The sequence below is a fragment of the Micromonospora sp. NPDC005205 genome, from assembly GCF_040608275.1.
Taxonomy (GTDB): domain Bacteria; phylum Actinomycetota; class Actinomycetes; order Mycobacteriales; family Micromonosporaceae; genus Micromonospora.
In genome coordinates, this window is the sequence record NZ_JBEXHV010000001.1 from 300644 (window position 1) to 355746 (window position 55103).

General features: G+C 71.3%; 58 protein-coding genes, 1 tRNA gene and 1 pseudogene (2 of these 60 running past the window's edge). 29 read left to right on the forward strand and 31 right to left on the reverse strand.

What is annotated here, in order from left to right:
* On the reverse strand, window positions 1-238 hold the 5' portion of the coding sequence (gene dcd, locus ABZU43_RS01400) for a dCTP deaminase (RefSeq protein ID WP_030332009.1). The gene continues 341 nt to the left of window position 1, outside the view; 238 of the gene's 579 nt are visible here — the first part of the coding sequence; it begins with the start codon at window positions 236-238; its stop codon lies off the left edge, out of view.
* A gap of 97 nt (window positions 239-335) precedes the next feature.
* Here dcd and ABZU43_RS01405 point away from each other — a divergent pair, with 97 nt between their 5' ends.
* Together ABZU43_RS01405 and ABZU43_RS01410 are read left to right on the forward strand one after the other, a co-directional pair.
* Entirely contained in the window at window positions 336-893 is a 558-nt protein-coding gene (locus ABZU43_RS01405) for a pyridoxamine 5'-phosphate oxidase family protein (protein WP_355004623.1), read from the forward strand.
* A 268-nt stretch (window positions 894-1161) separates the two neighbouring features.
* Window positions 1162-1235 (forward strand) — tRNA-Gly (locus ABZU43_RS01410).
* Between the two features lie 57 nt (window positions 1236-1292).
* Here the strand turns inward: ABZU43_RS01410 and ABZU43_RS01415 are convergent.
* The 5 genes from ABZU43_RS01415 to ABZU43_RS01435 all read right to left on the reverse strand — a co-directional run bounded on the left by ABZU43_RS01415 (window position 1293) and on the right by ABZU43_RS01435 (window position 5381).
* The gene (locus tag ABZU43_RS01415) at window positions 1293-1880 is read right to left on the reverse strand and encodes a DUF4240 domain-containing protein (RefSeq protein ID WP_355004624.1); all 588 of its coding nucleotides are present in this window, start codon (window positions 1878-1880) and stop codon (window positions 1293-1295) included.
* Window positions 1877-2440, reverse strand: a complete 564-nt coding sequence (locus ABZU43_RS01420; RefSeq protein WP_355004625.1) for a 2'-5' RNA ligase family protein — start codon at window positions 2438-2440, stop codon at window positions 1877-1879. The genes ABZU43_RS01415 and ABZU43_RS01420 overlap by 4 nt, the downstream gene beginning before the upstream one ends.
* A 113-nt stretch (window positions 2441-2553) precedes the next feature.
* Window positions 2554-3243, reverse strand: coding sequence for a class I SAM-dependent methyltransferase (locus ABZU43_RS01425; RefSeq protein ID WP_355004626.1), 690 nt, complete (start codon window positions 3241-3243; stop codon window positions 2554-2556).
* A 57-nt stretch (window positions 3244-3300) separates the two neighbouring features.
* A complete protein-coding gene (locus tag ABZU43_RS01430) occupies window positions 3301-4239 on the reverse strand; it encodes an LD-carboxypeptidase (RefSeq protein ID WP_355005165.1) in 939 nt (312 codons plus the stop codon).
* A 194-nt stretch (window positions 4240-4433) separates the two neighbouring features.
* Complete coding sequence (locus ABZU43_RS01435; RefSeq protein ID WP_355004627.1) at window positions 4434-5381, reverse strand: 2-dehydropantoate 2-reductase N-terminal domain-containing protein; 948 nt, start codon at window positions 5379-5381, stop codon at window positions 4434-4436.
* A gap of 85 nt (window positions 5382-5466) precedes the next feature.
* Between ABZU43_RS01435 and ABZU43_RS01440 the strand changes: the two genes are divergently transcribed.
* Window positions 5467-6036, forward strand: coding sequence for a TetR/AcrR family transcriptional regulator (locus ABZU43_RS01440; protein ID WP_355004628.1), 570 nt, complete (start codon window positions 5467-5469; stop codon window positions 6034-6036).
* Window positions 6037-6072: 36 nt separating this feature from the next.
* Here ABZU43_RS01440 and ABZU43_RS01445 read toward each other — a convergent pair whose 3' ends face one another.
* Window positions 6073-6426: a transcriptional regulator gene (locus tag ABZU43_RS01445; RefSeq protein ID WP_355004629.1), complete on the reverse strand. Its 354-nt coding sequence runs from the start codon at window positions 6424-6426 to the stop codon at window positions 6073-6075.
* Window positions 6423-7178, reverse strand: coding sequence for a hypothetical protein (locus tag ABZU43_RS01450; RefSeq protein WP_355004630.1), 756 nt, complete (start codon window positions 7176-7178; stop codon window positions 6423-6425). The genes ABZU43_RS01445 and ABZU43_RS01450 overlap by 4 nt, the downstream gene beginning before the upstream one ends.
* Before the next feature lie 185 nt (window positions 7179-7363).
* On the opposite strand from ABZU43_RS01450, the gene ABZU43_RS01455 reads away from it, so the two are divergent.
* Entirely contained in the window at window positions 7364-7705 is a 342-nt protein-coding gene (locus tag ABZU43_RS01455) for a VOC family protein (RefSeq protein ID WP_238669724.1), read from the forward strand.
* A gap of 24 nt (window positions 7706-7729) precedes the next feature.
* Here the strand turns inward: ABZU43_RS01455 and ABZU43_RS01460 are convergent, their stop codons facing one another.
* From ABZU43_RS01460 to ABZU43_RS01475, 4 genes are all read right to left on the reverse strand, one after another.
* On the reverse strand, window positions 7730-8374 hold the full coding sequence (locus ABZU43_RS01460; protein WP_355004631.1) for a dihydrofolate reductase family protein: 645 nt from the start codon (window positions 8372-8374) through the stop codon (window positions 7730-7732).
* A gap of 32 nt (window positions 8375-8406) precedes the next feature.
* Entirely contained in the window at window positions 8407-9111 is a 705-nt protein-coding gene (locus ABZU43_RS01465; protein ID WP_355004632.1) for a dihydrofolate reductase family protein, read from the reverse strand.
* Between the two features lie 77 nt (window positions 9112-9188).
* Window positions 9189-9608 carry a hypothetical protein gene (locus ABZU43_RS01470; protein WP_355004633.1) on the reverse strand — a complete coding sequence of 140 codons (420 nt, stop codon included), beginning with the start codon at window positions 9606-9608 and terminating at the stop codon, window positions 9189-9191.
* Between the two features lie 117 nt (window positions 9609-9725).
* Window positions 9726-10220, reverse strand: a complete 495-nt coding sequence (locus ABZU43_RS01475; RefSeq protein ID WP_355004634.1) for a GNAT family N-acetyltransferase — start codon at window positions 10218-10220, stop codon at window positions 9726-9728.
* Window positions 10221-10268: 48 nt separating this feature from the next.
* Here ABZU43_RS01475 and ABZU43_RS01480 point away from each other — a divergent pair, with 48 nt between their 5' ends.
* Window positions 10269-11150, forward strand: a complete 882-nt coding sequence (locus ABZU43_RS01480) for an LLM class flavin-dependent oxidoreductase (protein WP_355004635.1) — start codon at window positions 10269-10271, stop codon at window positions 11148-11150.
* 63 nt (window positions 11151-11213) lie between these two features.
* Here ABZU43_RS01480 and ABZU43_RS01485 read toward each other — a convergent pair whose 3' ends face one another.
* From ABZU43_RS01485 to ABZU43_RS01495, 3 genes are read right to left on the reverse strand one after another with little or no spacing between them, the layout of a single operon-like run.
* Window positions 11214-11645: an ASCH domain-containing protein gene (locus ABZU43_RS01485; RefSeq protein ID WP_112700111.1), complete on the reverse strand. Its 432-nt coding sequence runs from the start codon at window positions 11643-11645 to the stop codon at window positions 11214-11216.
* 57 nt (window positions 11646-11702) lie between these two features.
* Window positions 11703-12749 (reverse strand): questin oxidase family protein, encoded by a 1047-nt coding sequence (locus ABZU43_RS01490; protein WP_355004636.1) that lies wholly within the window; start codon window positions 12747-12749, stop codon window positions 11703-11705.
* Window positions 12750-12782: 33 nt separating this feature from the next.
* Entirely contained in the window at window positions 12783-13334 is a 552-nt protein-coding gene (locus ABZU43_RS01495) for a phosphoribosyltransferase family protein (protein WP_355004637.1), read from the reverse strand.
* Between the two features lie 187 nt (window positions 13335-13521).
* Between ABZU43_RS01495 and ABZU43_RS01500 the strand changes: the two genes are divergently transcribed.
* From ABZU43_RS01500 to ABZU43_RS01515, 4 genes are all read left to right on the forward strand, one after another.
* Window positions 13522-14160 carry a septal ring lytic transglycosylase RlpA family protein gene (locus tag ABZU43_RS01500; protein WP_355004638.1) on the forward strand — a complete coding sequence of 213 codons (639 nt, stop codon included), beginning with the start codon at window positions 13522-13524 and terminating at the stop codon, window positions 14158-14160.
* A 104-nt stretch (window positions 14161-14264) separates the two neighbouring features.
* Entirely contained in the window at window positions 14265-15389 is a 1125-nt protein-coding gene (locus tag ABZU43_RS01505; RefSeq protein WP_355005166.1) for a PP2C family protein-serine/threonine phosphatase, read from the forward strand.
* Window positions 15390-15518: 129 nt separating this feature from the next.
* Entirely contained in the window at window positions 15519-17375 is a 1857-nt protein-coding gene (locus ABZU43_RS01510; RefSeq protein WP_355004639.1) for an acyl-CoA dehydrogenase, read from the forward strand.
* 194 nt (window positions 17376-17569) lie between these two features.
* Complete coding sequence (locus ABZU43_RS01515; protein WP_030487564.1) at window positions 17570-17839, forward strand: DUF6458 family protein; 270 nt, start codon at window positions 17570-17572, stop codon at window positions 17837-17839.
* Window positions 17840-17888: 49 nt separating this feature from the next.
* Here the strand turns inward: ABZU43_RS01515 and ABZU43_RS01520 are convergent, their stop codons facing one another.
* A complete protein-coding gene (locus ABZU43_RS01520; protein WP_355004640.1) occupies window positions 17889-18428 on the reverse strand; it encodes a histidine phosphatase family protein in 540 nt (179 codons plus the stop codon).
* A gap of 112 nt (window positions 18429-18540) precedes the next feature.
* Here ABZU43_RS01520 and ABZU43_RS01525 point away from each other — a divergent pair, with 112 nt between their 5' ends.
* On the forward strand, window positions 18541-18828 hold the full coding sequence (locus tag ABZU43_RS01525) for a DUF6458 family protein (RefSeq protein WP_355004641.1): 288 nt from the start codon (window positions 18541-18543) through the stop codon (window positions 18826-18828).
* A 485-nt stretch (window positions 18829-19313) separates the two neighbouring features.
* On the opposite strand, the gene ABZU43_RS01530 is transcribed toward ABZU43_RS01525, so the two are convergent.
* Window positions 19314-19991 carry a hemolysin III family protein gene (locus ABZU43_RS01530; RefSeq protein WP_355004642.1) on the reverse strand — a complete coding sequence of 226 codons (678 nt, stop codon included), beginning with the start codon at window positions 19989-19991 and terminating at the stop codon, window positions 19314-19316.
* Between the two features lie 107 nt (window positions 19992-20098).
* Here ABZU43_RS01530 and ABZU43_RS01535 point away from each other — a divergent pair.
* From ABZU43_RS01535 to ABZU43_RS01550, 4 genes and pseudogenes are all read left to right on the forward strand, one after another.
* Window positions 20099-20317: pseudogene (locus tag ABZU43_RS01535) on the forward strand (allophanate hydrolase subunit 1); the annotation flags it as partial.
* A gap of 312 nt (window positions 20318-20629) precedes the next feature.
* Window positions 20630-21100: a carboxyltransferase domain-containing protein gene (locus ABZU43_RS01540; protein ID WP_355005167.1), complete on the forward strand. Its 471-nt coding sequence runs from the start codon at window positions 20630-20632 to the stop codon at window positions 21098-21100.
* Window positions 21097-21960 (forward strand): biotin-dependent carboxyltransferase family protein, encoded by an 864-nt coding sequence (locus ABZU43_RS01545; RefSeq protein ID WP_355004643.1) that lies wholly within the window; start codon window positions 21097-21099, stop codon window positions 21958-21960. The genes ABZU43_RS01540 and ABZU43_RS01545 overlap by 4 nt, the downstream gene beginning before the upstream one ends.
* Window positions 21944-22693 (forward strand): 5-oxoprolinase subunit PxpA, encoded by a 750-nt coding sequence (locus ABZU43_RS01550; protein ID WP_355004644.1) that lies wholly within the window; start codon window positions 21944-21946, stop codon window positions 22691-22693. The genes ABZU43_RS01545 and ABZU43_RS01550 overlap by 17 nt, the downstream gene beginning before the upstream one ends.
* Window positions 22694-22727: 34 nt before the next feature.
* Here ABZU43_RS01550 and ABZU43_RS01555 read toward each other — a convergent pair whose 3' ends face one another.
* The 6 genes from ABZU43_RS01555 to pdhA all read right to left on the reverse strand — a co-directional run bounded on the left by ABZU43_RS01555 (window position 22728) and on the right by pdhA (window position 31741).
* Complete coding sequence (locus ABZU43_RS01555) at window positions 22728-24560, reverse strand: NHL domain-containing thioredoxin family protein (protein ID WP_355004645.1); 1833 nt, start codon at window positions 24558-24560, stop codon at window positions 22728-22730.
* Between the two features lie 117 nt (window positions 24561-24677).
* Window positions 24678-27395 carry a hypothetical protein gene (locus ABZU43_RS01560; protein ID WP_355004646.1) on the reverse strand — a complete coding sequence of 906 codons (2718 nt, stop codon included), beginning with the start codon at window positions 27393-27395 and terminating at the stop codon, window positions 24678-24680.
* A 343-nt stretch (window positions 27396-27738) separates the two neighbouring features.
* Complete coding sequence (locus ABZU43_RS01565) at window positions 27739-27879, reverse strand: hypothetical protein (RefSeq protein WP_355004647.1); 141 nt, start codon at window positions 27877-27879, stop codon at window positions 27739-27741.
* 219 nt (window positions 27880-28098) lie between these two features.
* Complete coding sequence (locus ABZU43_RS01570) at window positions 28099-29580, reverse strand: dihydrolipoamide acetyltransferase family protein (RefSeq protein ID WP_355004648.1); 1482 nt, start codon at window positions 29578-29580, stop codon at window positions 28099-28101.
* The gene (locus ABZU43_RS01575) at window positions 29577-30566 is read right to left on the reverse strand and encodes an alpha-ketoacid dehydrogenase subunit beta (protein WP_355004649.1); all 990 of its coding nucleotides are present in this window, start codon (window positions 30564-30566) and stop codon (window positions 29577-29579) included. The genes ABZU43_RS01570 and ABZU43_RS01575 overlap by 4 nt, the downstream gene beginning before the upstream one ends.
* Window positions 30566-31741 (reverse strand): pyruvate dehydrogenase (acetyl-transferring) E1 component subunit alpha, encoded by a 1176-nt coding sequence (gene pdhA / locus ABZU43_RS01580; RefSeq protein WP_355004650.1) that lies wholly within the window; start codon window positions 31739-31741, stop codon window positions 30566-30568. The genes ABZU43_RS01575 and pdhA overlap by 1 nt, the downstream gene beginning before the upstream one ends.
* 524 nt (window positions 31742-32265) lie before the next feature.
* On the opposite strand from pdhA, the gene ABZU43_RS01585 reads away from it, so the two are divergent.
* A complete protein-coding gene (locus ABZU43_RS01585; RefSeq protein WP_355004651.1) occupies window positions 32266-33165 on the forward strand; it encodes a hypothetical protein in 900 nt (299 codons plus the stop codon).
* A 68-nt stretch (window positions 33166-33233) separates the two neighbouring features.
* Window positions 33234-33857 carry a phosphatase PAP2 family protein gene (locus ABZU43_RS01590; RefSeq protein WP_355004652.1) on the forward strand — a complete coding sequence of 208 codons (624 nt, stop codon included), beginning with the start codon at window positions 33234-33236 and terminating at the stop codon, window positions 33855-33857.
* A 130-nt stretch (window positions 33858-33987) separates the two neighbouring features.
* Here ABZU43_RS01590 and ABZU43_RS01595 read toward each other — a convergent pair whose 3' ends face one another.
* The 3 genes from ABZU43_RS01595 to ABZU43_RS01605 are packed head-to-tail and all read right to left on the reverse strand — an operon-like array spanning window position 33988 to window position 38771.
* Window positions 33988-35211 carry a hypothetical protein gene (locus ABZU43_RS01595; RefSeq protein ID WP_355004653.1) on the reverse strand — a complete coding sequence of 408 codons (1224 nt, stop codon included), beginning with the start codon at window positions 35209-35211 and terminating at the stop codon, window positions 33988-33990.
* A 57-nt stretch (window positions 35212-35268) separates the two neighbouring features.
* Window positions 35269-36954: a GTPase gene (locus ABZU43_RS01600; RefSeq protein ID WP_355004654.1), complete on the reverse strand. Its 1686-nt coding sequence runs from the start codon at window positions 36952-36954 to the stop codon at window positions 35269-35271.
* Window positions 36951-38771, reverse strand: coding sequence for an ABC transporter (locus ABZU43_RS01605; protein WP_355004655.1), 1821 nt, complete (start codon window positions 38769-38771; stop codon window positions 36951-36953). The genes ABZU43_RS01600 and ABZU43_RS01605 overlap by 4 nt, the downstream gene beginning before the upstream one ends.
* Before the next feature lie 220 nt (window positions 38772-38991).
* On the opposite strand from ABZU43_RS01605, the gene dnaK reads away from it, so the two are divergent.
* The 5 genes from dnaK to ABZU43_RS01630 all read left to right on the forward strand — a co-directional run bounded on the left by dnaK (window position 38992) and on the right by ABZU43_RS01630 (window position 43736).
* Entirely contained in the window at window positions 38992-40860 is a 1869-nt protein-coding gene (gene dnaK, locus ABZU43_RS01610) for a molecular chaperone DnaK (protein WP_355004656.1), read from the forward strand.
* 48 nt (window positions 40861-40908) lie between these two features.
* On the forward strand, window positions 40909-41664 hold the full coding sequence (gene grpE / locus ABZU43_RS01615; RefSeq protein WP_355004657.1) for a nucleotide exchange factor GrpE: 756 nt from the start codon (window positions 40909-40911) through the stop codon (window positions 41662-41664).
* Between the two features lie 85 nt (window positions 41665-41749).
* A complete protein-coding gene (gene dnaJ / locus ABZU43_RS01620) occupies window positions 41750-42934 on the forward strand; it encodes a molecular chaperone DnaJ (protein ID WP_355004658.1) in 1185 nt (394 codons plus the stop codon).
* 30 nt (window positions 42935-42964) lie between these two features.
* A complete protein-coding gene (locus ABZU43_RS01625; RefSeq protein WP_030332087.1) occupies window positions 42965-43405 on the forward strand; it encodes a helix-turn-helix transcriptional regulator in 441 nt (146 codons plus the stop codon).
* Window positions 43406-43541: 136 nt separating this feature from the next.
* Window positions 43542-43736, forward strand: a complete 195-nt coding sequence (locus ABZU43_RS01630) for a hypothetical protein (protein ID WP_355004659.1) — start codon at window positions 43542-43544, stop codon at window positions 43734-43736.
* Window positions 43737-43945: 209 nt separating this feature from the next.
* Here ABZU43_RS01630 and ABZU43_RS01635 read toward each other — a convergent pair whose 3' ends face one another.
* Entirely contained in the window at window positions 43946-44377 is a 432-nt protein-coding gene (locus tag ABZU43_RS01635; protein WP_355004660.1) for a hypothetical protein, read from the reverse strand.
* A 172-nt stretch (window positions 44378-44549) separates the two neighbouring features.
* Between ABZU43_RS01635 and ABZU43_RS01640 the strand changes: the two genes are divergently transcribed.
* Window positions 44550-45008, forward strand: coding sequence for a GNAT family N-acetyltransferase (locus ABZU43_RS01640; RefSeq protein ID WP_355004661.1), 459 nt, complete (start codon window positions 44550-44552; stop codon window positions 45006-45008).
* On the opposite strand, the gene ABZU43_RS01645 is transcribed toward ABZU43_RS01640, so the two are convergent.
* Complete coding sequence (locus ABZU43_RS01645; protein ID WP_355004662.1) at window positions 44997-46211, reverse strand: cation:proton antiporter; 1215 nt, start codon at window positions 46209-46211, stop codon at window positions 44997-44999. The genes ABZU43_RS01640 and ABZU43_RS01645 overlap by 12 nt on opposite strands.
* 5 nt (window positions 46212-46216) lie before the next feature.
* Entirely contained in the window at window positions 46217-46717 is a 501-nt protein-coding gene (locus tag ABZU43_RS01650; protein WP_124815967.1) for a TrkA C-terminal domain-containing protein, read from the reverse strand.
* Between the two features lie 30 nt (window positions 46718-46747).
* Between ABZU43_RS01650 and ABZU43_RS01655 the strand changes: the two genes are divergently transcribed.
* Window positions 46748-47836 (forward strand): hypothetical protein, encoded by a 1089-nt coding sequence (locus ABZU43_RS01655; RefSeq protein ID WP_355004663.1) that lies wholly within the window; start codon window positions 46748-46750, stop codon window positions 47834-47836.
* 393 nt (window positions 47837-48229) lie between these two features.
* On the opposite strand, the gene ABZU43_RS01660 is transcribed toward ABZU43_RS01655, so the two are convergent.
* Window positions 48230-48448, reverse strand: a complete 219-nt coding sequence (locus ABZU43_RS01660) for a winged helix-turn-helix domain-containing protein (RefSeq protein ID WP_355004664.1) — start codon at window positions 48446-48448, stop codon at window positions 48230-48232.
* A 282-nt stretch (window positions 48449-48730) separates the two neighbouring features.
* On the opposite strand from ABZU43_RS01660, the gene ABZU43_RS01665 reads away from it, so the two are divergent.
* The gene (locus ABZU43_RS01665; protein WP_355004665.1) at window positions 48731-48994 is read left to right on the forward strand and encodes a hypothetical protein; all 264 of its coding nucleotides are present in this window, start codon (window positions 48731-48733) and stop codon (window positions 48992-48994) included.
* Window positions 48995-49149: 155 nt separating this feature from the next.
* Here ABZU43_RS01665 and ABZU43_RS01670 read toward each other — a convergent pair whose 3' ends face one another.
* Complete coding sequence (locus tag ABZU43_RS01670) at window positions 49150-50286, reverse strand: epoxide hydrolase (protein WP_355004666.1); 1137 nt, start codon at window positions 50284-50286, stop codon at window positions 49150-49152.
* An 85-nt stretch (window positions 50287-50371) separates the two neighbouring features.
* Between ABZU43_RS01670 and ABZU43_RS01675 the strand changes: the two genes are divergently transcribed.
* The 5 genes from ABZU43_RS01675 to ABZU43_RS01695 all read left to right on the forward strand — a co-directional run.
* Complete coding sequence (locus ABZU43_RS01675; RefSeq protein ID WP_355004667.1) at window positions 50372-51016, forward strand: helix-turn-helix domain-containing protein; 645 nt, start codon at window positions 50372-50374, stop codon at window positions 51014-51016.
* Between the two features lie 85 nt (window positions 51017-51101).
* Window positions 51102-53693, forward strand: coding sequence for an ATP-dependent chaperone ClpB (gene clpB / locus ABZU43_RS01680; protein WP_355004668.1), 2592 nt, complete (start codon window positions 51102-51104; stop codon window positions 53691-53693).
* Between the two features lie 176 nt (window positions 53694-53869).
* Complete coding sequence (locus ABZU43_RS01685; RefSeq protein ID WP_355004669.1) at window positions 53870-54496, forward strand: DUF4178 domain-containing protein; 627 nt, start codon at window positions 53870-53872, stop codon at window positions 54494-54496.
* Window position 54497: 1 nt separating this feature from the next.
* On the forward strand, window positions 54498-55010 hold the full coding sequence (locus ABZU43_RS01690) for a DUF2617 family protein (protein WP_355004670.1): 513 nt from the start codon (window positions 54498-54500) through the stop codon (window positions 55008-55010).
* On the forward strand, window positions 55007-55103 hold the 5' portion of the coding sequence (locus ABZU43_RS01695; RefSeq protein ID WP_355004671.1) for a DUF4247 domain-containing protein. It continues 329 nt past the right edge of the window; the window shows 97 of its 426 coding nt (coding positions 1-97); its start codon is at window positions 55007-55009; its stop codon lies beyond the right edge, outside the window. Before ABZU43_RS01690 ends, ABZU43_RS01695 begins: the two co-directional genes overlap by 4 nt.

Genomic DNA, 55103 nt, shown 5'->3' on the forward strand with positions numbered 1-55103 from the left:
CGAACTCCCCCGGGTGCAGCACGAACGGCTCGCCGTCGGGGACCTCGACCGCCGAGGTGAGGTCGTCCTGCTGCATGGCCGGATCGATGTGGGTGTAGAGGTGGTTGTTGAAGACCCGGAACAGCCGGTCGAGTCGGACGTCGATGCTGGAGGGTTGGACCAGGGTGGGCTCGAACGGCTCCAAGCCCAGCGTGCCGGCCTTGATCTCGGAGACCAGGTCACGGTCGGAGAGCAGCATCGGACCACCATAGCCGCGTTGCCGGAAGTGGCCGGATTCGGTGCCGGACCAGCGCGTCGAGGTCGCTACTCGTACATTTGTTCGATAGAATGCCCACATGGCTTCCTGGTCCGAATTCGCCGCCGACGAGCCCCGACTCGCCGACGGGATCCGCGTTCTCCTTCAGCAGTACGGGCCGGGCTTCGGCTATCTGGCCACGGTCCGTGCCGACGGCGGGCCCCGCGTCCATCCGGTCTCCCCGGTCATCACCGCCGAGGGGCTGTTCTGCTTCATCATCGACTCGCCCAAGCGCCGCGACCTCGAACGTGACGGCCGTTACGCGCTGCACTCGTTCCCTGCGGAGGAGAGCGACGACGAGGCGTACGTGGCGGGTCACGCCCGCCCGGTGACCGATCCGATCCGGGTGGCGCAGCTGGCGCAGAGCGCCCGCGCCGAGCCGCAGGTCGACTGGCGGCTCTTCGAGTTCACCGTCGACGTGGCCATGCTCACCCGCCGCGAGCAGCACATCGCGGGCATTCCGGGTCTCGGGCCGAGTCGGCCGGCCGTTCGGGTCTGGCTCGACCCAAACGCCCAGTCGGCGGTGGCAGCGCCCCTCGCCGTCCCGCAGACGCGCCCGACCCTCCTCAGCCGTGACGTCCAGTGCACGGCCGCCTGACCACACGACCGGCAGATCATCGGTGCTGGCTCCGTCGTGACGGAGCCAGCACCGATGCGTACGCCCGCCACACCCGGCGAGCCGCCACTTCCGCATGACCCACTCGACTTCGGCGAACCGCGGTATCCCGGCGCTGCGGATACCCCGACTTCCAGGAAACCGAGTGGATCATCCCTGCCGACCCGGGCGGCACGGTCCGCAGACACCTGCGGTCACCGGGGGTGCCTGGGTGCATGGGCCCGACGACTCGGGTACAGTGGTGCCGCTTGCGGGTGTAGTTCAATGGCAGAACATCAGCTTCCCAAGCTGACAGTGCGGGTTCGATTCCCGTCACCCGCTCCACGATCAAAGCCCTGGTCAGGACAACAGTCCCAGCCAGGGCTTTTGATGTTGCGCTGGTCAGGGCTTCACGTAGTGCTGGCGGGGGAACAAGCGCATGAGGCGCGGCAGGCGTTGTTCGATCTCGGCGAGGCTGTCGCTGTCCCAGGGTTCATCGATTGGGGCTGGATCGAAGTACGGGCGGTGGCCCCGGGCGTCCAGCGCTTCATAGAGGCTGTCTTCACGCCCGGTGATGTGGTCGTAGGCGCTGGACGCCACGTAAGCGAGTTCTTCCCAGTGCGGCCACTCCGCGTCCGCCCGTTCCCAGAGACTGCGGCCGGCGAGCGCACGCACAGCGGGCAGGTCGGCGAGGTTGTCGGGGTTTTGGGCGACGTGCTGCCACCAGCGCTGCCCCTGGCCGATGAGCCATGGTTGGAAGTACCAGAACCCGTCGCTGCTACACAGGCCGTCCATGATCTGGTTGGCTGCGCCCCACATGGCGTAGGTATCGAGCGGGCGGCGCGCAGCCTCCAGGTGGACCTGGAAGTCCGCGATGTGCTCCAGTGAAACGCGGTTGAGCCGGTACGCCAACCAGTCCAGTCTTCGGGCCGGGTCGGTCGTCTCCTCGGCTGACCGCTCCAGGAACTTCCAGAATTCCGCCGAGTTCACGTCAAGGACGGTAACGGTCCAGCCGGCGTAGGTGGTGTGGTGCCTAGCGGGAACTCGCAGAGGGTGCGCCAAGGGCTGGTGTCCGGTGTTCCGGCGATGAGCCTGACTCTGTCGATGGCCGCGGTGATCGGCAGGTGCGTGGAGATGGTTTCTGCGGCGTGGCTCAGCGTGGGCTTGGCGGCGTCGTGACCGATGGTCAGGTGCGGCACCACATCGCTGTGCGCCCCGGCATAGGGGGGCGCCTCGGGAAACTGCTGCCACACGGCCGAAGTGAGCTCCCGGAACGGGCGAGCTGGCTGCGGAGCAAGCCAGACGACCGTGTCACCGAACCAGCCGACGTCCGTCAGTGCGACGTCGAACCGCGGTATCCCGGCAATGGTCTCGCGCAGTACGGCCAAGACCTGCTCATCGATCTGCTGCGGGGGCAGGAACGGGTAGAGGACGGTCACGTGCGCTGGCACCCCCCACCCGGCGGCCGGGTCGAGCGATGCCCGGAAAGGGCCCACCGCATCCTCGGCCTCGGGTATCGGCACGATGAGCGCGGTCTGTGTCGGTTCCATCCCCACAGCTTTCCGCCACGGTCGGTGCCGGTCCACTGGATTCACCGCCCGCCAGGCGGCCCGCACCCACCAGAGATCAGGCAGCAGGAGGCGTGGTGTGTGAGCGCCCGATCTCAGTCTCGGGACCGCATTCGGGCAGCGAGGAAGGACGGCCGCTCGGTGAGGCGGGCGTAGGCGTCCTCGTTGACCTCGCGAAGTTCGACGCGCGGCCGTGGCTCGACGAGCTTCTCCAGGAGGAAGCCGGCGTCCAGGAGTTCGCCGAGGAATGTTTCCAGCGTCATCCGCTGGAAGTGGAGGGCACCCGGCCCGTGCGGCAGATCGACCCAGGAGTCGTCGTAGTAGGAGCCGCCGAAGTGTCGCCAGTCAGCCGTCGGATGGGTGGTCGAGATGACGAGCCAGCCGGCGGGACGGAGCACCCGACGCATCTCGGCCAGCAACTGCCGCCGGTTCGTCAGGTGGCCTATGACCAGCGCGCAGACGACCCCGTCGAAGGACGCGTCGGCGGCAAAGTCCAACGGCCGCTCCAGGTCGTGCAGGCGAAACTGCGCCTGAGCGGCACGTGAGTGCGCATGGCGGAGCAGTGTGGCGCTCGCGTCGATGCCGGTCACCCGGGCGCCCCGCGCCAACAGTTCGGCCGCATAGTGACCGGCACCGCAGCCGACATCGAGGATGTCCGTACCGGTGACGTCACCGGCGAGCGCCAACATGGCAGGTCGATCGGTATACGCGTTGTAGGGGCTGACGTCGGCGTTCTGTGCGAAGAACTCGCCGAGTTCGTCGTGGTAACCGGTCTCGGTGCGCATCCGAGCACGATCCCGACCGCTGAGGGGATCCGCAAGCGTATTCGCGCGACGGCACCTCTACCGGTAGTCGGCGAAGATCCGACGTTGCACGCCATCGACGGTTACCGGGCCACCATGCGGAAGAATCCATTGTGGCCTGGTGTGGCCGAACGGCACGCCGACGCAGACGACCGCCTCGGGGTTGTAACGGGTCACCACGTCGATGACCGTGTCGCGCTGCTGCTCGCGAAGTCGCGCCCGATCTGCGGCCGGGGGTCGACGGGTGTGGTCGGAGACCGGCGGACGGGCGACCAGGACCGCGTCGACGGCGCTGAGGAGACCGCGTTCACCCAGTGATCGGACGATCCAGCCGACCTCGCGGGCGGGGAGAAGCTCCTCCGACGTCTCGATGAGCAGCACCCCGCCGTGCAGGACCTCCGGGGGGAACGGGAAGCGTCCCGCCGTGAGGATCCACTGGATGACTTCCAGGCAGCCACCCCAGGTGCGGCCGGTGACCGATCGGGCCGGCCCGTGCCAGCTCCACGGCTCCGTCGGTTCGCGCTCTCCGAACGACTTCAACGCCTGCGGATCTGCCCAGTCGACGCCGACGTCCTCGGACTCGCCCGGGTCGGTGACTTCCAGCCGTTCCCCGGTGAGCAACGCCGCTCGCAGCGACCTGACGTGGACGTCGTCGACGGCAGGCCCGGGGCCGAGGTGCACCTGGGAGGATCCGCCGTAGAAGCTGGCGATGCCGAGTCCCCAGAGCCAGTGGTGCAGGTTGGTGTTGTCGCTGGTGCCGAGGAAGGGCTTCGGGTCGGCACGGGCCAGGTCAGCGTCCAGGTGGGGGATGACGGTGATCTGGTCCTCACCGCCGATGACGGCGAGAATGCCGCGTACCTGGGGGTCCGCGAAGGCGGCGTTGATGTCCGCCGCACGCGCTGCCGCGGTCGCACCCACCTGGCGGGTGGTGGGGTATTCGACAGGTACGAGGCCGGTCAGGTCGGCAAGCCGTCGCATGGCCTGCTCGTGGATCACCGGATAGGCGCCGGCGGCGGCGAAGGATGGTGAGAGGACCGCGAGGTGGTCCCCGGGGCGCGCCTTTCGGGGACGAACAAGCTCATGCTCCATGTCGAGATCCAACAGGTGTGCCGGTCCGTACGCATCTCATTTCGGCGCATGCCTGAGGCGTTTCAGCACCAGCGAGTGGATGCCTAGGCCGTTCTCTCGGGAGCGAAGTAGGGCTCGGCCGCCTCCAGTCGGGGCACCTCCACGCCCAGCCTGCGCGCCTCCGCGAGGGTGTCGCGGCAGACCGAGCGCAGTTCCTCGGGGTTGGCATGGGCTTCCATCACCAGGCGCATCGGCGGGAAGTGTCTGAACAGCCAGGCCATCGCCGGTGCTGCCAGCCAGACGGGCGCGGTGAAAGGAAGTAGCTCGCTGCGGTGCCGCCGCAGATCAACGCCGCGAGCCTCGACGAGCCGCAGGAGTTCGCGGGTGGCGAGGATCGCTTCACGTGCGTTGCCGGGCGTCAGCTTGGACAACGAGCCCTGTTTCAGACTCTGGGTGTGCAGGCCCGCGTTCTGAACGAAGTGGATCGACAGCCAGCCACGGAAGTCGGAGCTCTCCTGGAGCCTGAACCCCGCCTCGCGAAACACCTGGCGCACGGCCCGCTCGCGCTCGGTCGGCGGCCGGTCGATAGTGCCGAAGAAGACCACGGGCAGCAGAGCCCCACGCAGTACACCGTCGTCGCCGAAGCCGCCGCCAGCCCCGGGAAAGCCCCAGGCCACCTGATCAGCGGGAAGGTGTTCGGTCGCGGTCATCGGCTCGACCCAGAGGTTGTTGAAGACGAGCACAGTGGCTCTGCCCACGCGCGGTCCCAGGAAGGCCGCGGCCTCGGCGAAGCCGTAGTGCTGCACGCTCAGCACGATCAGATCGAAGTCATGGTCCGGCTCCAGCGACTCGCGGTAGCGCACTGGCCACCTCTCGGCGACGCGCTTCCCCCACGGCCGTCGCCGGGCGTCGAGCAGGTCGAGATCAATCGCATCGCCGTACGCTGCTGCCCGCCCCGGCCGGACGTAGAACTCGACGTGGTGCCCGGCCCGTTCCAGGGCCCACCCGTACGTCGCGCCGATGACGCCCCGGCCGAACATCAAGATCTTCACGCGGCACCTCGTACCCTATAATCGGAGACTGTCTCCGGTTCTAAAAATATGGAGACAGTCTCCACTTGTCAACATGGAGCCCTACGTGACCGATGCCAAGCCACTGCGCGCCGACGCCCGCCGCAACCGGGACGCCCTGATCGCGAAGGCCCGCGAGCTCTTCGCCAGCGGCTGCTTCAACCTGCGCTTCGACGACTTCGCCAAACTCGCTGGCGTGGGCACCGGCACGCTCTACCGCCACTTCCCCACCCGGGAAGCCCTGGCCGAGGCGGTCTACCGCGAAGAACTCACCGCGATGTGCGACCGCGCCCGCGAGCTGCAGGCCACCCTCCCCGCCGACGAGGCGCTGGAATCCTTCCTGCGCGGCTTCGTGGACCACCTGCACCGCCACGAGGGCCTCGCCCGCACACTCGCCACGCTCATGGCCACCCAATCGGGCACGCTGGCAGAGGGTGCCCAAGCCCTGGGCCAGGTCATCGACGACCTCCTGGCCGCCGCCGTCAGGACCGGAACCATCCGCGACGACGTGGGAGCCGGCGCCGTCATGATGACCCTCCACGGCATCTGTGCGGCCTACGACCACCCGACCTACCGAACCGACGCGGACGGCGTCATCACCCTCGTCCTCGCCGGCCTCCGCCGCGCGGCGCCGTGAGCGGACCTGGCTCCTGTGGCACTCCAGCCACTGCGCTCAGCTGGAGGCCCGGAACTCCTGATGGCGTCGCAGGAGTTCCCGCAGTGCGCTGATCTCGGCCGCCAGCGCGGCCTGCCCCTGGTCGGTGATCCTGATCCAGGTCTTGGGTCGCCGTCCGTGGTAGCCCCGTTCGATCTGGATCAGGTCGGCCTCCTCCAGCACGGCGAGGTGGCGGGAGAGGTTGCCGGCGGTGAGTTCGAGGGCGTCGCGCAGGTAGGCGACCTCCACCCGCTCGGCCTCCGCCGCGATGGTGAGGATGCCGAGCCGGTTGCGTTGGTGGACGGTGTCGCTGAGCCCGTTCGTCGGATGCCCGCCGTTGCCGGTGCCGGCGGCCTCGTCAGCACTGCTCACGCGGACCTCTTGATCGAGTTGAGGAGGGCGACGCCACCGCCGGCCAGCAGGATCGGCGCGGGCAGCAGGGCAGCCAGCAGGAAGCTGTAGCGGTTCAGGTCCCCCGGCTGGAAGTTGGCGGCCTGGAAGTAGATGTTCACGAGGACGACCGCCGCGGTGTAGGCCGTCGCCACGACCGTCAGGCCACGGCTGCGTTCCAGCCGAGCCAGGACCAGTAGCCCCACCGCGATGACCAGGTGCGGGATCATGCCGCGGTTGGAGATGCCCAGCAGCGGTACGGTCAGCCAGCTGGTCCCGTTCGAGATCACCGTCGTCATGTTGAGCAACAGGTACCGCAGCACGATCGGCAGCACGAGCCCGACGAGGGTGCCCACGATGCCGGCGATGACGTACGGCCGAGCCGGTGTCTGGACGCCCACCCGCACACCATGCCACCGATACCACCAGAGGCTGAGCAGGTAGCCGCCGATGAGCGCCGCCAGCCAGTACCAGCCGAGGGCTGCCGAGCGTTCGAGGAATTCCCCACCGAGGCCGGTCAGTGCGGGGTTGTCCTCCCCGACGCGTAGGGCGGACGGTTCGACCGATTCGACGTATAGGGGTGCTGCCATCGCCGTCAGGAGACCGAACAGCAGCAGCGGCAGCCAGTAGGCGTTGCGGGCGGCCCGGGTGCGTCGCTGAAGGGCGGTCACCGACGCCAGCAGCTCGCTGGGTGTGTTGCCGCTGTTCGGCGCGGTGCTCGATCGGTCCGACACGGTGGCCTCCTGGCTGCTGCGCAGATGCTGCACTGCCAATAGGTTTGCATCGCAAATCATTCTGCGCAAGAGTTTGAGCGAGTTGGTGACTTCTGCTGGGATCGACAGTGGTAGTTCCTGCTGGACCCGGCACCGGCTAGGGTCCGGCTCGGAGGTGGTCCGTGTTCACCGAAGCGTTTCCGATCGTGACGACACCTGACCTGCCACGACTGATCGCGTTCTACCGGGACGTGGTCGGCTTCGAGCTGACCTACCGGTTCCCGGACGAGGGCGCCCCGGAGTTCGTCGCCCTCCGACTGGGCAGCAGCGAGCTCGGCCTGGCCGCCAACCCGGAGGCTGGCGGACCGGCCGACTCACACCGCTGGGAGCTGTGCGTCTACGCCGACGACTGCGACGCGGCAGTGGGCGCGCTGCGCACGGGTGGGGCGACGGTCACCGAGGAGCCGGTCGACCAGCCCTGGGGTGAGCGGTCCGCGCGGGTCACCGACCCCGACGGCAACCGCCTGCTGGTGCTGGCGCGGCTGTAGACGACACTGCCGAAAATGGCGCGGTCATCGTCTCCAGAACAGGAGGTGGGTGACTCCGCTGGGGCTGGGCACCGACTCGAGGTGGAAGCGGTCGAGCAGTTCGTCAGGGCTGTCCCACAACCGCTCGCCCCGGTCGAGGTCGACGGGTGCGACGGCGATGTGCATCGTGTCGACCAGATCGGCCTCGAGGAACTCGCGGATGGTGGCGACCCCACCACCGAGGCGTACGTCCCGACCGTCGGCCGCCTGCTTCGCCTCGGCCAGTGCCTCGGCCGGGCTGACATCGCGGAAGTGGAACGTGGTGTCGGACAGGCTGAACGACGGGCGTACGTGGTGGGTGAGCACGAAGACCGGCGTGTGGAACGGTGGGTTGTCCCCCCACCAACCCTGCCAGTCAAGGTTCTCCCAGGGGCCACGCTGGGGGCCGAACTTGTTGCGACCCATGATCTCCGCGCCGATGTTGCACTCGGCGTCGCGGGTCAGGTAGTCGTCCAGGCCACGGCTGCCGCCCGGCTCGGTGCGATACACGAAGCTGGCGGTGGCGGAACGCCAGGAGAACAGCGGGGTGGGGTCCGCGTGACCGAAGGGCCTTTCCAGGCTCTGCCCCTCTCCGGTCCCGAACCCGTCGCGCGAGACGTTGAAGCACTGCACCCGCAACAGTTGCGGCATGGTTTCTCCTCCTTCCTTCGAGAGGCCGTGGTTCAGTTCGCGGTCACCGTCGGGCCGCCTCCGCTGCCCCGGTCGTCGAGCACGAGCGGGGCGCGACCGCGCACCGCGTACCGGATGTGGGTCACCTGTGGGGTGGCAAGGACGCGGGTCGGCGTCAGCTCGACCCCTTCCCGGTCGCCCAGGTCGAGGTCCGCGTCGAAGAGGCGCAGGCCGGTGCCGAGCACGACAGGTACGACGTGCAGCTCCAACTCGTCGAGCAGGCCGGCCTTGAGCACCTGCCGCACCAGGCCGCCGCCCCCGGCCACCGCGACATCCTTGCCACCGGCCACGGCGCGCGCCTGCTCGACGGCGCTGACCACGCCATCGGTGACGTAGGTGAAGCTGGTGCCGCCTCCCCGCAGCAGCCGCTCGCGAGGGCGGTGCGTGACGACGAAGACCGGCGCGCGAAACGGCGGCTCCTCACCCCAGGGGATCTCACCCCCGTCGGCCATCCGGCGCCCCATCACGTACGCGCCGGCCGCGCCGAACGACTCGGCGATCACCTCGGAGTTGGTGTCCTGCTCCCCGCCGGCGAAGCCCTGCCGTTCGCGCCAGGCCGCCGCCTCGGTCGCCCACCGGGTCACCCGGAAGAATTTCGCGCTCTCCTCCGAGTCCATCCAGTTGCCGTTCCCGTCGAACTGCGGCCCGGCGTAGAAGCCGTCCACCGACACCGACAGTTGCGCTGTCACCTTCGTCATCGCGTTCTGGTCCTCTCCTCGGGCGACGCCCCGCCTGGGTGCCGCTCCCCGAGGGGTCGGAGCCGAACGGGATGTCCCTACCGGGAAGAAGTGTGACCTGCGCCACTCGTCGGCTCGGTCAGGTGCCACTCCCCGGCGTGTTCCGGGTCGCGTGACCAGCGCATCCGGGCCTTCTCCTCCGGGCGGGGGCTCCAGTCCCGGTAGGGCGCGAGGGCCACCCGCCAGGCGATCACGGTAAAGACGTAGATGCCCGGGCCGACCAGCCAGAGCAGGGCGTCGCGTCGCCGATAGGAGGCGTACGGCGCGAGCCACGCGGTCGCCGCCATCGGCACCGCGACCGCGCTGAGGTCGGCGAGCGGCCCGCGGCCGAACCGGGACTCGACCAACTCCCGAAGGATGAGGGAGGGAACGACCACCCCGGCCAGCAACGCCACCGTGCGGATCATGCGGAACCGGCGAGCCGGGGGTACGCGGGCGGCAGTTGCTTCGGCGGGCACCACCGGAGGGTACGGGCTGGCCGCGATGGTGGATCTAGTACTGCCGGTCGGCGATCGCCGCTTCGATCCGCAGACCGATGCCAAAGTCGGGCGACGATGGTGCCCCGGACGCCGGCCCTAACCGACTGCCCGCCTGCCCCACGAGGTGCCGGACGGTTCGTAGCCGTGGCGGCGGTAGAAGCGCACCGCGCTCGCGTTCCGGTGGTGGATACCCGCCGACAGGTAGGAGAGCCCGTGCTCGACCGCCCACCGGCCTGCCGCGTCGAGCAGCGCGGAGCCGACCCCACGGCCCCGGGCCTCGTCGAGCACCACAGTGTGGATCTGCGCCGAAGGCTCCGGGCGAAGGATCTGGTGTGCGGGCGGTTCGGGCAGGCGCAGCACCTCGACCATCCCGACCACCTGCCCGCCCTGTTCCGCGACAAGAACCGCGTTCCGGGCGGTCGCGTCGCTGAGGACGGCGGTGAAGTGCTCGATGACCGCCTCGCGCTGCGGCAGGCGGTAGGTGTCAGGGTCGAGCGCCAGGTGCGCTTCGGCGTTCGCCATGCGTAACTCGACGAGCGCCGGCACGTCAGAAAGGCTCGCCGTTCGTACGGCTGCCCCGATCCCCTGCATGAGCGTGATGCTAGGGCGCGGGTGGTCGGCCCGACTAGGGTGGCGATCATGCGGATTGGCATCGTGATCCTTCCGGACCAGCGGTGGGCGGAGTCGCAGCGTCGCTGGCGGCAGGTCGACGAGTGGGGCTTCGACCACGCCTGGACGTACGACCACCTGGGTTGGCGTGACCTGGTCGACGGCCCGTGGTTCGACTCGATGGCCACGCTGACCGCCGCTGCCACGGTGACCTCGCGGATTCGACTGGGCACCCTCGTGGCGTCGCCGAACTTCCGGCACCCGGCCGCGTTCGCCAGGCAGATCACCACTGTGGACGACGTCTCCGCCGGCCGCCTGCTGCTCGGTCTGGGAGCGGGTGGCATCGGCTTCGACTCGGCGGTGCTCGGTGGTGAGACGTTGCCGCCTCGTCAGCGGGTCGACCGGTTCGCCGAGTTCACCGAGTTGTTGGACCTGATCCTGCGGGAGGACGGCACCACCTGGCGTGGGGACTGGTTCGCCGCTGTGGATGCCCGCAACAACCCCGGCTGCGTGCAGCAGCCTCGGGTGCCGTTCGTGGTGGCCGCCAACGGGCCACGGTCGATGCGGTTGGTGGCCCGCTTCGGGCAGGGGTGGGTGACCACCGGCACCGGTGACGACAACGACCTGGCGGGTTGGTGGGCCAGTGTGTCGGCGCTGTCGGCGCGGATGGACCGGACCCTGGACGAGGCCGGCCGTGACCCGGCCAGCCTGGACCGCTACCTCTCGTTGGATGCCGCGCCGGTCTTCTCGCTCAGCAGCGCACAGTTCTTCGCCGACCAGGTCGGCCGCGCCGCCGAGCTGGGCTTCACCGACGTGGTGACGCACTGGCCACGCGCCAGCAGTTGGTACGCCGGTGACGAGGCCGTCCTGGTGGACGTGGCGACGCGGCTGCTGCCACAACTACGCGCCTGAGCCCGCCAGGCCGACACGTCGGCCCGGTGGGCAGCCAGCACCGATCCGGTTGGGAGCGCCGCGTCAGGTACCGAGGTCGCCGCTGGCCACACCGCCCTCGCCGCCGGAAACCAGGCGGAAGCGCAGGCAGACGATCGGGGTGTCGCCGTCGACCGGCGTACCGAGCCGCGCCCAGTAGGTCGAGTGCCCGGCCCGCCACTCCTCGATCGAGCGGTCACCCTCGCCCTCGGCGTGGGCGAAGTCCCAAGGAACGTCGGCGAAGCGGACCACCTCGACTCCGGTGATCTCCACGACGCCGGCCAGCGCGTTGTCGTCGTCGACCAGGGCCAGGCGTTCGCCGACGTGCTCCAACTCCTCGCCTTCTTCCGCGTACTCGGCGAGTCGGCCGGCCGTCGCGGTCTTCACACCGGCCAGCACCAGGGTGTTGAGGGTCGACCGCAACTCGCCGGGGGTGCCGAGGGCGAGGGCGCGCAGTTCACCGATCCGAGGCCACATCCTGCCGAGGCTAGGCCAGGGCGACCCCGGTCGCCGCCGCAATACCCGTCGCCCCGCTCAGATCAGTTGGCCGGCGTAGCCGGGTGCGGTGAGGAGCCGCTCGTCGGCACTGGTCGCGTACGCGTCGAGGATCGCGTCGGCGAGCTTGACCACGTGCTCGTCGCCGTGGCGGGCCGCGCGGGCGAAGACCTCCGACGGCGTCGCGGGGGTGACGGTCGGTGGCGCGATGCCGGTGGCCGGGGCGTACACGGAGGTCATGGCCGCCGTCGCGGCCCAGGCCGCAGCGAAGCTCGGCGCCCACAGAGCCGAGTCAAGTGCCGGCAGGGTACGCAGCACGGCGGTCGGCGCGGTGACCGCGTGTACCAGCATGACCGGGTTGGTGTGCCCGAAACGCAGGTAGTCCAGGCCGGCCCGGTGCACCAGCGCGGTGAGCCCCCGCTGCGCTTCGGCCGGGCTCCGCGCGGGGCGCAGCGCAGCGAGCGCAGGCTCCCACCGGGGTACGGCCGGCAGCCGGCCCAGCCGGTCCCGGACCCCTCCGGTCTGGTCCTCGATCCGGGGCAGCCCGGCCAGCGCGCCCGCCACGTCGATGTCGTCGGTACCCGGCTCGTCGGGATCGTCGGTGAACAGCCGGTCGGTGCCGGGGATCGGCTGCCAGCGTGCCGCCCAGTAGCCGAGGGCCTGGCCCAACTCGGTGAGCCGCCGTGGGTTCTCCTCGTCCGCTTCGAGCGCGCGTACGGCGTGCCCGACCCGGATCACGCCGTGGGTGGCGCCGGCGGCGATGCCCGGCAGCAGCCGGGGCCACCAGGTGCCGAGCACGTCGCGCCACTGGTGTTCGCGCAGCTGCCGGTCGAAGTAGGCCAGCCAGTCACCGGCGCGTTTGGGGTCTCCGAGCGCGTCCCGCCAGTCGTCGATCGGGTGCAGCCCTCGGGGCAGCTCGTCGAGTCGCCCGAGGTAGTCGTCGAGCCAGCGGTGCACCCGTTGCTGGTGCCCGTGCCGGACCAGCGCCTCGACGGCCATCGGCCCGTGGTTGGACAGCCAGCCCTCGAACTCCGGGCCGGTGTGGTGCAGTCGTTCGTACGCCTCGTCCAGTGTTCCCTCGCTCATCCACCGATCGTCGTTCTTCAACCTCGCTTGAGGTCAACCCGGCAGATCCGCGGCGTCGATCAGGCCGGTTATCCGTAGGTCGGCCGCGACCTCGGGCGGGCAGTCCACGGCCACCACGGCGGTGCCCAGCACCTCGGCGCCCCGGGCGGCGCAGATGTCGTAGAGGGCGTGCAGCTGCGCGCCGGTACGCACCCAGTCGTCCACCACCAGCACCCGGTCGTCGGGGCCGAGGTGTCGGTCCCGTACGGCGAGGTCCACCCGTCGGCCCCGGTAGTCCGGTGGGCTCTGTGCCCAGGTGAGTGGCCCGGCCGGCAGGCGTCCGTCACCGGGCTTGTGTGCGGCCACGAAGCCGACCCCGAGGGCGGTGGCGGCCAACGGCCCGAGCAGCAGCCCGGTGACGGCCGGCGCGAGCACCACCGTTGGCCGGGCGGCCCGGTACGGCGCTACCAGGGCCGGCCCCAACTCGGCCAGCACCGCCGGGTCCCGCCACCAACCGGAGATGTCGCTGACCAGGTGACTGGTGCCCGGGCCGGGGTCGATCCATTGGAACAGGGCGGCCAGGCGTTCGGTCAGATCGGCGGGCATCCGCTCATCCTGCGGCACGGGCGGCGGGCGCGACGGCACCCGGGCCACCCGGCCCACCCCGGGTCGGATGATCGGCTACACGTACCTGTGCAAATACGCGCATACCACCATGATCACGTTGACTTCGGAAGTGCTTCTCTCGTTACGGTCCGATCCGGTTTGTTCAGACGACGAAAGGACCGGGCCGGTGGCAGGCAAGCACTCTCGTACCCGCATCTTCTCCTCCCCGGCGGGCATTGTGGCCACCGCGGCGGTCGGCGTCGCCCTCGCCGTCGGCGGCACGGTAGGTGCCGTGCAGTTGGTCTCCGGCCCCGACCAGTCCGGGCAGGTGGCTCTCGACCTCACCCCGACCACCGCCGCGAGCCGCCTCACCCCCAGCTCCCCGGCCGCCACCCCGAGCGTCAGCGCCTCGCCCAGCGTGACCGCCAGCCCGTCGGCGACCCGGTCGCAGCAGGCCGCCTCCCGGGGCAGGGAACGCACCACGTCGCCGAAGCCGAAGCCGAAGCCGACCGTCAAGAAGACCACGGCCGCGGCGAAGGTGCTGGAGAGCGGTTCGTGCGGCGCCTCGTTCTACTCCGACGGGCAGCTCACCGCCAACGGTGAGTCGTTCAACCCCGACGCGCTGACCGCCGCGCACAAGACGCTGCCGTTCAACACCAAGGTCCGGGTGACCAACCCGGCCAACGGCAAGTCGGTGACGGTGCGGATCAACGACCGTGGCCCGTTCATCGACGGCCGCTGCCTGGACCTCTCCCGGGCCGCCTTCGCCAGCATCGCCTCGGTCGACGTGGGCGCGCTCACCGTCCGCTACGAGGTCCTCGGCTGAGCGGGAGCGGCGACGCCGATTCGGTCGGCCGACTGGGCCGGCCGGACAGAACCTCCTCAGACGACGGGTCAGGTTCATTCACCGGTTCACGTGGATCAGGCAAACTGTCTCTCGTACCCACGCGACTCCTCCAGTCGGGCCGTCGCCCGCTGAGCCCCGGATCCCGCGCCGGCCTCGGCGCGGCCCTCGTTCTGCTCGCGATCGTCTCGGCGGTGGAGGCGGCGGACGGCCGTAAGGTGCACTACGTCGCGCTCCTGGCGGCCGCGCCGGTTGTCGCCGCCGCCCTGGCGTCCTGGCTGGTGGTCCTGGGGGTGGGCGTCGCGGCGACACTGATCGGCGCCGGCTTCGCGCTGGTCGCGCCGAACGTTTCGTTGGCCACCTCGGTCAACGTTGTCGCGGTCGCTCTCGTCACCGGAATGGCAGTGGCGGTGGCCTGGGTTCGCCAGCGGCAGGCCGAGCGGATCGTGGAGCTGACCAAGCTCGCCTCGGTGGCCCAGCAGGCTGTGTTGCGCCCGCTCGGGCCGCAGGTCGGCACGCTCTCGGTCGCGGGACGCTACATCTCCTCCACAGCGACGGCCGAGATCGGCGGCGACCTGTACGAGGCGATCGACACGCCCTACGGCGTCCGCATGATCATCGGTGACGTGCGGGGCAAGGGCCTGGACGCGGTCCGGCTGGCCAGCATCGTCCTCGGTTCCTACCGGCACGTGGCGTACGAGCGGGCCGACCTGCGGGCGGTCGTCGCCGACCTGGACCGCGCGGTCGCCCGCAACGTCGGCGACGAGGACTTCGTCACGGCGGCACTGGTCGAAGAACGTGGCGGCACCCTCACGATCGTCAACTGCGGGCATCCGCCACCGCTGCTGCTACGTCGAGGTGCGGTGATCCCGCTGGAACCGCCGGCCCCGGCGCCTCCACTCGGGTTCATGCCGGTGGTCCGCCCCCGGGTCGAACGCCTGGAACCCGGGGACCGGCTGCTGCTGTTCACCGACGGTCTCGGCGAGGCACGGCGGGACGGCGAGTTCTTCCCGACCGCCGACCGGGCCTGGCGACTGCTCGGCCATGGCACGGTCGCCGACGGGCTGGCATCGCTGGAGACCGCCCTGGTCGAGTGGGTGCACGGTCGGCTCGACGACGACATCGCGCTGGTTCTGATGGAGTACGTGGGTGCCCGTGCCGGCGCTGCCGTCGCCGTCCCGAGCTGGGAGGTTGGCGCCGCCGAGAGCTGACCCGGCCGACCGCGCCCGCAGGTGTGTAATGGCCGTCACTTGGGTGATCCGCTTGTCGCTGCCTACCCGTGAGTAATACAGTCGGGGTTACTGATCGGTAACACCTGTCCGGAAGCGGGGCCAGCGAGCATGACCCACTACAAGAGCAACCTGCGGGACCTTGAGTTCAACCTGTTCGAGGTCTTCGGGGCGGACCAGGCGTTCGGCCAGGAACCGTACTCCGAACTCGACGCCGACACCGCCCGCAGTTTCCTCTCCGAGCTTGATCGCCTCGCTCGCGAGGACCTGGCCGCCAGCTACACGGACAGCGACCGCAACCCGCCGGTGTTCGACCCGGCCACGCACACCGCGCCGCTCCCGGAGTCGTTCAAGAAGTCCTACCAGGCATTCATGGACTCCGAGTTCTGGCGTCTGGACCTGCCGCCGCACCTGGGCGGCACCAACGCCCCCCGCGCCCTCTGGTGGGCCCTCGCCGAGCTGGTGCTCGGCTCGAACGCCCCGATCTGGATGTACGCCTCCGGCCCGTCCTTCGCGCACGTGCTGGAGGTCGAGGGCAACGAGCAGCAGAAGCGGTGGGCCAAGCTCTTCATCGACAAGCAGTGGGGCTCCACCATGGTGCTCACCGAGCCGGACGCCGGCTCGGATGTCGGCGCCGGCCGCGCCCGTGCCATCCAGCAGCCGGACGGCTCCTGGCACATCGAGGGCGTGAAGCGCTTCATCACCTCGGGTGAGCACGACCTCAGCGACAACATCGTGCACTACGTGCTGGCCCGCCCGGTGGGTGTGGAAGGCGTCGGTGGCGCCGGCACCAAGGGCCTTTCGCTCTTCGTCGTGCCGAAGTTCCACTTCGACGAGACCACCGGCGAGCTGGGCGAGCGCAACGGCGTCTACACCACCAACGTCGAGCACAAGATGGGCCTGAAGGTCTCCAACACCTGCGAGCTGACCTTCGGCGAGCACGGCGTACCGGCCAAGGGCTGGCTGCTGGGCGACAAGCACGACGGCATCCGCCAGATGTTCATGATCATCGAGTACGCCCGGATGCTGGTCGGCACCAAGGCCATCGCCACCCTCTCCACCGGCTACCTCAACGCCCTGGAGTACGCGAAGAACCGGGTGCAGGGCGCCGACCTGGTCCAGCAGGCGGACAAGACCGCGCCGCGGGTCACCATCACCCACCACCCGGACGTGCGCCGCTCGCTGCTGCTGCAGAAGTCGTACGCCGAGGGCCTGCGTGCCCTGGTTCTCTACACCGCCACCTGGCAGGACAAGGTCGCCATCGCTGAGGCGGCCGGCGACGAGAAGGCCACCAAGCTGGCCAAGCGGGTGAACGACCTGCTGCTGCCGCTGGTCAAGGGCGTCGGTTCGGAGCGGGCGTACGAGATGCTCGGGCACGAGTCCCTGCAGACCTTCGGCGGCTCCGGGTTCCTCCAGGACTACCCGCTGGAGCAGTACGTCCGGGACGCCAAGATCGACACCCTGTACGAGGGCACCACCGCCATCCAGAGCCTGGACCTGATCTTCCGCAAGATCGTTCGGGACAACGGCAAGGCCCTCATGGCGGTCGCCGGCGAGATCCAGGAGTTCATCTCCACCGAGGCGGGCAACGGCCAGCTCAAGGAAGAGCGGCAGGCGCTCGGCAAGGCGCTCGGCGAGGTGCAGAACATCCTCGGTGTGATGACCGGCTGGCTGGGCGAGGCGCAGGGCGGCGAGACCCGCGCCCTCTACAAGGTCGGGCTGAGCAGCCGGCGCTTCCTGCTGGCGATCGGTGACCTGGTGGTCGGCTGGCTGCTGCAGCGGCAGGCCGAGGTGGCGCTCAAGGCGCTGACCGGCGAGGTCTCCGCCAGCGACAAGGCGTTCTACACCGGCAAGGTGGCAGCTGCCCGATTCTTCGCCCGTGAGGTGCTGCCCCGCATCGGCGCCGACCGGCGGATCATCGAGGGTGCCGACCTCGACATCATGGATCTCCCGGAGGAGGCCTTCTAGGTCCTGTGCCGGGTCGCACCACTCGGCACCGACGGCCGGCGGGGCATGTTGCCCCGTCGGCCGCCGCCGTTTGGACCTGACGGTGGGCACGTATTGACCGCGCCCGGTCGGGTATGCCGCTGCCGTGGCGGGTAACCGTCGCGTGACCTCGAAAGGGAACGCCCAGAGCCACCGCACGGGGGAGTGCAGCGCACATGGGTGTAGGAAGCGGCATTTTTCTCATCGCGATCGGCGCGATCCTGACCTTCGCGCTGAGAGCCAACGTCTGGTGGATCGACGTACGCGCGGTCGGCTGGGTGTTCATCCTGGCCGGGCTGGCCGTACTGCTGACCACTGTCTGGTTCTGGCAGGACCGGCGCAAGCGGGCTCGAACCCTCATCGTGGAGGAGAACCGGCTGTCTCATCCGACGGCGATGATGCCGCCACCGCCGGACCCGCCGCCACCAACCGCGCCGCCGTCCTGATCCCCGCACGACGCGTACCCCTGAGCCACCCGTCGGATCGGCGGGTGGCTCAGTCGCGTGCGGTGTGCCGAGCCGTGAGCGGCGCGCCCGCCCTGCTCAACTCCGCCCAGCCCAGCGGGCAGCGGTGCACCGCCAGCTCGGCGGTGCGCAGACCCTCGTCGTGAACTCCCTCGGGGTCGAGGAGCGCGGAGAGCAGCGAGATGCCGGGATTGTGGGCAATGAGTAAGGCTGAGCGGGCCGCCGGGTCCACAGTGCGGACCAGCGACAACAACTCCTCGGGGTGCGCGTCGTACGCACCCGGCTCATAACGGACGGTCGGGCGAGGACCGGTCGGGCCACCCTCCGGCGGTGAACCGGTCATCCCCATCGCCACCCCGTGCCAGGTCTGGCGGGTGCGTCGGGCCGTCGAGCAGATCACCACGTCGGGCAGCAGCCCCTGGTGCGCCAACCAGGCCCCAGCCGCAGCCGCGTCGGCGTTCCCGCGTGCGCTCAACGGCCGCTCCGCGTCGTCCGCCGCGTCGTTACCCTGCTCGGCCTTCGCATGCCGCAGCAACACCAGTGTCCGTGTGTCGGGGTCGGCGTCCGTCATGCCCCCAGCTTGCCCGATTGGCGATCTCCGTGCCTGGGTAAGTCGATGGATGCCGCACCCCTACCGACGGCCGCGGCGCGACGTACGCCAGGTTAGAGCCGAGGAGCGAGACATGGGCATTGGTGGCAGCATCTTCTTGATCGCGTTGGGCGCGATCTTCGCGTTTGCAGTGGAGGCCGACCTGGGTTGGCTGGACCTGGCCGTGGTCGGCTGGGTGCTGATGCTTGCCGGCGTCGCCGGCCTGCTCGCCACCCTCTACTTCTGGAACAGCCGCCGCCGCCCGGTAGTGGCCGCGCCGGTTCGCGAGGAGCGCGTGGTCGCCGACCGCGTCGTGCCGGTTCAGGACGACCAGGTCGTGCAGGAGTACCGCGAGGTGCGTCGGCCGGGCCGACCGGTCTGATCCTCGCCCACACACTCCGGGGTCCCGCAGCGTCTGCGCGCCCCGGCTCGCGTCTGCGCGCCCCGGCTCGCGTCTGCGCGCCCCGGCTCGCGTCTGCGCGCCCCGGCTCGTGTGCGCGCCTCGGTTCGTGTGCGCGCCTCGGCTCGCGTGTGTGCCCCGGGGACCGCCAGCACCCCGCTACCCCTGAGGTGCGGACCCGATCCCTCAAGCGGCGATCGGCCGAAGATCGTGCTCGATCCAGACAGGGCTCTCGGGTGCGCGCGCCGATCTTGCACTTTCGGTCGCCGAGAAGTGCGGAATGCTCCTTAAGTCAGGACAGTAAGTGCAAGATCGCGGCACGGGCACAGCCCGGCCTCGTCGATCATGGGGTTGTGGTGCCTGGTTTGGTGCTGTGCGGGCCGCTTTGTAACCCACCACAACTCCATGATCGACGAGGCGGTGCGGGGTTGCCGGGACCAGCCGCGCTCGGGGTCCTGGCGGTTGGGTCAGGCGAACAGCGCGAAGTAGATCGCGATGTGGTGACAGAGCGCCGCCAGCAGGGTGCAGGCGTGGAAGAACTCGTGGTGGCCGAAGACGGTCGGCCACGGGTTGGGCCGGCGCAACGCGTAGAAGACTGCGCCGACGCTGTAGATCGCGCCGCCGACGATCAGCAGCACCAGCGCCGCGACGCCGCCCCCGTGCAGGATCTCCGGGAGCATTGCCACCGCCACCCAGCCCAGCGCCAGGTAGAGCGGCGCGGACACCCAGCGTGGCGCGTGCGGCCAGACCACCTTGACCGCAACGCCGGCCAACGCGCCACCCCAGACCAGGGCCAGCATCACGGTGGCTGGCCGGGGCGCGAGCAGCATCGCGCAGAGCGGTGTGTACGTGCCGGCGATGAACACGAAGATCATCGAATGGTCCATCCGGCGCATCACCTGGTAGCCGCGCTCCGACCACACCCGGCGGTGGTACAGCGCGCTCGTGCCGAAGAGCCCGCAGACCGTCAGGCTGTAGATGAGGCAGCTCACCAGGGGTGCCCACCCCGGCCGGGTGGCGGCGATCGAGCAGAGCACGATGCCGCAGACCAGGGCGACGAAGAAGGCGTACGTGTGCAGCCAGCCGCGCATCCGGGGCTTACCGATGTCGACCGGCTTCAGGCGAAGCGGGGCGGAGGTGGTCACCTGATCAGGTTACGGCACCGTAGGTTACTTGTAAGTAGTGGCGTTGGTGACACCCGGCACCGTCACCGTGAACACCGGATCGGCACGGCATCGGCGAGGATGAGCGGATGCGGATCCGACAGGTCGGGGCGCACGCCCTGCTACTCGACTGCACCGCCCCCGCCGACACCCCCGAAGCCGTGGCCGACATCCCGGAGGCCGCCCTTGTCGAAGCGTGGCGGGCCGAGCTGTGGCGGCGTCGGGAGCGGGGCGACCTGATCGCCGTGGAGATCGTGCCGGCGGCCCGGACCGTGCTACTCGACGGCCTGCCCGACCCGGCCACCACGACCGAGCAGCTGACCCGTTGGGCACCCGCCGCCGCCGCCGCCGCCGCCGCCGCCGCCGCCGCCGCCGCCGCCGCGATCACCCGCCCACACCAAGCCAATCCCGGGGCCAATCCCAAAGTCGCCGCCCAAGCCCACGCCGCCCAAGCCCACGCCGCCCAAGCCCACGCCGCCCAAGCCCACGCCGCCCAAGCCCACGCCGCCCATGCTGGTGCCCACACCCAAACCCACACCCACGCCGCCCACACCCACGCCGCCCACGCTCGCGCCGCCCACGCCAAAGCCCGCGCCGACGACGCCGACGCCCGCGCCGACATCGAAACCGACGCCGGAGCGGACAATGACGCCCGGGCCCGAGGCGCAGCCGAACTCCGCGACGCCACAGCCGAAGACGGGTCCGACGACGCGGCGGACGTGTTCGTGCCGGTCACCTTCGACGGGCCGGACCTGGCGGCGGTGGCGGAACACTGGGGCGTGGACGTGCCGGCAGTGCGGCACAAATTGACCAGCACGCGGTTCCGGGTCGCCTTCTGCGGGTTCGCCCCCGGATTCCCCTACCTGACCGGGCTGCCCGCCGAGTTGGCGCTGCCCCGGCTGGCCACCCCCCGTCCCCGGGTGCCGGCCGGCTCGGTCGCGTTGGCGGGCCCGTACGCCGGCATCTACCCGGGCGCCTCCCCGGGCGGCTGGCTGCTGGTCGGTCGGACCGACCTGGTGCTGTTCGACGTGGCCGCGGACCCGCCGGCCCGACTCGGTCCGGGCACCACGGTGCGCATGGTGGCGGCGTGACCCGCCCGGCCGTCATCGAGGTGATCCGCGCCGGTGCGCTCACCACTGTGCAGGACCTGGGCCGGCCCGGCTGGGCGCACCTGGGCGTACCCCGGTCCGGCGCCCTCGACCCGGGTGCCCTGCGGTTGGCCAACCGGCTGGTCGGCAATCCGGAGCACGCGGCCGGCCTGGAGATCACCCTGACCGGCTGCACAGTGCGGTTGACCCGGGCCGCCACGGTGGCGGTCACCGGCACCGAGGTCCCCGTCCAGGCGGGTGCTCGGCCCGGTGACACGGGACGCCCGCTCAGCGTGCCGGCCGGGACGGTGCTGCGGATCGGTCCCGCCCGGCGGGGCGTACGGAGTTGGCTGGCGGTGGCGGGCGGCATCGACGTGTCACCGGTGCTCGGGAGCCGGGCCACCGACACCCTCTCCGGGCTCGGCCCGCCCCGGCTACGGGATGGTGACCTGCTGCCGCTCGGTGATCCGGTCGGCACCCCGGCACCGGTGGATTTGACAGTGTGCCCCACGCCGCCTGAAGAGCTGCACCTGACGCTGGGTCCCGGTCCTCGCGAGGACTGGTTCACGCCGACGGCGTTCGACCGGCTCTTCGGCAGCGCGTACACCGTCAGCCCGGTGAGCAACCGGGTCGGTGCGCGGCTCGCCGGCGCGGCGCTGCCCCGTGCGGTGGCCGGCGAACTCCCCAGCGAGGGCATCGTGCTCGGCGCGGTGCAGGTGCCGGCGGACGGGCAACCCCTGATCTTCCTCGCGGACCATCCGACCACCGGTGGATACCCCGTCATCGGGGTGGTCACCGACGTGACCCCGCTCGCGCAGGCCCGGCCAGGTACTACCGTCAGATTCCATGGACCTCAACGCTGATCTGGGCGAGGGATTCGGCATCTGGCGACTCGGTGACGACGAGGCGCTGCTGAGCCTCGTGACCTCCGCCAACGTCGCCTGCGGCTTTCACGGCGGCGACCCGTCGACAATGCGGCGGGTCTGCGAGGGCGCCGCGCGACGCGGGGTCGCGGTGGGCGCGCAGGTCGGCTACCGGGACCTGGCCGGCTTCGGCCGGCGGCACATCGCGTACGACTTCGCCGAGCTGCGCGACGAGGTGACCTACCAGTTGGGGGCGCTGGACGCGTTCTGCCGGTTGTTCCGCACCCGGGTCCGCTACCTGAAGCCGCACGGCGCGCTCTACCACGCGGCCAGCACCGACGAGTCCCAGGCGGCGGCGGTGGTCGCCGCCGTCAGCGGTTACGACCCGGAGCTGCCCGTACTCTGCCTTCCCGGTTCGACGCTCGCCCAACTCGCCGTGGGCGCTGGCCTGCCAGTGGTTGCCGAGGCGTTCGCCGACCGCGCCTACCTGCCCAACGGGGCGCTGATGCCGCGCGGCACCCCCGGCGCGGTGATCACCGACCCCGAGCAGATCGCCGAACGGGCGGCGCGGATGGCCACCGAACGCAGCGTGGTGGCTGTCGACGGCACTGTCATCCCCTGCTCGGTCGACTCGATCTGCGTGCACGGCGACACGCCGGGCGCGGTCTCCGCCGCCGAACTCGTCCGCGCCAGCCTGATCGACGCCGACATCACACTGGCCCCGTTCGCCTGACCGGAGGGGCCCAGCTGGGCCCCTCCGAATCACGTCAGGCGTCCAGGCCGCGAAGCACCAGCGGCAGCCGGGTCACGGCGCCGTCGACCACCCGGACCGGTACACCCCAGTCCTGTCGGGTCAGGTGGCACGCCGCGTGCTCGACGTCCGCGTCACAGGTCGCCGCCTGCGCGGTCACCTGGAGCACCCCCGCGGTGACCTCGCCGTTGAGCACCAGCCGGCGGGACAGCTCGGTGCCCGTGCCGGCACCGTCCACCAGCAGTTCCGGTGGGGACGCGGAGACCACCAGCCGGGTCGACGGCCCGTACGTCTCGTCCAGCTTCTGCCCCGGCGCGGGGGTGAAGACGATGTCCAGGGTGACCTCGCCGGCGGCGACGTCGGTCGGCTTGCGCTCGGTGCGGTGCCGTGGCCCGTCCACAGTGCTGGCACCCGCCGCCGACAGGGCGCCGGGGGCGAGCCGGGTCAACCGGTGTGCGGCGGACTCCACCACCAGCACCTCACCGGACGGGGTGAGCACCAGGTCGCTCGGCTCCGCCAACCCGTCGGCGACGGTGGAGACCTGGTTGCTGGCCGGGTCGAAGCGGCGCACCGCACCGTTGTACGTGTCCGCGATCAGCACCGAGCCGTCCGGCAGCGCGCACACGCCCAGCGGGTGCTGGAGCAGCGCCGACTCCGCCGGGCCGTCCACGTGCCCGAAGTCGAACAGGCCCTGACCGACGGCGGTGCCCAGCACACCGTTCTCGACGTACCTGATCGAGCTGGTCTCGCTGTCGGCCACCCAGAGCCGGGTGCCGTCGGCGGAGGTGGAGAGCCCCGACGGCTGGGCCATCCACGCCTCGGCCAGCGGGCCGTCGCGCAACGCCTCCACTGTGGTGCCGGCGTACATGCCGGCGGTCCGCTTGATCGGGTCGAACCACCAGAGCTGGTGGATGCCGGCCATCGCGATGATCAGCTTGTCGTCGTACCAGGCCAGGTCCCACGGCGACGAGAGGTCGACGGCGAACGCGTCGTGGGCGTGGTCGTCGACCTCAGCGCGCCACTGCCGCCCACTGCCGGCAACGGTGACCACCTCCCCGGACTCCAGCCGTACGCCGCGCAGCAGGTGGTTGACGGTGTCGGCCACCACCAGGTCGTAGCCGGCCACCTCGGCGACGTGCGTGGGCAGCACGCACACGCCCTGCGGCTCGGAGAACGTCGCCGCCGCGGCCGGGCCGTCCGCCCGGCCGCGCTCGCCCGAGCCGATCCGGCGCACCGGCGTCTCGCCGTCCGGGTCGACCTCGACCAAAGAGTGTCGGGCCGAGTCCGAGACCAGCAGGTTGCCGTTGGGCAGCAGCACCGCCTTACCCGGGAAACGCAGCGCCGTCTCCGGTGCCGGCGGCGGGACGTACGGGCCGTTCCCCCGGTGCAGGGTGCCCTTGGCCTCGTGGGTGGTGATCAACTCGTCGATCAGTCGGGCCAGCCCCTCGGCGTGCCCCTCGCCGGCCATGGTGGCCACCACGTAACCCTCGGGGTCGATCACCGACAGGGTCGGCCAGGCCCGGGCCGCGTACTGCTGCCACATGTCCATCTCGGGATCGTCGAGTACGGGGTGGTGCACCCCGTACCGCTCCACCGCGGCGGCGAGCGCGTCGGCGTCCTTCTCGTGCTCGAACTTCGGCGAGTGCACGCCGATGACGACGAGCACGTCGCCGTACTTCTCCTCCAGCGGGCGCAGCTCATCGAGCACGTGCAGGCAGTTGATACAGCAGAACGTCCAAAAATCCGCGATTACGATCTTGCCGCGAAGGTCGGCGAGCTTGAGGTCGCGTCCACCGGTGTTCAGCCAGCCCCGACCGCGAAGTTCGGGAGCCCGTACTCGTGCGCTCATGCACCCATCGTGCCTGACCACCGGCCCGCGCCCGGCCGGAGGGGGCGAGATTCGGTACCACCTGCGGGTACGACGACGGCGGGGTCACGGTTGCCCGTGACCCCGCCGTCGGTGCGGCTACTTCGCGGCCGGCTTCAGGCAGAGCACCCGGTTGGCACCCTCACCCGGCAACACCACGTGGGGCTGCGTCGTGTCGGTGCACTTCTCCTTGGCGTCCACCTTCGAGACGATCGTGAACGCGCCCGCCTCGCCGCAGTCCGCCGCCGAGGCGCCGGCCTGCCCGGACTGCTTCACGCAGGTGCCGACCGCCGGGTCGAAGGCCGGTGTGTCGTTCCCGCCGACCTTGCCGAGCAGGAGCAGCAGGCCGAGCGGCACCGCCAGGATGAGCATCGCGGCGATCAGCACCGCGGCCAGCACCCGGCCGTTGCGTACCTTCGGCGTCGGGGGCTCCACCTTCGGCTCGTCGACGGCGTCCGGCTTGAACGCGTCGAACCGGCCATGGTCCGACTGGCCGGCCTCCTGGCCCCAGGACGGCGTGGGCTGCGGCGGTGGCGGGAACGACGGCGGGAAACCGCCGCCCGGCACCGGTTCGGTCGTCGGCCCGCCGTAGCCCGGCGCGCCGGAGCCCGGGCCGCCGAAGTTCGGCGCACCGAAGGTCGCCGTTCCGTTCGGGGTGCCGGCGGCAGACGCCCCGGGGCCGCCGAACTGGTCCGCCGGCGGCTCGGCACCGGAGTGCGGGCGGGTGCCGTTCACCGGCCTGTTGTTGCCCGGGGCGTCGACGAAGGACGGCACACCGGGCGGGAACGCCGGCGGCGCCTCGTTGAACGCGTTCGGTGCGGGCTGCCGGTCGTCGAAGCGCGGATCGGCCGGGGGCTCGCCGCCCCAGCCGGGCCCAGCCTGCCGCTGCGCGTCGTTCTGCCAGTCGGGTGCGGGCTGCTGCCGCTGCGCGTCGTTCTGCCAGTCGGGAGCGATCTGCCGCTGCTCCTCGTGCTGCCAGTCGGGCGTGGCCTGTCGTGGCGCGTCGTTCTGCCACTCCGGAGCACCCTGACGGTCGGCGCCCGGGTCGCCCTGGAACGCCTCCGGCTCCGGCTCGGCCTCGGGCTCCGGTCGTGCCGGACGGCCGTACACCCGGGGTTGCGGGTTGGCCGTGCCGGTCGGTCGGATGGCCTGGTCGGTCGGGGGCATCACCCTGCTCGCCAGCGGCACCGAAGCGCTCGCCGTGGCCCGGGCCGCCGCGCCGGCTGCCGACTCGGCGTCCGACACCGGTACGACCGCGCGGCCTGCTCCGGACTCGGGCGAGGTGCGCGGGGCGGGTACCACCGCGCCGCTCACGGAGACGTCCTCGGGGCGGCCACCGTACTGCGCGGCGGCGTCCGGGGTCTCCCGCTCGGCGTAGGCGGGCTGCTCGGGGATCGGAGCGAACTGAGCCTGGGGCGCGTAGTCGGACGGCGGGACGGCAGCCAGGCTGGCACCCGGGACGCGCTGCTCCTGCGGGGGCAGCGGCACCGCGTTCGCCGGCGAGATGCCCGGCGCGGGCCCGGGCTGGTAGGCCGGTGCCTCGTCGCCGCGGTCCGCCTCCCAGCCTCCACGGGACTGGGCGGAAGCTTCGGCCTCCGCGCGACCCCACACCTCACCGGGGGCCCACGGCTCGGCCTCCGGCACGCCGCCGGAGTTGCCCTGGGCGGCGTTGTCCGGGCCGGCGGCCCAGTTGGGCGCGCCGCCGCTGGTGGGCACGCTGGCGCTGGCACGGGCGGGGAGGTTGCTCGGCTCCGCCGGGGTCCACCCTGCCTGCTCCGGCCGCTCGGTCGGCTGCTCCGGTTGGGAGAGCACCCAGTCGGGCTGCTGTGGACGGCCCTCGGCCTCGGCCCAGGCGGCCGGCTGCGCGGGCTGGTCCTGCCGCGCGTCGTTGCCGTCGTTCCACGATGCGGGCTGCGCCTGCTGCTGCGCGGCCCACCCGCCGGAGTTGGCCGGATCGTCCTGCGCGGGCCAGTTCGTGGCCGGGGCCGGGACCTGGGCGGCGCCACGGGCCTGGCTCGGCTGGGCGGCCTGACCCCAGCCGGGGGCGGGCTGCTCGGTCGCTTCGGCGGGCTGGCCCCAGGCCGGTGGCGACTGCTCCGCCGGCGTCCACACCGGCTGGTCGTCGCGGGCGGCGCCGGCGGCGGGCCAACCGCCGTTGCCGGTGGCCTGCTCCTGCTGGGCGCCGCCGGACCAGCCGGCGGCCTGCGGTGCGTCGGATTGCGGAGATTCGGTCGCCCGCCAGTCGGCTGCGGGCGGGTTGGCCTGGGCCGCGCCGCCCCAGCCGCTGGCCGGGTCCTCCTGGGCGGGCCAGGCGGCGGTGGCCGGGGGAACCTGCGCGGCGCCCCGTGCGGCTGGCTGGGCCTGCACCCAGTCCGGCTGCTCAGCGGGGGCGTTCGGGGTCCAGGTCGGAGCGGGTGCGCTCTGCTCGGCGGGCGTCCAGCCCTGCTGCTGCGCGGCCCAGGGTTCGGGCTGTGCCGGGGTCGGCGCGCCGTCGTTGCCGGACCATGCGCCGGGCTGCTGCTGCGGCGGCTCGCTCGCGCCACCACCGGCGGCCCAGGCGGGCTGCGCCGGGTCGTTGGGCTGCGCGGCGGCGGCACCCCAGGCGGGGGCCGGCGGCTGCTCAGGCTGGGTCGCCCATGCCGGCGCCGACGGGTTCGGTCGCGTCGGGGGCGGGGGTGCCCAGCCCAGGTCGGGGCCGGCGGCGTTCTGGCCGTTGTCCGGCTGCGCCGGGCGGTCGCCGTACGGCGCCGGTCCGCCGGCGCCCGGTGACACCTCGTCCGGCTCCTGGCCGGGTCGGTGCGGGCCCTCGGACGTCATGGGTGCGCCTCCTCCATCACATGTCGGCTCGCCGGTGCCGATCGGTCTCCTCGGCGTGGCTGCCGGCGTCACCGGCGTACCGCTGTGCCGGCTCCCCGCACGGTATCGGGTGGTGGCACGAACCGTCCAAGGAGCACTGCTCGTCACTCACCGTGGCCGGTTGATGTCGAGCAGTTCCTGTCGGCTCGGCCTCTGCCGGGTCGGCGGGCGGCGACCGAAGCCCACCGTACCGGGCGCTGCGGCAGGGCGGAATCCCGGTGGTGGTGTCTGGGAAACGCCGATGGCCCACCCGGTGGGCCGGGTGGGCCATCGATCTGGAGGAGGTGAGGAATGTAGTGGAGCGTCAGCTCATGTGACGCTGGGCGATGACGAGGATTTCCTCGCGAACCGCCGGCGAGTTCGCCGAGCGCAGCGCGTGCTCGATGGCACGGGCGCGGCGGGTCGCGTCGCGGTGGTTGCGGATTCGCTCGATCATGCTGCTCATTGGTGGGTCCCCCTAGCTATTCGGTTGTCAGCCCCTGATGCATCTATTCAACAGCAGAAGCCGGCGAAATTCCATCGATTATTAGGTGAGCTGAGACACCTGCCTAACAATCAAAGGTCAACAGGCCGCTTGGCCGACGGTTCCTTCGCTCAACGGGCACGGCCGGTGTGCCGGGCGTTAACCCGTGGCACACCGGCCGTGGCTGGCGTTCTGAGACGATCAGGTCCAGGCGAGCAGCGCCGCCTCCGGATCCGTGAGGAAGTCGCCGACGTCCCGCAGGAACTTCGAGCCCAGCTCACCGTCGATGATCCGGTGGTCGAAGCTCAGCCCCAGCGTGGTGACCTGGCGAACCTTGACCTTGCCCTTGTGCACCCAGGGCATCTCCCGCACCGCGCCGAAGGCCAGGATCGCGGACTCACCCGGCGGCAGGATCGGTGTGCCGGTGTCCACCCCGAACACGCCGACGTTGGTGATGGTCAGGGTGCCGCCGGACATGGCCGCCGGCGAGGTGCGGCCGGACTTCGCCGTCTGCACCAGGTCGGTCAGCGCGTCCGCCAACTCCCGCAGCGAGAGGCGGCCGGCGTCCTTGACGTTCGGCACGATCAGGCCGCGCTCGGTGGCCGCCGCGATGCCGAGGTTGACGTACTCCTTGACCACGATCTCGTCGCCCGCCCAGGTCGAGTTGACCATCGGGTGCCGTTGCACCGCCAGTAGCACCGCCTTCGCCACCAGCAGCAGCGGCGAGACCCGTACGTCGCGCCACTCCCGCCGGCCGCGCAGCCGGTCCAGTGCCTTCATCGCCCGGGTCACGTCGACGGTCAGGAACTCCGTCACGTGCGGGGCGGTGAACGCCGAGCGGGACATGTTCTCGGCGGTCAGCTTGCGGACGCCCTTGACCGGGATGCGCTGCTCCCGGTCCGCGCCGAAGCTGGGCGCCGTCGTCGCCGCGATCGGCTCGGCAACCACAACGCTCGCGCCGTTCGCCGCCTGCTGCACGTCCTCCCGGGTGATCGAGCCGAGCGGCCCCGACCCGGTCAACGTGCCGAGGTCGACCCCGAGATCCTTGGCGAGCTTGCGCACCGGCGGCTTGGCCAGCACGGCTCCCCCGCTTGCCCCGCCGCGTCGATCATGGACTTGTGGTGCCGGAATCGTGGGAGTCGGGGCCGGTTTGTGACCCACCACAACTCCATGATCGACCCCAGCGGGGGCGGCGGGCTGCGCGGGGGCGGCGTTCTTGCGGGGGCGGCGCTTCGCGGCGGTCGTTCGCGGGCCGTAGCCGACCAGCACCGCCGTCCGCCCGCCCGGGGCCGCACCGCCGATCAGACCGGGTTCGATCATGCCCTCGGCCGGTGCCACCTCCACCGCCGCCAGCGAGGCCGCCGACGGGGTGGGCAGGTCACCGCTGGGCGTGGCAGTGGTCGACAGCGCCTCCAGCGGCCCGGCACCCGGGTCGGTGTCGATCGCGATGATCGGCGTACCGACCTCGACCGTGGTGCCCTCCGGGTGGTGGATCGCCTGGACCTGGCCGGCCCACTTCGCCGGGATCTCCACGGCCGCCTTCGCCGTCTCCACCTCGACGATCGGCTGGTTCAGCTCGATGGTGTCGCCGACCTTGACCAGCCAGGCCAGGATCTCGCCCTCGGTCAGCCCCTCGCCCAGGTCGGGCAGGTTGAACGTCTTGATCCGGGACATGTCGCTCACCAGCCGAAGGTGCGGTCGACGGCGTCGAGCACCCGATCGAGGTCGGGCAGGTACTCCTCCTCCACCCGGGCGGCCGGGTAGGGGGTGTCGAAGCCGGTCACCCGCAGCACTGGCGACTCCAGGGAGTAGAAGCACTCCTCGGTGATCCGGGCGGCCAACTCGGCGCCGAGGCCGATGTTGGACGGCGCCTCGTGCACCACGACCACGCGGCCGGTGCGCTTCACCGACTCGTACGCCGCGGTCAGATCCAGCGGCGAGAGCGAGCGCAGGTCGATGACCTCCAGCTCCCGGCCGTCCTCGGCGGCGGCGGTCGCCGCCTCCAGGCAGGTCCGCACCATCGGACCGTAGGCCAGCACGGTGACGTCGGTGCCGGGCCGCACGACCCGGGCCGAGTGCAGGGGGTACGCGTCGGACAGCGGCGCGTCCAGGTCGACCTGGCCCTTCTCCCAGTAGCGCCGCTTGGGCTCCAGGAAGACGATCGGGTCGTCCGAGGCGATGGCCTGCTGGATCATCACGTACGCGTCCTGCGGGTTGGAGCAGGTCACCACCTTCAGGCCGGCGGTGTGCGCGAAGTACGCCTCCGGCGACTCGGAGTGGTGCTCGACCGCGCCGATGCCGCCGCCGAACGGGATCCGGATCACCATGGGGATGCTGAGCTTGCCGCCCGAGCGGTAGTGCATCTTCGCCACCTGCGACACGATCTGGTCGTACGCGGGGTAGACGAAGCCGTCGAACTGGATCTCGCAGACCGGCCGGTAGCCGCGGATGGCCAGACCGACAGCGGTGCCGATGATGCCGGACTCGGCCAACGGGGTGTCGATCACCCGCTGGTCGCCGAAGTCCTTCTGCAGACCGTCGGTGATCCGGAAGACGCCGCCGAGCTTGCCGACGTCCTCGCCCATGATGATGACCTTGGGGTCGTTCTCCAGGGCGCGGCGCAGACCGGTGTTGAGGGCCTTTCCGATGGTGAGCGTCTCCGTGGCCATCAGTGGGCGCTCCCCTCGAACGACTCCATGTAGCGGCTGAACTTCGCGCGCTGCTCGTCGAGCAGCGGAGACCCGTTGGGGTAGACGTTGTCGAACATCGTCACCGGTTCCGGGTTCGGCATCTCGAGCACCCGCTCACGCAGGTGCACAGACTCGCGGCGGGCCTGCTCGTCGACCTCGGCGAAGAAGCCCGCGTCGGCGATCTGCTGCTTCTCCAGGAAGGCCTTTACCCGGGCGATCGGGTCCTTGGCCTGCCACGCCTCGACCTCGCTGGCGATGCGGTAGCGGGTCGGGTCGTCGGAGGTGGTGTGCGCGCCCATCCGGTAGGTGTACGCCTCGATCAGGCTCGGGCCCTGCCCGAGGCGGGCGTTGTCCAGCGCGGTGCGGGTGACCGCGTACGTGGCGAGCACGTCGTTGCCGTCCACCCGTACGCCGGGGAAGCCGAAGCCGGCGGCCCGCTGGTAGAGGGGGACACGGGTCTGCCGCTCCAGCGGCTCGGAGATCGCGTACTGGTTGTTCTGGCAGAAGAAGACCAGCGGCGCGTTGAACACGCTGGCCCAGACGAATGCCTCGTTCACGTCGCCCTGGCTGGTGGCGCCGTCACCGAAGTAGGCGATCGCCGCCTCGCCGTCGTCGGTGCCGGTCTTGCCGTCGATGGTGATGCCCATCGCGTAGCCGGTCGCGTGCAGGGTCTGCGCCCCGATGACGATCGTGTACATGTTGAACTTGAACTCGTTCGGGTCCCAGCCGCCCTGGTCGACGCCGCGAAACAGGCCGAGCGGCATGATCGGGTCGATGCCCCGGCAATAGAGGACGCCGTGCTCCCGGTAGGTCGGGAAGGCCATGTCCTGGGTACGCAGCGCCCGCCCGGAGCCGACCTGGGCGGCTTCCTGGCCGAGCAGGCTGGCCCACAGGCCCAGCTCGCCCTGACGCTGGAGAGCGGTCGCCTCGGCGTCCAGCTTCCGGACCAGCACCAGGTCGCGGTAGAGACCGCGGTATTCCTCGTCGGTGAAGTCGACGCGGTACTCGGTGCCGTCCGGCCCGATGGCGCTGTCGATCCGCTCGCCTTCGGGGGTGAGTAGCTGCACCAGCGCGGGGTCGCCGGCCGCGCCCTTCCTGGAGCGGGGTGCAGCCCGCCTGCTGCGGGTGGTGCCCCCGGGGTCGCCCTTTGCCATCGGTGTCTCCCTGTCGTGTCTGCGTCGGCACCGGGGGGTCACCCGGCCGCGCAACTCGTGCGCCTGCCCGGCTGCTGCCGGACCGGTTCCTGGCGGCCGCGCCTAGCCCCGGTGGGGGTTGCCGCACGGCGTGATCCGGGGTCTGGCCGAACCCGGATCGGGAGCGCCGGCGCTCAACCGCGCCTGCCGCGAGGGTGCGCGGAGGTCACGGCTGCGTTGCCGTCGTGCTCCATATTCGCAGAGCAGGTGAGCGCGCCCACAGTACGCCTGCCTCCGCAATCCGACTGCCCATGCTTTGACGCCGTTTGTCGCCATCATGCCGGCCGGCGTTTCCCATGCGTTGCGGCACGATTCGTCACCGTTCGGGCAGCACTGCGTGTCGACACGCAGTGGAGGTTGGCTGACCCAGGGTGACTGCGCCAGGCTGATTCCCGCAGGATCGCGCCTATCGGGTTATTTGTCGGGTTCTACCCTACGGCGGCGTCCATTCATGTCCTCCGACGGCCGACGACTAGGGGTGTGCGGTGTACGAGCCAGGTGACGGTCCCGGCACACCAGCGCTCGGTCGGCACCGGTCGGCTGGCGGCTATCGCCGGGTGGTCGGTGTCCACCGGGCCCCCGGCGCCGGTGGCACCTCCCGCGGTTACCTGCTCACCGTCGCGCTGCTGGCCGGCACGGCGTCGATGCCCATCCTCGCCGCGATCAGCGCGGGCTCGGCCACCCCGGGCAGCAGCGCCCTACCGGACAGCGGCACCCCGTTCATGCCGACCCCGTCCGTCGGGCCGGTGGTGATCCCCATGCCGATGACCAGCCAACCGGCGCTTCCCCCGCTCGGCACACCCAGCGTCGGCCCGACCAGCGGCTGGCTGCCGGCCGCGCCGTCGCACGCGCGGGGAGGGCCCGCCGCTGCCGATCCCGGGCCCGCCCGGTGGACGACCGCCCCGCCGGTGGCACCGAGACCCACGCGGAGCATCTCGCCGCCGGTACCCCCGCCCGTCGCTCCGCCACCGCCGACCGACCCGGACCCGACCGATCCGCCGGACCCGACCGATCCGCCGGACCCGACCGATCCACCGGACCCGACCGACTCGCCGGGCCCGGAACCGACCGATCCGCCAGACCCCACCGGCTCGGCGGACCCGGACCCCACCGACTCGCCGGGCCCTTCCAGCTCGGCCGATCCCGATCCGACCCCGGCCCTGACGGTGGACCCGACGCCCACGCCGACCGACGACGCGACAGCGACCGCCGTGCCGACCAGCACCCGGTCCGTCCCAGCCCCCACACCCACGCCGCCCGCGGTACCGACCCGCCGACCCGGCCCGGTGATCCCGTCGCCGTCGGCCGTCGCCCCGACGCCCAGCGTCAGCCCGGCGCCACTGGCCGGACCGACCTACTCTGCGGTCCCGCCGACGGTACGGTGACGATCAGGCGCGACCCGTCCGGCGGCGGCGGCGGCGCTCGGCGGTAGGCGCGTACCGGAGGGGGTGGCGTGGGCGGCGGTGCGGAACCCCGCCCGGTCACCATCCGGCCCGGCCCGGGGCTCCGGATCGCCCGGCTGGTCACCGAGGTGACCGCCCCGGCGGTGCTCGTGTCGCTGCTGATCATCACGGTGAGCTGGCGCAGCGCCAGCCGCCCCGGTCAGGGCCTCGTCTGGGGTCTGCTCGCCACTCTCTTCGTCACCGGCATTCCGTTCGCCTACATCGTCGGCGGGGTACGCCGGGGCCGGCTCACCGACCACCACGTCGGCCGCCGGGAGCAGCGCCGGGCGCCGCTGCTGGTCGGCCTCGGTGCGGTCGCGGCGGGGCTCGCCCTGCTCGCCGTGCTCGGCGCGCCCCGCCCGCTGCTGGCACTGGCGGTGTCCGGCCTCGTCGGCCTCGTCGTCGCCGTGTCGGTCAGCCACTGGTGGAAGATGTCGATCCACTCGGCGGTGGCCGCCGGGACGCTGGTCATCCTGATGCTGACCTTCGGGACCCGGCTGGTCGTCGCCGCACCGCTGCTGGCGGTGGTCGGCTGGTCCCGGGTACGGCTGAAGGACCACACGCTGGCACAGGTGCTGGCCGGAGGTGCGCTCGGCGCCCTGATCGCCGCGGTGATCTTCGGTTCGCTGCGCTAGCCCGACCCGAAACCTGCGGCGCTGCCTGGGCCCAGGACCCGCTGCGCTGGCTCGACCCACGCGGGCCCAGGAGGGCGATGCCGGCCGGGCCGAGGGCGAGCGGCGCGTAGCCGCCCACCCTCAGACGCCGTCAGGCGCCGTCGTCGGCGAGGCGGTGGCGGTTCGCCTCGATCCACGCGTCCAGCGCGGCAGGGTCGTCCGGGTCCACCCCGTCGGCCATCAGCTGCGCCACCGCGGCGGTGGCCGCGCTGCGCCGCTCACCGGTCGAGTAGAGGCGGGCGAACTCCGGCACCATCTCCTCGATCGCCTCGTCGGTGCGCGTCGTCGCCGCCTCGGGCAGCCCGCGCTGGCGCGACGCGTACCGCGCCCAGGCCCGCAGCACCCGGGGGAGCATCGCCGCGTCGTCCATGTCCAGCACGGCCCGGCGGTGCACCCAGTCCAGCAGGAAGAGCCCGGACACCGCCGGACTCCAGCGCATCGGGTCGGCGTCCGGGAAGCTCGCCGAGTGGTCCAGCAGCAGGCTCAGGCAGAAGTGCAGCGAGGCCAACTCCGGACCGTCGACGGCATCCAGCCCGAAGCGGGCGGCCTCCGGCGCGGCGAGGAACCGCCGGACCAGGTCGGTGCGCTCGGCTGCGGAGAGCGGCTCGACCTCCGCCGGACCGGTCGGGTCGGCAGCGGTGGGCAGCATCGCCAGCCGGGCCCCGACCAACGCCCGGTCGGTGGCGAGCGACCCTTCGCCGGGCAACTCGCCCAGGTCGTCGGTGACCGCCAGATGGCGAGCCACCTCGCCCCGGAACCGGGCTGGATCTTCGGTACGGAACCAGGTCAGCTCGTCGTCGGCGCACATCTGCCGGACCTGGTCCAGGATCCGTTCGGCCGGCCCGCCCACGAAGATGTCCTTGGTGATCCCGATGTTGTGGTCCACCAGGGCCACCAGCGCGTGCTCCGAGCCGCCGGACTCGTCGTCGTAGGCGAAGGTCGCGAGGTAGGAGGTCTGGTCGCCGTACACGTCGCCGTACGCCCAGGTGCCGGTGAGGTGCACCCGGCCGAGCTGGGACGTCCAGGCGGGCGCCTGGCTGCCCGGGCGCACCCGATCGGCGCCCTCGGCGGTCGGAACGAGGGTGGCGAAGACCTGCCGGATGGTGGTCGCCGCCGCGACCCTGCGGCGGGCGGTGGCGGCGAGGAAGCCGGTGACGAAATCCCGTACGGCGGCGTCGCGGTCGGTCTCCGCGATCGCGTAGACACTGCCCAGCAGGGCGCTGCCGAGCATCTCGGCGTCGAGGGCGGACTCCAGCTTGGTCACGTCGCGTGCGGCGTGCAGCACCGCGTCGTAGGGGGTCTGAGGCGTGGCCATGCTCCGACCCTACGCCGCCCGGGGCGTACGCAGAGCGGTAGCGAGCCGTGCGGAGCGTCAGCGGCGTGCGGCGTCCCGCAGCGCGTCGCGTGCCTGGGCGTACGAGCCGAGCACGGTCCGTACGGGTGTCAGTACGTACTCGTCGCCCACCTGGGCGACCCGCGCCGTCAGCCGCTGGTCGGCGCGGGCCCGGGCGCGCCGGGCGGCCAGGCGCACCACCGGCCGGGTCAGCGCCGCCACCAGCAGCCCGGCCAGCAGGCCGCCGAGCAGCAGGACGGTCGGCAGCGGCACCTGGCCGACCATCGGGTTGTCCAGCGCGGGCAGGCCGAGCGCCCGCAGCGCGTAGCCGAGCACCAGCCAGCCCAGCCCGACCACGGCGGCGAGGGTGACCAACCACTGCACACCGCCGACGAGCCGCCACCACAGTGGGCGACGGTCGAGGCCGAGGTCGGTGCCGGCGATCGTGCGATCCAGGGCGTCCGGCAGGTCGCCGAGGCGGGACCGGGCGGCGGAGGTCACCGCGCCGGGCCAGGCCGCGGGCAGGTCGGCGGCGGCCCGGTCGGCCACCGCGCGGATGGCGAGGCCGAGCGCCGAACGCTGGGCGGCCGTCGGGTCCGGTACCGAGGTGGCCGCCACCAGGCTCTCCGCCGGGTCGGCCTGGTCACCGGTCGGGCCGGGCAGGTGCAGCCGACGCAGCGGGTCGGGCCGCAACCGCCGCCAGCCCCGGACCACGGGCCAACCGGTGGCCGCGCCGGCCCGGTGCCGGTACGCCCGCTCCACGGCCTCGGTCACCGCCGGCACCCCGGCGGCCCCGGCCAGAGCCCGGTTCAGCCCGTTGACGGAGGTGTCGTCCGGCCCGCCCGCCGGCCGGGCCGAACCGACCAACTCGTCCAGGCCGGCGACGACCGTGTCCACGTCACCCGCGAGCCGGCGCAACGCGGCCTGCCGCTCGGCGACCGTGCGCTCCAGCGCGTTGCGCAGCCCGACCATTCCGGCCGGATCGATGGCGGTGGTGGCAAGCAGGGGCACCCCGGTCAGCCCGTCCGTGTCGAGCAGCCGACGCAGGTCGTCCAGGACCCGGGGCACCTCGGCCGGGGGCAGCCGGTCGGCCTGGTTGAGCACGACCAGGGTGACTTCCCGGTGCCTGTGGAACTCGCGCAGGTAGCTGTCGTGGATGACCCGGTCGGCGTACTTCTGTGGGTCGACCACCCAGACCACCTGGTCGACCAGGCCCAGGAGTCGGTCCACCTCGAGCCGGTGCGATCGCTGCACCGAGTCGAAGTCGGGCAGGTCGAGCAGGATCAGCCCGTGCAGGGCCGTCTCGTCGTCCGCGTCCAGGGCGCTCTCCCGGACGAAGCGGTGTCGGGGCAGCACGCCGATCCAGTCGAGCAGATGGTTGGCGCCCTCCAGCGGCCCCCACACGCAGGCGTGGGTGACGCCGGTGGTCGGCCGGCGCACCCCGACCGGCGAGAGTTCCAGTTGGGCCAACGCGTTGAAGAGGCTTGACTTGCCGCTGCCCGTGGCACCGGCAAGGGCGACCACCGTGTGGTCCCGGGACAGCGCGAGCCGGGTGCCGGCCCGCTCGACAAGGGTGTGCGCGGGCACCAGGTCGGCGTCCGGCAGCAGACCGTCCACGGCGGTCAGGAACCGGCGTACCGCGTCCAGGCGGGCGATCAAGGCGTCGGCGTCGACCCGCTGGTCCCCGCGGAACACCTCGCGTACCCGGCCGGCGATGTTGCTCACCGGGAGCCCTCCTCGTCGGCGGCGGACAGGCCGCTGCGGTGCCGGGCCAGCTCGACCCGGCCGGCGGCCCGGCGCAGCCCGTCGCCGGCGTCCGCGGCGGGGCGGGCGTCGGCGGTGCGGCTCAGGAAGCGGTCGGCCTCCGCGTCGAGCAGCGTGCGCACCCGGGCCAGCAGGTCGGTGCGGGCCTTCGCGGCGAGGGTACGCACCGCCTGGTCGCCGAAGATCGCCTGGAGGACGGCCTGCGCCGCGACAGTGGTGCCGGCACCGGTGGCCAGTTCCAGCCCGGTCGGGATGAACGCGGTGGAGGCGAAGACGGCGATCATCACGGCCAGCCCGGTGGCGTTCACCGCGTACGCGGCGGTGCGGGCCACGAACCGCTTGTCACCGCCCTCGACCCGGACCAGTTCCAGCACTCCGCGCTGCCAGTCCCGGACCATGCGCTCGGCGCGTTCGGGTAGGTCGTCGCTCGGGTGGGCGAGCGCCGGGTCGAGCAGCCCGGTGCCGGCCGGCTGTGCCTTCCACCCGGTGTACGCGGACTCGGCAGCCTCCGAGGCCACCCCGCGCAGCAGCGTCACCAGTTGGGACTCGATGGCGTTGCGCAGCTCGACGGCGGGCGCCGGCCGACCGGTGACGGCGGCCACGACCCGGTCCCGGAGGCGGCCGATCCGTGCCTCCAGCGTGCGGAACAGCTCGCCGGTGCCGACGAACTCCTGCCAGCGGGCGAGCACCTCACCCCGGAGCAGCCGGCCGTCCTGGAGCCCCTGCTCGACGGTGCGCTCGGCGCCCCGGTACGCGGCGCGGACCCGTTCGTCCAGCCCGTCGGCGGCGGCGAGCTGCTCGTCGGCGGCGTCGGCCAGATCCTCCACGGCGGGGTGGAGTGCGGCCAGCGCTCCGTCGAGGGTCTGGCGGACCACCGCCGCCCGCGCGTCCGCGTCGGCGGCCAACCGGGCGAACCAGTCGGCAAGGGGGGCGGTGACTCCCTCGGGCAGCAGCCCCTGACCGTCGACCCAGGTTTCGGGCAGCACGAACAGCGGCGCCCGGCCGAGATCCTGCTCGGCGAGCATCTCGGTCAGGTGCGCGGCGATCTCGTCGGTGGCCTCGGCGGGCACCCGGTCCAGCACCATGGCGATCACGGCGCCGCGCGCCCGGGCGCTGCGCAGCAGCTCCCAGGGCACCGCGTCCGCGTACCGGGCGGCGGTGGTGACGAAGAGCCACAGGTCGGCGGCGGCCAGCAGTTGGGTGGCGAGTGCCCGGTTGGCGTCGACGACCGAGTCGATGTCGGGCGCGTCGAGGAAGGCCAGCCCGGCGGGCAGGGCCGGGGCGGTGACGAGGTGCAGGGCGCGCGGATCGTCGCTCGGCTCGGTGGTGCGGGTCAGACCGGGCAGGAGCTCTCCCTGCCGAAACCAGGCCGCGTCGGACGGGTTGCAGACCAGCACCGGGGAGCGGGTGGTCGGCCGGAGCACGCCGGCGGCGCTGACCCGGGCCTTGACCAGGCTGTTGACCAGGGTCGACTTGCCCGCGCCGGTGGAGCCGCCGACCACCACGAGCAGTGGGGCGTCCAGCCGGGCGAGCCGGGGCAGGAGGTAGTCGTCGAGTTGGTCGGTGAGTGCGGTGGCGGTGTGCCGGGCGGGGCCGGCGGAGGGCAGCGCGAGGGGATAACGGGTCGCGCCGATCGCCTCCCGGAGGCCCGACAGTGCGCCGGGGAGGCTGTCGTCCCCGGTGGTGGCGGGGAGCTCCTCCGCGGCGGCCGGCGGGTCGGTGCGGGCTGCGACGGCGGGCGCACCGGAACGGGTGGCGGGATCGCCGTGCGTCGTCACCGCTAAAGCGTGCCCGACCGATGCAAGGGAAGACAACCGGACGGTAATAACGGCTGGGTTGCGTCGGGTTGACTCAAGTCACCTTGACGATTGGCCAACGCGTGGCACTATTGAGTCAAGTTCACTCAACTTGTGGTGGGGCCCGCTGCGGGCGGTGCTCGCCAGCAGCCCACGGGCGATGCCCGTCACCTGCACAACCTTATGAAGCGAGGAAGCGAAGATGGCACGTGCGGTCGGTATCGACCTCGGCACGACGAACTCCTGCGTCAGCGTTCTCGAGGGCGGTGAGCCCACCGTCATCGCCAACGCTGAGGGTTCGCGGACGACTCCTTCGATCGTCGCGTTCGCCCGTAACGGCGAGGTGCTCGTCGGTGAGGTCGCCAAGCGCCAAGCGGTGACCAACCCGGACCGGACGATCAGGTCGGTCAAGCGCGAGGTCGGCACGAACTGGTCCGTCGACATCGACGGCAAGAAGTACACCCCGCAGGAGATCTCGGCCCGGACGCTGATGAAGCTCAAGCGGGACGCCGAGGCGTACCTGGGCGAGCAGATCACCGACGCGGTGATCACCGTTCCGGCCTACTTCAACGACAGCCAGCGCCAGGCGACGAAGGAGGCCGGTGAGATCGCCGGCTTCAACGTGCTGCGGATCGTCAACGAGCCGACGGCCGCCGCCCTTGCGTACGGGCTGGACAAGGGCTCCAAGGAGCAGACCGTCCTGGTCTTCGACCTCGGAGGCGGCACCTTCGACGTGTCGCTGCTGGAGCTGGCCGAGGGCGTCGTCGAGGTCAAGTCGACGAGCGGTGACAACCAGCTCGGTGGCGACGACTGGGACCAGCGGATCATCGACCACCTGGTCAAGACGTTCCGTGGTGAGCACGGCATCGACCTCTCGCAGGACAAGATGGCCCTCCAGCGGCTCCGCGAGGCAGCCGAGAAGGCCAAGATCGAGCTGTCCGCCGCCACCACCACCAACATCAACCTGCCGTACATCACCGCCGGCGCGGCCGGCCCGCTGCACCTCGACGTGACGCTGAGCCGTGCCGAGTTCCAGCGGATGACGCAGGACCTGCTGGACCGCTGCAAGGGCCCGTTCGAGCAGGCCGTGAAGGACGCCGGGATCAAGATCTCCGACGTCGAGCACGTCATCCTGGTCGGTGGTTCGACCCGGATGCCCGCCGTGACCGACCTGGTCAAGCAGCTCACCGGCCGTGACCCCAACAAGGGCGTCAACCCGGACGAGGTGGTCGCCGTCGGCGCCGCCCTCCAGGCCGGCGTGCTCAAGGGTGAGGTCAAGGACGTCCTGCTGCTCGACGTGACCCCGCTGAGCCTGGGCATCGAGACCAAGGGCGGCATCTTCACCAAGCTGATCGAGCGCAACACCACCATCCCGACCAAGCGTTCCGAGGTCTTCACCACGGCCGACGACAACCAGCCGTCGGTGCTGATCCAGGTGTTCCAGGGTGAGCGGGAGATCGCGGCGTACAACAAGAAGCTCGGCACCTTCGAGCTGACCGGCCTTCCGCCGGCGCCGCGCGGCGTGCCGCAGATCGAGGTCGCGTTCGACATCGACGCCAACGGCATCGTCAACGTGCACGCCAAGGACCTGGGCACCGGCAAGGAACAGAAGATGACGATCACCGGTGGCTCCTCGCTGCCGAAGGACGACATCGAGCGGATGCGCCGGGACGCCGAGGAGCACGCGGAGGAGGACAAGCGTCGCCGCGACGACGCCGAGACCCGCAACGTGGCCGAGGCGCTCCAGTGGCAGACCGAGAAGTTCCTCGCCGAGAGCGGCGACAAGCTGCCCGCTGAGAACCGCGAGCAGCTCAACGAGGCGCTCGGCGAGCTGCGTGGCGCCCTCGGCGGTCAGGACATCGAGAAGATCAAGTCGGCGCACGAGAAGCTGGCTCAGGTCTCCCAGCAGGCCGGTTCGCTGCTCTACTCGTCTCAGGCCGAGCAGGGTCAGCAGCCGGGTGGCGAGCCCGGCCCGGGTGCGACCGGCGCGACCGGCGCGACCGGCCCGCAGGCCGGCGGCGCCGACGACGTGGTCGACGCGGAAATCGTGGACGAGGACGGCAAGAAGTGACCGTCGGCCTCCGACACGTTTCCACCGCGAAGGGGATGAGGTAGCCGCATGACGCAGAAGCCACGAGCCGCCGACCCGGGCGACACCGGGTCGACGCCGGGTGGCTCCGCGACCACGGAGCCGACCGGCGACGGGGAGCGGGTCGTCATCCGCAACAACCGTAAGCTCGTCGACACCGCCGAGCCGGAGGGGACCGCCGCGGACGCGGAGACCGGTGTGCCGGCCGAGGGTCTGGTCGAGGACGCCGAGGTCGTGGTCGATGAGATCGAGGTCGAGGTCAACTCCACCGACGGGCCGGAGCCGTCCGGTCCGGCGGTGGTGGACGCCCCGGCGCAGCCGGTGGACGGTGGCCGTGCGGGCACCTCGCTCGGCGCCGAGCTGGAAGCACTACGGGCCGAGCTGGACGAGCGGACCAGGGATCTCCAGCGGGTGTCGGCGGAGTACGCCAACTACCGCAAGCGGGTCGACCGGGACCGCAGCCTCGTGCAGGAGCAGGCGACCGGCTCGGTGCTGGCCGCGCTGCTGCCGATCCTGGACGACCTGGACCGGGCCCGGGAACACGGCGACCTGGTCGGGCCGTTCGGCACGGTGGCGGAACAGCTCACCACCGCGCTGGGCAAGTTCGGCCTGAACGCCTTCGGCGAGCAGGGCGACCCGTTCGATCCGACCCGGCACGAGGCGGTCGCGCACCAGACGTCGGCCGACGTCAGCGAGCCGACCTGCGTACAGGTCATGCGACGCGGCTACCAGCTCGGTGAGCGGCTGCTGCGCCCCGCGCTGGTCGCGGTCGCGGATCCGGAATAGTGCCAGACAGTGAGCGGGCCGTCCCGTCCACCGTTCAGCGGTGGGTGGGACGGCCGGGCCACCAGGGTCGGAAGGAGGTGGACCGGTGAGTTCGAAGGACTGGATCGAGAAGGACTTCTACGCCGTGCTCGGCGTGGACAAGGCCGCCTCCGCGGATGACATCAAGAAGGCGTACCGCAAGGTGGCCCGGGAGTCGCACCCGGACCACAACCCGGGCGACCCGAAGGCCGAGGATCGATTCAAGGCCGCGTCCGAGGCGTACAACGTGCTGTCGGACAGCGGCCGCCGTCGCGAGTACGACGAGATGCGTTCCCTCTTCGGCTCGGGCGCGTTCCGGCGCAACGCCAGGGGTGGGGGTCAGCCGGGCGGCATGCCGTTCGACGTCTCCGACATGTTCGGTGGCGGCGGAGGTGGCGCCGATCGTCGCTTCGGTGGCGCCGGCTTCCAGGACCTGTTCAGCTCGATCTTCAGCGGAGGTCAGGCCGGTGGGCAGGCCGCGCCACGCGGTCCGGCCCGTGGTCGAAACGTGGAGACCGAGGTGGCGCTGGACTTCGGCGACGCCGTGCGCGGGGTGACGCTGCCCCTGACGTTGCGCGCGCCGGGAGTCTGCGACACCTGCCACGGCAACGGGGCGAAACCCGGCACCCAGCCGCGTACCTGCCCGGTCTGTCATGGTGCCGGCGTGACCACCCGCGACCAGGGGTCGTTCAGCTTCTCCGAGCCGTGCCGCAACTGCCAGGGCGTCGGCACGGTGGTCGAGGAGAAGTGCCCGGAGTGCCACGGCAGCGGCGGTGTCACAAAGACCCGCACCATGAACGTGCGCTTCCCCGCCGGTGTGGCCGACGGTCAACGCATCCGGCTGGCCGGGCGCGGTGAGCCGGGCGAGCGCGGTGGCCCGGCTGGTGACCTCTTCGTGCAGGTCAAGGTTCGGCCGGACGAGCTGTTCGGGCGTACCGGGGACGACCTGACGCTGACCGTGCCGGTCACGTTCGCGGAGGCCGTGCTCGGCACGGACCTGCGGGTGCCCACGCTCGACGGGGCGGTGACCCTGCGGGTGCCGCCGGGGACGCCGAGCGGTCGGGTGCTGCGGGCCCGGGGCAAGGGTGTGGTCCGCCGCGACGGGCAGGCCGGTGACCTGCTGGTCACGCTGGACGTGGTGGTGCCGGCCCGGTTGTCCGACGAGGCGCGCACGGCGCTGGAGTCGTTCGCCGAGCAGACCCCGCCGGCGGCCCGGGAACATCTCGACGCGCGGGTGCGTCGAGTCAGTTAGTCCGGTGGAACGGACGCGGAGGTGAGCGGGATGTCGGGCGAGTTCCTCGGTTCGGGCGACCCTGCCTACGAGGCCAAGGTGTTGATGATCTCGGTGGCGGCTCGGATGGCGGGGATGCATCCGCAGACCCTGCGCCAGTACGACCGACTGGGGCTCGTGCAGCCCGGCCGAGCCGCTGGTGGCGGGCGTCGCTACAGCGTCCGCGACGTCGTGCTGTTGCGCGAGGTGCAGCGGCTCAGTCAGGACGACGGGATCAACCTGGCCGGCGTCAAGCGGATCATCGGGCTGGAGCGGCTGCTGGAGCAGGCGCAGCAGCGGGTGGCCCGGCTGGAGGCGGAGCTGGACGCCGCGTACCGCCGGGTGGCGGAGCTGGAGTCGCTGGCCCGCTTCCCGGGCCGGGATCTGGTGCCGACGAACCGCACGTCCACCGCCCTGGTGGTGTGGCGCCCCCGCCGTACGCCCGATCGCTGAGCTGCCGCTCACCCGGATCTGTCTTCTCGGCCCGGACCGCGCCGGATTCCCGGCGCGGTCCGGGCCGCTTCGGTTAGCCTGTCGATAAGGGTCCAATCGGCTTAATCTGGACCTACCGGCATGGCGAGGGGGAGCGATGGCGGAACAGGCGAAGAAGGTGGCCCAGCAGACCGAGGACCGGTTGGAGAACCTGGCCGAAACCGTCCGCAAGAAGTTCGACAAGGTGACCGAGGGGACCTACCGGGACCGGGTCATCGGGGGCCGGTTCGCCGAAAACGGCGACCACACCGGCGAGCGGGGCCAAGCCGAAACGGAACGCAAGCAGGACTGACCGGTAACCAACGTACGGGCCGGGACCCACGGGGGGTCCCGGCCCGTACGCACGCCACGCACCGCGCCCCGCGCCCCGCACCCCGCACCCCGCACCCCGCGCGCAATTCCGCGATCTTGCAGTTTGGGATGACGGAATGTCTAGCTTCGCGCAATAGGTCGGAACAGAAAGTGCAAGATCGGCGAGAGGAACGGAGCGAATCCGGTAGTTCAGCCGAGGCGGCGGTTCTCGCGGACCAGGCCGCCCTCGCACCAGTCTCGATATACGAAGAGGTCCGGTCGAGCCAACAGCACCCGGCCGTTGTGCGCCCAGACCTTCATCAGCTCGTCGCCGTCACGCTCGGCCTGTTCGACGAGCTTGCGGAAGCGGCGCTTGGGATGGGCGCGGAAGTTCGTCCGGATGCCGTCGGCCGCGTAGATGTAGAGGCAGTGCAGCGCGAACCGCCGGGCCGGGCAGGTTGAATCCATCGCTAACTCGAAGAGTGTCAACACCAGCCGGTCGCCGGAGACCAGCAGGTCCCAGTCCGGTGGCATCGACGCCAACGGCACTGAATCGGGCTTGTACGCCCAAGCTCGCAACTCCGCCGGAGTCGGATCGACGGGGTTGGCAAAGCCGTGGAACGTCGACTCCTGCACGCTCACCGGCTGACCTTCCGCTCTCGCCCGCGTTTGGCAACGCTGCCTGCGGACCCTGGCTGCTGGGGCGAAACGGTAACCCGCCGTCGGGTGCTGCGGTAGTACCCGCGAGGAGCAATTCCGCAACCGTTGGCATGGGCGGGTCGGTTGCATCGATGACGCAGCCGATGATGTCCCCATGACCATCCACGTACGACAGTTACAGCGAGGCGCCGAGGCCGAGTTCGTCACGGGGCTGGAGTGGCTTTTCGCCCCTCCCGGTGGCCGTCCCGGGGATTGGGACCGGGATCGTGCCGTCGAGCGGACCGCGCAATTGCTCGCCCACGAAGACGTCGCACTCTTCGCGGCGCGATCGGGTGAAGGTCAGCTGGTCGGTGTGGCCAGCGTCTACGTGGACATCCTCTCGGTGCGCTTCGGCCGTCGGGCTTCGATCGAGGACCTCGCTGTGCACCCCGGGTGGCGCTCCCGGGGTGTCGGCTCCAGCCTCCTGACGGTGGCCAGGGCATGGGCGCACGAACACGGTGCCGACTACGTGTTCCTGGAGTCCGGCCTCGCCCGGACCGAGGCGCACCGCTTCTACCTCCGCGAGGGTGCGACCCATGCGGCTGCGGCGTTCAGGTGGACCTCAGTGCGGTGAGTCGATGACCGGGGCCGGCCCCCGCCGCTGCGCCGCCGCGCGGTTGCGCAGCCACCGCTTGAACCACGGGAAGTCCGGCAGCCGGGCCAGGATCGGCCCGGTCACCACGGTGATCAGGACGTACGTCGCGGCCAGCGCTGCCAACCGCGGCTCGACGCTCCCGGCGGCCACCGCGAGACCGGCGATGACGATGGAGAACTCACCTCGGGGTACGAGTGCCAGGCCGGTCCGCCATCGACCGGGTTCGGCGATGCCGACCCGACGGGCGGCGAGGTAACCGGTGGCCGTCTTCGTCGCCATGGTGATCACGGCCAGCGCGAGCGCCGGCAGCAGCACCGGCGGAATGTCCTGCGGGTTGGTGGTCAGGCCGAAGAAGACGAAGAACACCGCAGCGAACAGGTCCCGCAGGGGCGAGAGCAACTCGGTGGCGTGGTGCGCCACCGGGCCGGAGAGCGCGATGCCGACGAGGAACGCGCCGACCGCCGCCGACACCTGGAGCGACGCGGCGATGCCAGCGATCAGCAACGTCAGACCGAGTACGCCGAGCAGCAGCGCCTCGGGGTCCTTCGCCGACAGCGCGGACGAGATCAGGTGGCCGTACCGGATGGCGACCACCAGCACGATCAGCACGGTGCCCACCGCGACGGTGAGCGCGATCCCGCCGCCGAGCAGGCCGGTGCCGGCCAGTACGGCGGTGACGAGTGGCAGGTAGAGCGCCATCGCCAGGTCCTCGATGACCAGCACCGAGAGGATCACCGGGGTTTCCCGGTTACCGAGCCGGCCCAGGTCGGCGAGGACCTTGGCGATCACCCCGGAGGAGGAGACCCAGGTGATGCCGCCGAGCACCAGGGCGGCGACCCAGTCCCAGCCGAGCAGCAGGGCGAAGGCCGCGCCGGGCAGGGCGTTGAACACGCCGTCGATCAGCCCGGCCGGGGCTGCCGAGCGGAGGTTGCCGACCAGTTCGTTGGCCGAGTACTCCAGGCCGAGCATCACCAGCAGGAGGATGACGCCGATCTCGGCGCCGACCGCGAAGAACTCCTCGCTGGCGGCGAGCGGAAGTAGCCCGCCGTGCCCGAACGCGAGCCCGGCGAGCAGGTAGAGGGGAATGGGCGAGAGGCCGAAGCGCCGGCTCAGCCGGCCGAGGAGGCCAAGCAGCAACAGCAGCGCACCGACTTCGATGAGCAGCGTGGTGAAATCGTGCATCCGCCTCAGCCGTCCGGGTCACTGTCGGCGAGGATGGCGGACACACCGTCGAGACCTCTGCGGGTCCCGACGACGACCACCACGTCGCCGGCTGCGAAGCGGAAGGAGGGGAGTGGCGAGACGATCACTTCGCCTTCGCGCAGCACCGCCACGATGGAGGCGCTGGTGCGGGTACGCGCCTTGGTGTCGCCGAGCTTCCGGTTGACGTACGGAGAGCCGGCCGTGATGGCGATCTGCTCGGTGAGCAGACCGGCGGCCTGCTCGCGGAGCCCGGAGAGCTGACCGAGCATCAGCGACGCGCCGAGGATGTCGGCCAGAGCCTCAGCCTCGTCGTCGGTGAGCGGAATGTCCGCCTGGCAGGCATCGGGATCGTCGGGATCGTAGAGAACGAGATCACGGCGGCCATTGCGATGGGAGACGACGCCCAGGCGACGTCCGGACTCCGTCACCAGATCGTGACGTACCCCGATCCCGGGTAGGGCGGTCTGCTCGACACGTACTCGCACCCGGGCAAGACTACTGCTTCGGAGGCAGAGATGATCGGACGGATATCAGGTAGGGCGGTACTGCTGCTGCTCGTACCCCTGTTGGCTGGGTGTTCGATCGGCGACGTCCGCCGGAAGCCGCCGACCCCCTCGTCCCGATCGGCCGTCACCGCGCCGTCTCCATCGGCTGCCGTCGCAGAGGTACGCCGCGTCCGGGTCGCCGTTCCGCAGCGGTACGACCCTCCGTACGTCGAGTTCGTCGACGCCGAGCACGGCTACGCCCTCTTCGCCAACTGTGGCGAGCCGCCGCCCGGCGACGACTGTCCGGCGCGACTGTTCGCCACCGATGACGGCGGACGGTCCTGGCGGGAGTTGCGACATCCCCACCCGGCGGCGGAGAACCACCAGCTCTACGCCGCGCCGGGGGTTCTGACGTTGTGGAGTGAGCCGCACGGTTGGTGGACCTCGACCGACGGTGGCACCTCGTTCACGCACAGGCTGGACGGGCCACCGCCGCAGTGGGTCGGCGCGCAGAGTCGATTCCAGTTGATCGAGGGCAGCGGTCAGGTCGGCGAGTGGGACGGCCAACGGCTGCGCCCGCTGGCCGCGCAGCCTCGCGTACCCGGGTTGAACACGGTTGACTCGGGCGACGGCGTGTTGGTGGTCGCGGCCGGAACGAAGGACGGGAAGCCCCACGCGGCGGTCTCGTTCGACCGGGGGCGGAACTGGCAGCCGACTCCGGTGCCGGATCCCGACGGGCACGTCGGCGTGCTGAGGGCCGTGGTCGAGCGGGACGGGACGGCGTGGCTGGTCGGGGAGCGACCGGACCGCAGGTCCTTTCCGCCGCTGTGGCGACTGCGCGGAGGGTGGAATTTGATCCGCGCCGACGGGCATCCGCCGCAGATCCAGTCCGTCGCGCCGATCGGCGGCGGGCTGCTCGCGGTGACCGGCCCGGCGGGCGCTGGCGCGATCGGGGACGGTCGCTACACCGAGCTGGCCTGGCCGATCGGCCTCGACCGCAGCCTGTCCGTGCTGACCGACGGGACGATCGTGGCCGTCGGCGGGGACGGCGGGATCCTGCTCGGCGTCGGCTTGGTGGCCGAGCGCAGATGGACGAAAATCATCCTCGACATCTCCTGACGCCCCCACCGGCGATCCGGTCACTTGATCAGAACACGTTGCCGTAGCGATCGGTCGCTGTGTCAAGGGGGGCGCCAGCGCCCCCGAGTACCCGGGTTCCGTCACTCCTAGGAACGCCCGTCCGCGCCGATCTTGCAGTTTCGGTCGCCGAGCTGCGCGGAATGCCCCCTTATGTCGGAACAGAAAGTGCAAGATCGCGGCTGAGTTCGGTCGATCATGGAGTTGTGGTGCCTGTCTTGGGATCTTGCGGGCACTTTGTCGCCCGCCACAACTCCATGATCGACGGGCGGGGCAGACCACAGTCGCTCAGCCTGACGAGGCGGTGTAGTACTTGATCACCGAGAGAGATCTTGGACGAATCCGGTCCCGCCGGGGGCACTTTCGGGGCTAGATCTACTTCTCGGCCACGTACGTGCCCTTGCCTTGGTGGCCCTCGATCAAGCCCTCGGCCTGCAGGATCAACAGGGCAGAGCGGACCGGCTCGGCGGACACGCCATAGTGCGCGGTCATTTCGCGGAGCGAGGGCAACTTGTCGCCGGGCACGTACTCGCCAGAAGCGATCTTGTCGCGGATGTCCTGGGCGATGCGTTGGCGGTCCGAAACTCGGGGCATGGGCAACTCCTGGTAGGCCCCAAGATCTTCCCATGCGGTTGGCCGGTCGACCAACACTTCGCGTGCTAAGCATGGTCACTGCTTGTCCTGCAATGCTTTGCATTGTATGTTGGTCGGGTGGGCACTCGGGAGTGGAAAGCCTGGTAGGCAGCCGGCCTCCTCGGCCGGGTCGTCCGCGTCGGCTGGCACGGCCGTGCGCTCCCCTCGGGCAAACGGCCGTGCCAGCGATCCGTGCCCCCGAAGGAGAGGAGCAGCGCTGATGGTGGACCGAGGGTGGCGGCGATGACCGGGCGGTACGTCATCCACCTGCCGATATCCGCGCCCGACCTGGCCCGCGCCAAGATGTTGGGGCGCACCGCCGGCCGGTCGCTGGCCTTCCTCGCCCGGATCGACCTTGGCGGGATCACCGTCTCCACCGAGGACAACCAGGGGGTGCGGCACTGGGTCTTCTGCGATCGGCGGCTGGACGGTGGCCGTCGCTGTGTGCTCCGCGCCGACCACGAGACCCCCTGCACCGTCCGGTTGCCCCGGCGAATCGGCCCTTAGGGGCCGTACAAGACCGTGATCGACTCGGTTTTCATGATGTCGCGGCGTCCTGGCGGTCCGGATACCCCGACTTCCTGAAAGTCGAGTGGATCAAGCGTCGGTGCCCGCCCCGGTCGAGCGGAGCGGGCACCGACCAGTCGCACCGGACGTCGAGGTCAGCGGAGGCTGGCGAAGAATTCGCGGATGTCGGCGACCAGCACCTCGGTCGCCTGGTGGGCCGCGTAGTGGCCGCCGACGTCGCCCCGGCCGTCGATGTCGGTGTCGTACGCCGTCCACCGGACGATGTTCGCGTGGTCCCGCTCGGCGAAGCGGCGGATGGACTGGAAGTCGCCGGGGAACATGGCCAGCGCCGTCGGAGCGGTGGTCGGCTCGGTCGGCGGCTCGCCGGCGTGTGCGTCCTCCCAGTAGAGCCGGATCGCCGAGGCGGCAGTGCCGGTGAACCAGTAGAGCGCCACGTTGGCCAGGATGAAGTCGGCGTCCAGGCTCTCGTCGAAGAGCTGAGCGTTCCAGGCGAGCAGCCCCACCGGCGAGTCGGAGAGCGCGAACGCCAGGGTTTGCGGCTGCTGACTGTGCACCTGGTTGAAGGAGAACTTGTTCTCGTAGAACCACTGGAGGTGCCCGAGCGCGGCCTGGTCCGCCTCGGAGAGCCCGGCGAACTCGGCCGGGTCGCCCGAGGGGAACGAGAAGAGTTGGGTGACGTGTACGCCGAGCACCCGCTCCGGATCGATCCGGCTCAGCTCTGGCGCGATCATCGAACCGGCATCGTTGCCGACCGCGCCGTAGCTGTCGTACCCCAGGCGGTTCATCAGCTCGGCCCAGGCGCGGGCGATGCGGAACCGGTTCCAGCCGGCGCTGCGGGTCGGGCCGGAGAAGCCGAAGCCGGGCAGCGACGGGACGACCACGTGGAAGGCCGGCGCGTCCGGGTCGGTCGGCTCGGTGAGTGGGGCGATCACGTCGAGGTACTCCAGCACCGAGCCGGGCCAGCCGTGGGTGAGCACCAGCGCCGTGGCGTCCGGCCGGGACGACCGGACGTGCAGGAAGTGGATCCGCTCGCCGTCGATCTCGGTGACGAACTGCGGGTGGGCGTTCAGACGGTCCTCGACGGCGCGCCAGTCGAACTCGCCCCGCCACCTGTCGACGAGGGCCCGCACCCGGTCGTTGCTCAGCCCGTACGAGTCGCCCGCGCCGGGCAGGTCGGCGGGCCAGAGGGTGCGGTCCAGCCGGACGGCCAGGTCGTCGAGGGCGGTCTGCGGGATCTCGACGCGGAACGGGCGGATCGCGGTGTCGCTCATGGCAGAACTCCTTCGGAACGGAATGTTTCGTTCTGCGATCACGATAGCAGAGCGGAACGATCCGTTCCACTGTTAGTCTGAACGCATGTCAACGACTTCCGGCAAGACGCTGGGCGGTCGCCGCGCCCAGGCCGCCCGCAACGACGAGGTCATCCTCGAGGCTGCCCGCGCCGTCTTCCTCGACGACCCGAAGGCCCCGATCGCCGCCGTCGCGGAGCGCGCGGGCGTCGGCATCAGCGCCCTCTACCGGCGGTACGCGGGCAAGGAGGACCTGTTGCGCCAGCTCTGCCACGACGGGCTGCGCCGGTACGTCGCGGAGGCCGAGGCCGCCCTCGCCGAGCCGGACGACTGGGCCGCGTTCACCGGTTTCCTGGCCCGGGTGGTCGACGCCGACGTGCACTCGCTCACCGTCCATCTGGCCGGCACCTTCACCCCGACCGAGGAGATGGGTCGGGACGCGGTGCGCGCCGGTGAGTTGGCCGCCGCGCTGGTCGACCGGGCCCACGCGAGCGGGCGGCTGCGCCCCGACGCGGTCGTCCACGATCTGGGGTTGTTGTTGGAGGCGTGCGCCGCGGTCCGCGTACCCGATCCGGAGCGGACCCGCCAGCTGCGCCGTCGCCAGCTCGCGGTCCTGGTGGCAGGCCTGTCGTCGGTGCCGGACAAGGGCCCGCTGCCCGGCCCGGCCCCGGCGGCCGGGGAGTTCGACTGGCGGTGGCGGCGCGGGGAGTGATGGGCGTCACGCGCTAAGGTTGAGCGGAATACGCTCAACTCTGGTTGTGTCCAACCCAGTGGACAACGCCGATCCGGGGGAGCCCATGAACACCGAAAGACTCACCACCAAGAGCCGCGAAACCATCACGGGCGCTGTGGCACTGGCCAACCAGCGTGGCCACGCCACGGTGGAGCCCTGGCACCTGCTCCTGTCACTCCTGGACACCGACGGCTCGACCGCCACCGGTCTGCTGCGCGCCGTCGGGGCCGACCCGACCGAGCTGCGCCAGGCCGCCCAGCGCGCTGTCGACAACCTGCCGGCCGCCCGCGGCTCCAGCATCGCCGAGCCGACGTTGGCTCGGGAGTTCGTCAACGCCATCGGCGCCGCCGAGCAGATCGCCCGGCCGCTGGGCGACGAGTACACGTCCACCGAACACCTGCTCGCCGGCCTGGCCCGGGTGGGCGGGGCGGTGTCCGGCGCGCTGAAGACCGTCGGCGCCACCGAGGAGGCACTGGTCGCCGCTTTCCCGACCGTGCGCGGTGGGGACCGTCGGGTCACCACCGCCGACCCGGAACAGACCTACCAGGCCCTTACCAAGTACGGCGTCGACCTCACCGCCAGCGCCCGCGACGGCAAGATCGACCCGGTCATCGGCCGGGACTCCGAGATCCGTCGGGTCATCCAGGTGCTGTCCCGGCGTACCAAGAACAACCCGGTGCTGATCGGCGAGCCCGGCGTCGGCAAGACCGCGATCGTCGAAGGCCTGGCCCAGCGGATCGTCACCGGCGACGTGCCCGAATCACTCCGCGACAAGAAGCTGATCTCGCTGGACCTCGGCGCGATGGTCGCCGGCGCGCAGTACCGCGGCCAGTTCGAGGAGCGGCTGAAGTCCGTCCTGGAGGAGATCAAGAACTCCAACGGGCAGGTCATCACGTTCCTCGACGAGCTGCACACCGTCGTCGGCGCCGGCAAGGGCGAGGGCTCGATGGACGCCGGCAACATGCTCAAGCCGATGCTGGCCCGTGGTGAGCTGCGGATGGTGGGCGCCACCACGCTCGACGAGTACCGCGAGCACATCGAGAAGGACCCGGCTCTGGAGCGCCGTTTCCAGCCGGTGCTGGTCGGTGAGCCGACCATCGAGGACACCATCGGCATCCTGCGCGGGCTCAAGGAGCGCTACGAGGTGCACCACGGCGTACGGATCACCGACGCAGCGCTGGTGGCCGCCGCGACGCTGTCCGACCGTTACATCACCGACCGGTTCCTGCCGGACAAGGCGATCGACCTGGTCGACGAGTCCGCGTCCCGGCTCCGGATGGAGATCGACTCGCGTCCGGTCGAGGTGGACGAGATCGAGCGGGCCGTCCGCCGGTTGGAGATCGAGGAGATGGCCCTGGCCAAGGAGCCGGACGCCGCCTCGGCCGAACGGTTGGAGCGGCTCCGCAAGGAGCTGGCCGACAAGCGCGAGCAGCTCACGGTGCTCTCCGAGCGCTGGCAGACGGAGAAGAGCCACATCACCAAGCTCTCCACCGCCAAGGAGGAGCTGGAACGCCTCGGCGGTGAGGCCGAGCGGGCCGAGCGCGACGGCGAGCTGGAACGCGCCGCCGAGCTGCGCTACGGCCGGATCCCCGCCCTGAAGGTCGAGCTGAAGCAGGCCGCGGAGGAACTGGCCCAGCTCCAGGCCGACGGCGCGATGCTGAAGGAGGAGGTCGGCGCTGACGACATCGCCGCCGTGGTCGCCTCCTGGACCGGCATCCCCGCCGGCCGCCTGCTCGAGGGTGAGACGGCCAAGTTGCTGCGGATGGAGGAGTCGCTGGGCGGCCGGGTGGTCGGCCAGACCGAGGCGGTCGGCGCCGTCTCCGACGCGGTACGCCGTGCCCGGGCCGGTATCGCCGACCCGGACCGCCCGACCGGCAGCTTCCTCTTCCTCGGCCCCACCGGCGTCGGCAAGACCGAGCTGGCCAAGGCCCTCGCCGAGTTCCTCTTCGACGACGAGCGGGCCATGGTTCGCATCGACATGAGCGAGTACGGCGAGAAGCACTCGGTAGCTCGCCTGGTCGGTGCCCCACCCGGCTACGTCGGTTACAACGAGGGCGGTCAGCTCACCGAGGCGGTGCGCCGACGGCCGTACTCCGTGGTGCTGCTGGACGAGGTGGAGAAGGCTCACCCGGACGTCTTCGACGTGCTGCTCCAGGTGCTCGACGACGGCCGGCTCACCGACGGCCAGGGCCGCACCGTGGACTTCCGTAACGCGATCCTGATCCTCACGTCCAACCTCGGGTCGTCGGTGATCAGCGACCTGACGCTCGCCGACGAGCAGCGCCGCGAGGGGGTGCTGGCCGTGGTCCGGTCGCACTTCAAGCCGGAGTTCCTCAACCGGCTGGACGACATGGTGGTCTTCGCCTCGCTGCGGGGGGACGACCTGCGCTCCATCGTCGACATCCAGTTGCACCGGATGCGGCGGCGGTTGGCCGACCGCCGGCTGGGTCTGGAGATCACCGATGCCGCCCGGGACTGGCTGGCCGAGCACGGCTACGACCCGATCTACGGTGCGCGACCCCTCCGTCGTCTGGTCCAGACCGCGATCGGAGACCAACTCGCCAGGGCCCTGCTCTCCGGGACGATCCGAGACGGCGACACAGTCAAGGTCGACCTGGCCGATGCGAAGGAAGGGTTGACCGTCACCGCCGCCTGATCCGTCGCACCCGGGCCGATCCCGCCTCGCCGGCGGGGTCGGCCCGACCCGTTCTCCGCCCCGACGCCGCCCCACCGGGACGCTCCGTAGCTGCCAGATCACCAGACAATGATGAGTTTCTCCAGGTGCGCGGGGTTGTTACCGTTCCCGCCGACGCACTTGGGGAGGTGGTCGGCATGAACGGTCCCGTGGCGTACCTGGTGACGACGTTGGGGTGTCTGATCGGAGTCGCCGGGGTCGTGGTGGCGTTGGTGGCGGTGCGCAAGGGCCGTAAGGCAGCCCGGCCGGCGGCACCCGCGGACCCGTTCCGGGACACCGACAGCGACGCGCTCCGCGGCGACCCGCGCAGGCTCAAGCCCGGCGACATCGTCGAGATCCGCCGGGTGTCGTACGCGGTCCGGGGCTCGGTGCATCTGAACGAGGGCGGCTGGAGCTGGGCCGAGCACCTGCTGGACACCGCCGAGGGCGACAAGCGCTGGCTCTCCGTGGAGGAGGACCCGGACCTGGAGCTGGTGCTCTGGACCGTCGAGCCGGCCGCCACGATCACCCCGGGTGAGTCCGCCCTCGACTTTGCCGGCCGCCGCTACGCCCTGGAGGGGTCCGGTCAGGCCCGCTTCACGGCCACCGGCAGCACCGGCCTCGACCCCAGTGGCACCCTTCGATACCACGACTACCGGGCCCAGGGCGGCGAACGGCTCTCCTTCGAGGCGTACGGCCAGGCCGGCTGGGAGGTCGCCCGGGGCGAGCAGTTGCACCGCGCCGACGTGATGGTCTACCCGCAGGCCGGGCCGGAGGCCAGCTGAGGTGCTGGTAAGCCTCCACACCCCGTACGTCGACACCTGCGCCGCCGACCTGAGCCTGGCACTCGGCGGCCCGGAGCGGCCCGCGCTGCACGTCCGCGACCTCACGCTGCCCGGGGACGTCCGGCTACGGCTGCGCCTGCTCGGTGCGTCCCACCAGGTCGTGCTGGCCGAAGCCGGCGGTGCGGCCGAACTCACCGAGACGGTCGCCTGCCTGCCGGGTCGGCCGCCGCACCTGCCCGACACCCTGCACGACGAGTCGGGCGGCTACCGCTTCACCGCCGCCGTGCTGCGCCCCGCCGACGGTGAGTTGCACACCCGGATCGCCAGGCTCCGCGCCGACCTGGCCGACGACCCGTACGCCCTGGTCGGCGTCTTTCCCGGCGACCCGGACGCGGTCACCGCGCTGGCCGTGCGCGCCGACCTGCCGCAGGGGACTGTCGGCTGGCGTACCTGGCACGCGTACCCCCAGACCAACGAGCTGGTCCTGACCGAGACGGTGGTGGCACTGCGATGACGTACCGACGCTGGTTCGTGGTGGGCGTGGCAGCGGCCGTGGTCGGTGCGATGGTCGCGGCCTTCGCCCTCGTCAACGGCACCTTCTCCCCGC

Bases quoted from the DNA above. Each gene is read 5' to 3' on its own strand.
- ABZU43_RS01405 (WP_355004623.1), top strand. From the start codon at position 336: ATGGCTTCCTGGTCCGAATTCGCCGCCGACGAGCCCCGACTCGCCGAC.
- ABZU43_RS01420 (WP_355004625.1), bottom strand. From the start codon at position 2,440: ATGGAACCGACACAGACCGCGCTCATCGTGCCGATACCCGAGGCCGAG.
- ABZU43_RS01425 (WP_355004626.1), bottom strand. From the start codon at position 3,243: ATGCGCACCGAGACCGGTTACCACGACGAACTCGGCGAGTTCTTCGCA.
- ABZU43_RS01430 (WP_355005165.1), bottom strand. From the start codon at position 4,239: ATGCGACGGCTTGCCGACCTGACCGGCCTCGTACCTGTCGAATACCCC.
- ABZU43_RS01460 (WP_355004631.1), bottom strand. From the start codon at position 8,374: ATGCCGCAACTGTTGCGGGTGCAGTGCTTCAACGTCTCGCGCGACGGG.
- ABZU43_RS01465 (WP_355004632.1), bottom strand. From the start codon at position 9,111: ATGACGAAGGTGACAGCGCAACTGTCGGTGTCGGTGGACGGCTTCTAC.
- ABZU43_RS01475 (WP_355004634.1), bottom strand. From the start codon at position 10,220: ATGCAGGGGATCGGGGCAGCCGTACGAACGGCGAGCCTTTCTGACGTG.
- ABZU43_RS01480 (WP_355004635.1), top strand. From the start codon at position 10,269: ATGCGGATTGGCATCGTGATCCTTCCGGACCAGCGGTGGGCGGAGTCG.
- ABZU43_RS01485 (WP_112700111.1), bottom strand. From the start codon at position 11,645: ATGTGGCCTCGGATCGGTGAACTGCGCGCCCTCGCCCTCGGCACCCCC.
- ABZU43_RS01490 (WP_355004636.1), bottom strand. From the start codon at position 12,749: ATGAGCGAGGGAACACTGGACGAGGCGTACGAACGACTGCACCACACC.
- ABZU43_RS01495 (WP_355004637.1), bottom strand. From the start codon at position 13,334: ATGCCCGCCGATCTGACCGAACGCCTGGCCGCCCTGTTCCAATGGATC.
- ABZU43_RS01510 (WP_355004639.1), top strand. From the start codon at position 15,519: ATGACCCACTACAAGAGCAACCTGCGGGACCTTGAGTTCAACCTGTTC.
- ABZU43_RS01515 (WP_030487564.1), top strand. From the start codon at position 17,570: ATGGGTGTAGGAAGCGGCATTTTTCTCATCGCGATCGGCGCGATCCTG.
- ABZU43_RS01520 (WP_355004640.1), bottom strand. From the start codon at position 18,428: ATGACGGACGCCGACCCCGACACACGGACACTGGTGTTGCTGCGGCAT.
- ABZU43_RS01525 (WP_355004641.1), top strand. From the start codon at position 18,541: ATGGGCATTGGTGGCAGCATCTTCTTGATCGCGTTGGGCGCGATCTTC.
- ABZU43_RS01550 (WP_355004644.1), top strand. From the start codon at position 21,944: ATGGACCTCAACGCTGATCTGGGCGAGGGATTCGGCATCTGGCGACTC.
- ABZU43_RS01555 (WP_355004645.1), bottom strand. From the start codon at position 24,560: ATGAGCGCACGAGTACGGGCTCCCGAACTTCGCGGTCGGGGCTGGCTG.
- ABZU43_RS01560 (WP_355004646.1), bottom strand. From the start codon at position 27,395: ATGACGTCCGAGGGCCCGCACCGACCCGGCCAGGAGCCGGACGAGGTG.
- ABZU43_RS01565 (WP_355004647.1), bottom strand. From the start codon at position 27,879: ATGAGCAGCATGATCGAGCGAATCCGCAACCACCGCGACGCGACCCGC.
- ABZU43_RS01575 (WP_355004649.1), bottom strand. From the start codon at position 30,566: ATGGCCACGGAGACGCTCACCATCGGAAAGGCCCTCAACACCGGTCTG.
- pdhA (WP_355004650.1), bottom strand. From the start codon at position 31,741: ATGGCAAAGGGCGACCCCGGGGGCACCACCCGCAGCAGGCGGGCTGCA.
- ABZU43_RS01595 (WP_355004653.1), bottom strand. From the start codon at position 35,211: ATGGCCACGCCTCAGACCCCCTACGACGCGGTGCTGCACGCCGCACGC.
- dnaK (WP_355004656.1), top strand. From the start codon at position 38,992: ATGGCACGTGCGGTCGGTATCGACCTCGGCACGACGAACTCCTGCGTC.
- grpE (WP_355004657.1), top strand. From the start codon at position 40,909: ATGACGCAGAAGCCACGAGCCGCCGACCCGGGCGACACCGGGTCGACG.
- ABZU43_RS01625 (WP_030332087.1), top strand. From the start codon at position 42,965: ATGTCGGGCGAGTTCCTCGGTTCGGGCGACCCTGCCTACGAGGCCAAG.
- ABZU43_RS01630 (WP_355004659.1), top strand. From the start codon at position 43,542: ATGGCGGAACAGGCGAAGAAGGTGGCCCAGCAGACCGAGGACCGGTTG.
- ABZU43_RS01640 (WP_355004661.1), top strand. From the start codon at position 44,550: ATGACCATCCACGTACGACAGTTACAGCGAGGCGCCGAGGCCGAGTTC.
- ABZU43_RS01645 (WP_355004662.1), bottom strand. From the start codon at position 46,211: ATGCACGATTTCACCACGCTGCTCATCGAAGTCGGTGCGCTGCTGTTG.
- ABZU43_RS01655 (WP_355004663.1), top strand. From the start codon at position 46,748: ATGATCGGACGGATATCAGGTAGGGCGGTACTGCTGCTGCTCGTACCC.
- ABZU43_RS01660 (WP_355004664.1), bottom strand. From the start codon at position 48,448: ATGCCCCGAGTTTCGGACCGCCAACGCATCGCCCAGGACATCCGCGAC.
- ABZU43_RS01665 (WP_355004665.1), top strand. From the start codon at position 48,731: ATGACCGGGCGGTACGTCATCCACCTGCCGATATCCGCGCCCGACCTG.
- ABZU43_RS01670 (WP_355004666.1), bottom strand. From the start codon at position 50,286: ATGAGCGACACCGCGATCCGCCCGTTCCGCGTCGAGATCCCGCAGACC.
- ABZU43_RS01675 (WP_355004667.1), top strand. From the start codon at position 50,372: ATGTCAACGACTTCCGGCAAGACGCTGGGCGGTCGCCGCGCCCAGGCC.
- clpB (WP_355004668.1), top strand. From the start codon at position 51,102: ATGAACACCGAAAGACTCACCACCAAGAGCCGCGAAACCATCACGGGC.
- ABZU43_RS01685 (WP_355004669.1), top strand. From the start codon at position 53,870: ATGAACGGTCCCGTGGCGTACCTGGTGACGACGTTGGGGTGTCTGATC.